Annotated in this window: 43 protein-coding genes and 2 other annotated features; of the genes, 3 read left to right on the top strand and 40 right to left on the bottom strand. The window is 30.0% G+C overall.

What is annotated here, in order from left to right; genetic code table 11:
• Nucleotides 1–565: 565 nt before the first annotated feature.
• The 13 genes from JMO20_RS03010 to JMO20_RS03070 all read right to left on the bottom strand — a co-directional run bounded on the left by JMO20_RS03010 (nucleotide 566) and on the right by JMO20_RS03070 (nucleotide 15,886).
• On the bottom strand, nucleotides 566–2,221 hold the full coding sequence (locus JMO20_RS03010) for a glycosyl hydrolase family 18 protein (protein WP_202708050.1): 1,656 nt from the start codon (nucleotides 2,219–2,221) through the stop codon (nucleotides 566–568).
• Between the two features lie 277 nt (nucleotides 2,222–2,498).
• Nucleotides 2,499–2,705, bottom strand: a complete 207-nt coding sequence (locus JMO20_RS03015) for a 4Fe-4S binding protein (RefSeq protein ID WP_202708051.1) — start codon at nucleotides 2,703–2,705, stop codon at nucleotides 2,499–2,501.
• A 541-nt stretch (nucleotides 2,706–3,246) separates the two neighbouring features.
• Nucleotides 3,247–3,822: an indolepyruvate oxidoreductase subunit beta gene (locus JMO20_RS03020; RefSeq protein WP_202708052.1), complete on the bottom strand. Its 576-nt coding sequence runs from the start codon at nucleotides 3,820–3,822 to the stop codon at nucleotides 3,247–3,249.
• Between the two features lies 1 nt (nucleotide 3,823).
• A complete protein-coding gene (gene iorA / locus JMO20_RS03025) occupies nucleotides 3,824–5,599 on the bottom strand; it encodes an indolepyruvate ferredoxin oxidoreductase subunit alpha (protein WP_202708053.1) in 1,776 nt (591 codons plus the stop codon).
• 114 nt (nucleotides 5,600–5,713) lie between these two features.
• Complete coding sequence (locus JMO20_RS03030; protein ID WP_202708054.1) at nucleotides 5,714–6,622, bottom strand: bifunctional enoyl-CoA hydratase/phosphate acetyltransferase; 909 nt, start codon at nucleotides 6,620–6,622, stop codon at nucleotides 5,714–5,716.
• 393 nt (nucleotides 6,623–7,015) lie between these two features.
• Complete coding sequence (locus tag JMO20_RS20555) at nucleotides 7,016–8,158, bottom strand: tetratricopeptide repeat protein (RefSeq protein ID WP_202708055.1); 1,143 nt, start codon at nucleotides 8,156–8,158, stop codon at nucleotides 7,016–7,018.
• Nucleotides 8,159–8,172: 14 nt separating this feature from the next.
• Nucleotides 8,173–8,658, bottom strand: coding sequence for a GNAT family N-acetyltransferase (locus JMO20_RS03040; RefSeq protein WP_202708056.1), 486 nt, complete (start codon nucleotides 8,656–8,658; stop codon nucleotides 8,173–8,175).
• Between the two features lie 33 nt (nucleotides 8,659–8,691).
• A complete protein-coding gene (locus tag JMO20_RS03045) occupies nucleotides 8,692–9,474 on the bottom strand; it encodes a hypothetical protein (RefSeq protein ID WP_202708057.1) in 783 nt (260 codons plus the stop codon).
• 5 nt (nucleotides 9,475–9,479) lie between these two features.
• Complete coding sequence (locus tag JMO20_RS03050) at nucleotides 9,480–11,273, bottom strand: B12-binding domain-containing radical SAM protein (RefSeq protein ID WP_202708058.1); 1,794 nt, start codon at nucleotides 11,271–11,273, stop codon at nucleotides 9,480–9,482.
• Between the two features lie 17 nt (nucleotides 11,274–11,290).
• On the bottom strand, nucleotides 11,291–12,028 hold the full coding sequence (locus tag JMO20_RS03055) for a GNAT family N-acetyltransferase (protein WP_202708059.1): 738 nt from the start codon (nucleotides 12,026–12,028) through the stop codon (nucleotides 11,291–11,293).
• Between the two features lie 112 nt (nucleotides 12,029–12,140).
• Nucleotides 12,141–13,859 (bottom strand): leucine-rich repeat domain-containing protein, encoded by a 1,719-nt coding sequence (locus JMO20_RS03060; protein WP_202708060.1) that lies wholly within the window; start codon nucleotides 13,857–13,859, stop codon nucleotides 12,141–12,143.
• 13 nt (nucleotides 13,860–13,872) lie between these two features.
• Entirely contained in the window at nucleotides 13,873–14,397 is a 525-nt protein-coding gene (locus JMO20_RS03065) for an amidase domain-containing protein (RefSeq protein ID WP_202708061.1), read from the bottom strand.
• 109 nt (nucleotides 14,398–14,506) lie between these two features.
• Nucleotides 14,507–15,886, bottom strand: coding sequence for an MATE family efflux transporter (locus JMO20_RS03070; RefSeq protein ID WP_202708062.1), 1,380 nt, complete (start codon nucleotides 15,884–15,886; stop codon nucleotides 14,507–14,509).
• Between the two features lie 110 nt (nucleotides 15,887–15,996).
• Between JMO20_RS03070 and JMO20_RS03075 the strand changes: the two genes are divergently transcribed.
• Nucleotides 15,997–16,494, top strand: coding sequence for a hypothetical protein (locus JMO20_RS03075; RefSeq protein WP_202708063.1), 498 nt, complete (start codon nucleotides 15,997–15,999; stop codon nucleotides 16,492–16,494).
• A gap of 38 nt (nucleotides 16,495–16,532) precedes the next feature.
• The gene (locus JMO20_RS03080) at nucleotides 16,533–16,733 is read left to right on the top strand and encodes a hypothetical protein (protein ID WP_202708064.1); all 201 of its coding nucleotides are present in this window, start codon (nucleotides 16,533–16,535) and stop codon (nucleotides 16,731–16,733) included.
• A gap of 74 nt (nucleotides 16,734–16,807) precedes the next feature.
• Here the strand turns inward: JMO20_RS03080 and JMO20_RS03085 are convergent, their stop codons facing one another.
• From JMO20_RS03085 to JMO20_RS03145, 13 genes are all read right to left on the bottom strand, one after another.
• Nucleotides 16,808–17,899, bottom strand: a complete 1,092-nt coding sequence (locus JMO20_RS03085) for a hypothetical protein (protein WP_202708065.1) — start codon at nucleotides 17,897–17,899, stop codon at nucleotides 16,808–16,810.
• 122 nt (nucleotides 17,900–18,021) lie between these two features.
• Nucleotides 18,022–18,714, bottom strand: coding sequence for a B-box zinc finger protein (locus tag JMO20_RS03090; RefSeq protein ID WP_202708066.1), 693 nt, complete (start codon nucleotides 18,712–18,714; stop codon nucleotides 18,022–18,024).
• A 13-nt stretch (nucleotides 18,715–18,727) separates the two neighbouring features.
• Nucleotides 18,728–19,201 (bottom strand): anti-sigma factor family protein, encoded by a 474-nt coding sequence (locus tag JMO20_RS03095; protein ID WP_202708067.1) that lies wholly within the window; start codon nucleotides 19,199–19,201, stop codon nucleotides 18,728–18,730.
• Nucleotides 19,191–19,778, bottom strand: a complete 588-nt coding sequence (locus tag JMO20_RS03100) for an RNA polymerase sigma factor (RefSeq protein WP_202708068.1) — start codon at nucleotides 19,776–19,778, stop codon at nucleotides 19,191–19,193. The genes JMO20_RS03095 and JMO20_RS03100 overlap by 11 nt, the downstream gene beginning before the upstream one ends.
• A gap of 30 nt (nucleotides 19,779–19,808) precedes the next feature.
• The gene (locus JMO20_RS03105) at nucleotides 19,809–21,116 is read right to left on the bottom strand and encodes a DUF4097 family beta strand repeat-containing protein (protein WP_202708069.1); all 1,308 of its coding nucleotides are present in this window, start codon (nucleotides 21,114–21,116) and stop codon (nucleotides 19,809–19,811) included.
• A 290-nt stretch (nucleotides 21,117–21,406) separates the two neighbouring features.
• Nucleotides 21,407–22,060: a transglycosylase SLT domain-containing protein gene (locus tag JMO20_RS03110; RefSeq protein WP_202708070.1), complete on the bottom strand. Its 654-nt coding sequence runs from the start codon at nucleotides 22,058–22,060 to the stop codon at nucleotides 21,407–21,409.
• Nucleotides 22,061–22,322: 262 nt separating this feature from the next.
• Nucleotides 22,323–24,023, bottom strand: a complete 1,701-nt coding sequence (argS, locus tag JMO20_RS03115) for an arginine--tRNA ligase (RefSeq protein ID WP_202708071.1) — start codon at nucleotides 24,021–24,023, stop codon at nucleotides 22,323–22,325.
• A 72-nt stretch (nucleotides 24,024–24,095) separates the two neighbouring features.
• Nucleotides 24,096–24,324: a binding site (T-box leader), on the bottom strand.
• 62 nt (nucleotides 24,325–24,386) lie between these two features.
• Nucleotides 24,387–25,307 carry a protease complex subunit PrcB family protein gene (locus JMO20_RS03120; protein WP_202708072.1) on the bottom strand — a complete coding sequence of 307 codons (921 nt, stop codon included), beginning with the start codon at nucleotides 25,305–25,307 and terminating at the stop codon, nucleotides 24,387–24,389.
• 77 nt (nucleotides 25,308–25,384) lie between these two features.
• Nucleotides 25,385–25,564: a hypothetical protein gene (locus JMO20_RS03125; protein WP_202708073.1), complete on the bottom strand. Its 180-nt coding sequence runs from the start codon at nucleotides 25,562–25,564 to the stop codon at nucleotides 25,385–25,387.
• A 1-nt stretch (nucleotide 25,565) separates the two neighbouring features.
• Nucleotides 25,566–26,042, bottom strand: a complete 477-nt coding sequence (locus tag JMO20_RS03130) for a 2-thiouracil desulfurase family protein (RefSeq protein WP_202708074.1) — start codon at nucleotides 26,040–26,042, stop codon at nucleotides 25,566–25,568.
• A 12-nt stretch (nucleotides 26,043–26,054) separates the two neighbouring features.
• A complete protein-coding gene (locus tag JMO20_RS03135) occupies nucleotides 26,055–28,433 on the bottom strand; it encodes an endonuclease MutS2 (protein WP_202708075.1) in 2,379 nt (792 codons plus the stop codon).
• A 38-nt stretch (nucleotides 28,434–28,471) separates the two neighbouring features.
• Complete coding sequence (locus JMO20_RS03140) at nucleotides 28,472–30,958, bottom strand: U32 family peptidase (RefSeq protein ID WP_202708076.1); 2,487 nt, start codon at nucleotides 30,956–30,958, stop codon at nucleotides 28,472–28,474.
• A gap of 130 nt (nucleotides 30,959–31,088) precedes the next feature.
• Nucleotides 31,089–31,661 (bottom strand): cell division protein ZapA, encoded by a 573-nt coding sequence (locus tag JMO20_RS03145; RefSeq protein ID WP_202708077.1) that lies wholly within the window; start codon nucleotides 31,659–31,661, stop codon nucleotides 31,089–31,091.
• Nucleotides 31,662–31,995: 334 nt separating this feature from the next.
• Here JMO20_RS03145 and JMO20_RS03150 point away from each other — a divergent pair, with 334 nt between their 5' ends.
• On the top strand, nucleotides 31,996–32,535 hold the full coding sequence (locus JMO20_RS03150) for a hypothetical protein (protein ID WP_202708078.1): 540 nt from the start codon (nucleotides 31,996–31,998) through the stop codon (nucleotides 32,533–32,535).
• Between the two features lie 79 nt (nucleotides 32,536–32,614).
• On the opposite strand, the gene JMO20_RS03155 is transcribed toward JMO20_RS03150, so the two are convergent.
• The 14 genes from JMO20_RS03155 to infC all read right to left on the bottom strand — a co-directional run bounded on the left by JMO20_RS03155 (nucleotide 32,615) and on the right by infC (nucleotide 45,004).
• Nucleotides 32,615–32,875 carry a hypothetical protein gene (locus tag JMO20_RS03155; RefSeq protein WP_202708079.1) on the bottom strand — a complete coding sequence of 87 codons (261 nt, stop codon included), beginning with the start codon at nucleotides 32,873–32,875 and terminating at the stop codon, nucleotides 32,615–32,617.
• Nucleotides 32,876–32,887: 12 nt separating this feature from the next.
• Nucleotides 32,888–33,496, bottom strand: coding sequence for a DUF6199 family natural product biosynthesis protein (locus JMO20_RS19825; RefSeq protein WP_207753422.1), 609 nt, complete (start codon nucleotides 33,494–33,496; stop codon nucleotides 32,888–32,890).
• A gap of 310 nt (nucleotides 33,497–33,806) precedes the next feature.
• A complete protein-coding gene (locus JMO20_RS03165) occupies nucleotides 33,807–34,784 on the bottom strand; it encodes a hypothetical protein (protein WP_202708080.1) in 978 nt (325 codons plus the stop codon).
• 37 nt (nucleotides 34,785–34,821) lie between these two features.
• Nucleotides 34,822–35,799, bottom strand: a complete 978-nt coding sequence (locus JMO20_RS03170) for a phosphotransferase (RefSeq protein WP_202708081.1) — start codon at nucleotides 35,797–35,799, stop codon at nucleotides 34,822–34,824.
• 1 nt (nucleotide 35,800) lies between these two features.
• Nucleotides 35,801–36,400 (bottom strand): GNAT family N-acetyltransferase, encoded by a 600-nt coding sequence (locus JMO20_RS03175; RefSeq protein WP_202708082.1) that lies wholly within the window; start codon nucleotides 36,398–36,400, stop codon nucleotides 35,801–35,803.
• Nucleotides 36,401–36,766: 366 nt separating this feature from the next.
• Nucleotides 36,767–39,166 (bottom strand): phenylalanine--tRNA ligase subunit beta, encoded by a 2,400-nt coding sequence (gene pheT / locus JMO20_RS03180; protein WP_202708083.1) that lies wholly within the window; start codon nucleotides 39,164–39,166, stop codon nucleotides 36,767–36,769.
• A 141-nt stretch (nucleotides 39,167–39,307) separates the two neighbouring features.
• Nucleotides 39,308–40,330 (bottom strand): phenylalanine--tRNA ligase subunit alpha, encoded by a 1,023-nt coding sequence (gene pheS / locus JMO20_RS03185; protein WP_202708084.1) that lies wholly within the window; start codon nucleotides 40,328–40,330, stop codon nucleotides 39,308–39,310.
• Nucleotides 40,331–40,441: 111 nt separating this feature from the next.
• Nucleotides 40,442–40,674: a binding site (T-box leader), on the bottom strand.
• Nucleotides 40,675–40,687: 13 nt separating this feature from the next.
• On the bottom strand, nucleotides 40,688–40,777 hold the full coding sequence (locus JMO20_RS20735; RefSeq protein ID WP_202708085.1) for a YqzL family protein: 90 nt from the start codon (nucleotides 40,775–40,777) through the stop codon (nucleotides 40,688–40,690).
• 73 nt (nucleotides 40,778–40,850) lie between these two features.
• Nucleotides 40,851–41,669 carry a TrmH family RNA methyltransferase gene (locus JMO20_RS03195; protein ID WP_202708086.1) on the bottom strand — a complete coding sequence of 273 codons (819 nt, stop codon included), beginning with the start codon at nucleotides 41,667–41,669 and terminating at the stop codon, nucleotides 40,851–40,853.
• 16 nt (nucleotides 41,670–41,685) lie between these two features.
• On the bottom strand, nucleotides 41,686–42,333 hold the full coding sequence (locus JMO20_RS03200) for a potassium channel family protein (RefSeq protein WP_202708087.1): 648 nt from the start codon (nucleotides 42,331–42,333) through the stop codon (nucleotides 41,686–41,688).
• 12 nt (nucleotides 42,334–42,345) lie between these two features.
• Nucleotides 42,346–43,710 (bottom strand): TrkH family potassium uptake protein, encoded by a 1,365-nt coding sequence (locus JMO20_RS03205; protein WP_202708088.1) that lies wholly within the window; start codon nucleotides 43,708–43,710, stop codon nucleotides 42,346–42,348.
• Nucleotides 43,711–43,832: 122 nt separating this feature from the next.
• Nucleotides 43,833–44,183 carry a 50S ribosomal protein L20 gene (gene rplT, locus JMO20_RS03210; RefSeq protein ID WP_202708089.1) on the bottom strand — a complete coding sequence of 117 codons (351 nt, stop codon included), beginning with the start codon at nucleotides 44,181–44,183 and terminating at the stop codon, nucleotides 43,833–43,835.
• A 29-nt stretch (nucleotides 44,184–44,212) separates the two neighbouring features.
• Complete coding sequence (gene rpmI / locus JMO20_RS03215) at nucleotides 44,213–44,413, bottom strand: 50S ribosomal protein L35 (protein ID WP_202708090.1); 201 nt, start codon at nucleotides 44,411–44,413, stop codon at nucleotides 44,213–44,215.
• A 21-nt stretch (nucleotides 44,414–44,434) separates the two neighbouring features.
• Nucleotides 44,435–45,004 carry a translation initiation factor IF-3 gene (gene infC / locus JMO20_RS03220; RefSeq protein ID WP_243414616.1) on the bottom strand — a complete coding sequence of 190 codons (570 nt, stop codon included), beginning with the start codon at nucleotides 45,002–45,004 and terminating at the stop codon, nucleotides 44,435–44,437.
• Nucleotides 45,005–45,253 lie beyond the last annotated feature (249 nt).

Raw genomic sequence — 45,253 nt, forward strand, 5'->3', positions numbered from 1 at the left:
GAAATAAATTGTATTACATGTGTTTAATTTATCTCTACGCTGTTTATTTTTCAAAGACCAATGCCGACTTATTTTTTTCTCGCCGACTCTTATTACTATACCAAATTTAAAATCGTTTGTCAAGTAAGTTTTGGTTTTTTTCTAAACTTTTTTTAAGTTTTTTCTCATCTCAAAACTTTCTGCATTGAGTAATTTACTTAATCTGATTCGAAATCGCCATACCGTCGCCTTGTGACGACTCTTAATACTATAGCAGGTTTCTCTTTGAATGTCAACATATTTTTTAACTTTATTTTCAGCTAATTTGTTTTTTATATTATGTATAATGTAAGAACACTTATAATATTATTTGATTTTTTAATTTAATTATACATTTAATTATATATTTGCTACGGTTGCATATTTACAACTTAAATGTATTTTCTCTAAATTCAATCAGAGGAATGATTTATTTTAGTTGCTTTTTAATTAAATTAAATAGTAAAGTGACTGAATTTCATAGTCACATAGAAATAAAGAATGACAGTGAAATCTGTGTATGTTCATTCACTGTCTTCTAAAATATCTATTTTAAGTTTTCATTAATTACTTCCCAAATTGTCTCCTTCTCATAACCTCTTCTCCATGATGCTACTCCACTCAAATCATACTTTTCAATCAAATCAATTCTTCCTTTAATTGAACTTTCATCTTCTAACCATATTCTATTAAGAGTATTTCCAACATTATATTCACTATAGTACTGTCTGGTAATATCATCCCAAACTATATCACCATTATATTTATCAATCAACTCAAATGATCTATTCATAGTAACTGCAGCAGATGTTACCTTTACTTCACCATCTACCTGTTGCTCTTTCCATACTCTAGTATAGAATGGAACCCCTAATATTACCTTTTCACTAGGCACCTCATCTAATAAAGTTTCTATTCCATACTCTACCCAAGGTAATGATGCTACTGACCCACTTATTCCACCATTTGCCCAATGTTCATCATATGCCATTAATATTAAATAATCTACAAGTTTGCCTAACTTTTCTCTATCATAGCATAGTGACCAATTTGGACTTAATGATTTTATAGTGATATCCATTGAAAGGATAAGATTATTCTCTCTAGCTATTGGACTTAATTCCTTAACAAACTGAGTTAACATATCTTTATCTTTCAGATAAACATTTTCAAAATCAAGGTTTATTCCTTCTAAATTGTATTTTAAAGCTAATTCCAAAATATTCTTTATAACCTGCTCTCTTAACTTGGCACTATTTAGAATTGTATTTGTCAAGTCAGGATCAAAATCATTACTAAATAATCCCCATATTTCATACCCATTATTATGGGCCCATTCAATATATTCTTTGCTACCTTTATCTCTTATGTCTCCACTAGTATTTTTAATATTAAACCATGTAGGTGATATAACATCTAATCCATCAACTTTTTCTAGTTTATCAACTGATGGAGTTATATTATATACATATTCCCAGGTTAAATTAATTTTGTTTTGTGGCTTCCTTATATTGTCTTTTTCCTTTTTCTTATAAACAATCTTTTTATTAAGCTTAATATTTTTATTTTCTATATATCCAAAAAATCCTCTTGAAGTTCTTATAAGAGTCCAATTATCATCTTCGTGATATACATATACTTTTTCATTTTCATTTACAATATCCTTTACTTCACTCCAGATACTTTCTTTACCTCTCAGTCTAGATTTTTCTATAGACTGTGCCGTTCTCATAATAGTACCATCTTTATCTATTACTAGTATGTTAGTTAAATCAACAAACGTAGTTTGATAATTAGCATATTTATCAATTAACTTTATATTAATTAAAGGTTGTCCATTTTTAACTAATAATAAATCACTATTTTCTACTTCTCCATCATTTATCTTTATTGTAGAAGTATTACCATACAACCTAATAACTTTTTCTCCATCATAATATACAATTGTTTTATCTTTGTTATCCCAAATAATATCAAGATTTAAGTTCTTTTTTAAAACATCAATCCCTATATATAATGAACCATTTTCTTTCACAGGGTCAACACCGTATTTAATTTCTTCTCCATCAATGATTAATTTGATATTATTAGAAACTGTATAGGTGGGTTGTGCAAACAAATTAGTATGTGCAACTAATACGTATACTGAAATAATACTTAAGCTCATTAATATAAAGAATACTACAAATAATTTTTTTATCACATTATAACCCCCAACTATTATGATCTTATATTAATATTATACAGTATTTGTGGACAAGTTTATAATGTAATAATATGGATTATGCTTATTCATAAATAATATATCTCTTAAAAGAAATAATATCCTTGCCCTTTATCAGTTAAGACTTGACTATCTACTTAAATTTAAAAAATAAAAAATGACAACTTGAATAAATCAAATTGTCCAAAGATATTTTATTAAAAGAGTAATATTGTTTTTTAGAATGTAATATTTAAAATTTCATAGAAGTGTTCTTTTATTTATTTATAATATTAACAGCTCCATGTGGACAGTATCTTACACATTTTTCACATCCAATACAGATATCATGGTCTACTTTTGGTGTTTTAGCTTTAAAAAAACCTAGCTTTTCTTGTTTAATTGCATTAACTGGACATGACTTAACAACTGGACAAAATGGTGATTGATCACACCTTGTTTCATTTATAATCGCTTTTTTCATCTTTACACCTCCTTTATACCCCTACGGGGTATATTTTTATTATAACATATGTCATTTATAATTCAAACTTAAAATTATTATTAATTGAAGAATTTGTATATTTGCAAATCAAGTATATTGCTGAAAAATTTCGTTCAAGCTGAAGAATTTCGTTCAAACCGAAATTTTTAATTTTGTGTGAATCACTTAGTCAAAAAAGCAATCAGTTAATATAAATAGAGAAATGGGAAGAGTCATTTTTACCTTGCATAAAGCAGTAAAGTAGCTGAATTGTAGTGTAATGAGAACATGATCTTACATAAGATTTCAATACATAATCTCTTCATTTATTAAGAGTAGGATAGCGCTTAAAGTCATTAATTATAATAATGAAAATTAAAAATAAGCCCATGATTTAAATGATATGTTCACCTTATGACTATGATAGATAGTTATAATAATAAAACTATCTATCATAAGAATGAACATATCAAAATCATGGGCTTTTCTTAATCTAATATTATATAATCAAATATCTGTATATTATTTAAAGAGATATGCTTTAAACTAATTCCTTACCTTTGTTAAAAGCTTTAATATTAATATCTACAAATCTCTCTTTTACTACCTCTCCAATTACTTTTTCCCAATCAATATTATCAAGATTTAAAGCTTTAACTAAACTTCCAAGCATTACAATATTTTGAGTTTTAATATTACCAAGTTCTTTTGCAACCTCGACAGCATTTATCACTGTAATGTCAACTTTAGCTTTTAAATCTTCAATAACATTTTTAGGATATTCAGCTTCACCTATTAATACAGGTACTGAAGGAACAGCATGGTCATTAGCAACTACAACGCCTTCTGGTTTCAAATAGTCTATCCATCTTTCTGCTTCCATTTTTTCAAAAGCAACTATTATATCAGCTTGCCCTTTTCCTATAATAGGTGAATAAACTTTATCACCAAACCTCACCTGTGTAGTAACACTGCCCCCACGTTGGGCCATACCATGAACCTCAGACATTTTCACATCGTAACCAGCACTAATAAGTCCTGTAGCCAATACTTTACTAGCTAAAACTGTACCTTGACCACCTACACCTACTAATAATATATTTTTAGTTTCTGCCATTTTATTCACCCACCTTTTTAATTGCATCAAATGGACAAATTTGAAGACAGACGTCACATCCAACGCACATAGTTTCGTCAATAATTGCTCCAATACCCTTTTCAAAAGATATTGCAGGACATCCTGCTTTTAAGCAGATTTTACATTCTTTACATGCTTCACTATCTACAACACATTCCTTTCGATTTAATCCATACTTATCAATTTCATCTTGTTTTGATTTTTTTAATACGCAAGGATACTCAGTTATAATTACAACTGGCTCATCTGTGTTTATTGCTTTTTCAATAGCTTTTTTTGTTTGATCTAAATCTAATGGGTTTACCTTTTCAATATGTTTAACTCCAATAGCTTCACATACTTTTACAATATCTATTTGTTCAGCTGGTTCTCCCATCAATGTATATCCAGTACCAGGATTCTCTTGATGCCCTGTCATACCAGTGATTCTATTATCAAGGATAATTGTAGCAGCATTTCCTTTGTTATAAACTATATCAACCAAGCCAGTGATTCCTGAGTGGAAGAAAGTAGAATCTCCAATAACTCCAAATACCTTTACTCCCTCTCTTCCATTTATTTCATTAGCTTTAGCAAATCCGTGTCCTGCACTAATACTAGCACCCATACAAATACATGTATCCATAGTTGATAATGGTGGTGCAGATCCTAAAGTATAACATCCAATATCACCTGTAACAACTACGTTTTTCTTTTTACTCAATTCATAGAATAACCCTCTATGAGGACATCCTGCACACATAGTCGGAGGTCTTCCTACTACATTATCTTCATTTTTCTCTACAGTTTTACTCTTCTTACCTAAGATTGCCTCAGCAATTATATCAGGATTTAACTCTCCTATATTAGGAATAATTTCTTTTCCAATTACATCTATTCCCATTGCTTTAATCTCAGTTTCTAAGTATGGTTCCAATTCTTCTATCACATATAATTTATCAACTTCATCAGCAAATTTTCTTATCATAGCCTTTGGAAGTGGGAAAGTGAATCCAAGCTTTAGATATGATACTGTATCACCAAAAACTTCCTTAGCATACTGATAAGCTACCCCTGAAGTTATTACCCCAATTTTTTTATCGTTCCATTCAAATCTATTTAAAGAACTGTTATTACTATATTCCTCAAGCCTTTTTAACTTATCTTCTACAACAACATGTAACTTTTTACCATTTGCTGGAGTAGCAACATACTTAGGAATATTTTTATTGTATTCCTTCATTGGAACCGATTGTCTATCATCAATCTCCACTAATCCTTTACTATGACAAATTCTTGTAGTTAATCTAAATAAAATAGGTATATCAAATTTCTCACTTATTTCATATGCTTCCTTAACAAAGTCTTTAGCTTCTTGACTATCACTAGGCTCAATTAATGCAATCTTAGAAGCTCTTGCATAATACCTATTGTCCTGTTCATTTTGAGAACTATGCATACCTGGGTCATCAGCTGAAATTATAATACATCCCCCATTTACTCCAGTGTAACCAAATGTGAATAATGGGTCAGCTGCAACATTTATCCCTACGTGCTTCATAGCTGCTAAAGTTCTAGCCCCAGCTATAGATCCTCCAATTGCTACTTCTAAGGCAACCTTCTCATTTGGCGCCCATTCTGAATATATTTCTTTATAATTTGCTACGTTTTCTAGTATTTCAGTACTAGGAGTTCCCGGATAAGCAGAAGCTAAAGTCACACCAGCTTCATAAGCTCCACGGGCAACTGCTTCATTACCTGTCAAAAGCTTTTTCATATATTACACCCCTTTATAATTTTTAATAAATTTTATAAACAGTAATATAATTAAATCAATACCTAGTCCCACAAAATTAAATAACCATCAAGCTTCTAGGTATTCATTTTACACTTATTTGTATGCTGCAATTAAACTTCCTAATGCAATGGAATTCAATTTAGCTTCATGGGTATCTGCTCTTGAAACTAAAACTACTGGAGCTTTTGCACCCATTATAATTCCTGCTGATTCAGCATTGGCAAAGTAAGTAAGACTTTTACCGATACCATTTCCCGTTTCTATATTAGGAACTAAAAGTATATCAGCATCTCCAGCTACCTCACTTTCAAACCCTTTCGTTTCTGCTGCCTCTCTAGATACAGCCAGGTCTAATGCGAGAGGTCCATCTATAATAACACCTTCTTCAAATTCACCTGCTTCACACATTTGCTTGATTTTATCTGCTTCTACGGTTGCAGGCATCTTAGGATTAACTTTTTCTTTAGCTGCTAAAACAGCAATTTTAACTTTGTCATTGCCAAGTGATTTTACAACTTTAGCCGCATTTTTAGCAATTTTAACTTTATCATCTAAGCTCGGTGCTAAATTCATTCCGCCATCTGTTAAGTAAACTAGTTTATGATATGTTGGAACTTCATAAACCATAACATGACTAAGTAAGCTATCTGTTCTTAATCCATAATCCTTGTTAAGTACTTGCTTTAATAATATTGAAGTGTCTATAAGTCCCTTCATAATAAAATCTGCTTTCCCACTACTTACATACTTTACAGATATCTCTGCTGCTTCAACTAACTCTGTAGCCTCAATCTTTTCATACTCATTAATATTTACATTGATTTGTTTTGCAATTTCTTCTGTTTTTGCTATATCTCCAACTAAAATTGGCTCGATAATTTTCATTTCAGCAGCTTCAACCACCGCTTTCAATACTTCTTCATCCTGACAAGCTGCAACAACGAGTTTTCTAGTAGTTTGTTCTTGTGCCTTTTCTAAAAGTTCATTTAAAGATTTTATCACACACTCTCCTCCTTTATATTAAGCTAATAAAAATTAGTTTATAAAAGAAAACATTTTCCCATCAACATTCTATCATATAAATATCTGTTTGTTCAAAATATATCAAATATTTAATAAAAATCAAAATATTCTATAAAATCAAACTTTTTTAGTCTTTGATTATAAAAACAGAATACAATATTAACTAAATTATATATTGTACTTCTCCATTTATGTACTCAAGCAATTTAAATTATGACTTTCTTATAAGATCAGACCCCTATAAGATAAAAATTGAATTTATTGAGTCTTTATCTTTATAGAACCAATTGATTATATAGTTAACAATATTACTTTCATCTTTAAATTAATATTTTCTTAACTCTTAAATTTTGCAAAAAAAGAGAAGGAATTTTAATTCCTACTCTTAATTATTTGGTCAAGATGTTTTTTGCATGAAATAGTAATTTCATCTTCTGAATTTATACTATAAGCTTTCTCTATATCACTCTTTGCCTTTTCTATATTGCCTTGCTGTAGATAAGTCATTCCCCTATTACATAATATTTCATAATCTCTAGGTTTAATATTTAATGCTTCATCAAATTTCTCAATTGCTTTTTCTTGATTGTTTTCCATTGCTAAACAAAGCCCTAACTCATTCAAAGTATCTACTTGTTCTGGTTGAAGAACTAGCACCTTCTCAAATCGAGTCTTAGCTTCACCATACTGCTCTGTTTGTCTATATGCTAACCCTATCATAAAATTTAAATTCCACCAGTCAGGATATATCTTTTCTAAGGGAAGTAATTTCTCCAAACCACCTAGAGGATTACCTCTTAATACCTCAGAATATCCTTCTTCATAAGTAACTTGGTCCTTTATCTCAGATAATTGTTGCTTAACTTCAAGCAGTGCATCTTTACTCTCCTCATACTCAAGAAATTTCTCCCACATTATCTTACTTTTTCTGAATTGATTCTGATGCTTGTAATGATATCCTAGCTTATAATATCCAATAGCAAAACTTGGGTCAATATCAACAATTTCCTCGAAATATTTAGTGGATTCATGTAGAAATTTATTTCCTTTTTTCATTTCTTTATTCTTGAAATATTGCCTTGCTTTTTCCTCAAGTGCCAAAGCAAAATTATATAATCCGCTTATGTTTCCAGAATTCATATTTACTACAGCACTAAAATAAACTAGTCCTTCTTCTAACTTATTGTCTTCAACTAATTTTAATCCCATTGCTAATATAATCTCTTCGATATTTTCATCATAACTATAGAGTATCTCTATGTACTCATCAGTATGCTTAAAGTCTGGATCTACTCCTAAAATATAAATCATACCTTCAATAATGGATTTCATTTGAATTTCTTGCTGAGCTTTACCTTCCTTAATCTCATTTACCAATTCATCTATAACCATAGGAAGAGGAAGTTCATTAGAAATTTTATATCCATTTACATTAACATCTGACCCCTTCTTTAATTGTATAAAAGAAAGATTTTCTGACTTATTTCTTAAATATTGATTTACTCCTTGTATCACATTATCACCCTAAACTAAAGTATTTTATGAAAAATTAAATCATCAACATATCTTTCTACATCTTCTTCATAATGATGCATATGAACACAACCAGAAGATGTAAAGCCACATTTTAGAATAGTACTAACCGATGCAGCATTATTGCTGTATATATACGCTCTTGCAATCTTTACTCCAATTTCTTTCAACTCACTTAAAGAGTATTTAGTTAGATTTTGAGCAATTTTATGACCTCTATATTTTTTATTTGTAGCGGCAGTCAAGAAGCACGAATGATCTCTACCAACTTTACCTTGTTTACCTCTTAGTACTCCTAATACCTCTCCATCATAATCAGCTACAAAAACATGCATTCTTTCATCATTAAGCCAACTTTCTATTTCTTCTTTTTTTTCTACCTCACTAAAAGAAACTTCCGCTCCTTCATGATTTAAATCTCTAAAGAAAGCAATTAATTGGTCTATATCGTCTTTTCTCAATCTTCTATATTTTATTATCATTTTATCCCCCTCCAACTAACCAAACACAAATATTTATTTGTACATATTCCTCATAAACATTCTTTTTCTTCTTGTACTTGTACTCAAAATTTCAAATAAAACTCCTCTATAGATCATAGTAAAAGAGAATATTATCTGTGCCAATAAATACATTAATATGCTCATTGGTGAGAAATTAAAGCTAAATCCAATATTAAAAGTAAAGAAATCACTTATAATCACACCTGTACTTAAATAAAGGATACCAAATAAAATCACATTAGGTATAAACCACTCTATCCAGTTTTCTTTAACAAAATCAAAAGCATATTTAATGCTATCAGCAGGCTGATAATGTTTTTGATATACTGTTTCAGGAAGTGGATTAATCAGAATGAGAACCAACAAACTAACTATTATATTCAGTAACCGCGTATCTAAAACGCCTGATAATAATCCCGCTAATAATGGTGCCAATATAGCACTATACACTAATTCCGCAACCCATCCGATAAAAAAGATGGTCCATAGCTTTCTCATATAAGCAGTAAATCCATCTTTAAAATCCTGAAAAGTAAGTCTTTCATTCTTAACAACATTGTATAGCAAGTAAAGATAATTTGATGTAAGTGCAATTGTAGCTGCAAATAGCAATATTCCTACAACAAATCTAAGTATAAAATTACCTAAGAATACACTTAAAACTAACCCAACTATTAGACTCAAAGTAGAATATACAAAGCCAGTAAATATAATTGGCCAGTTTTTAACTAGTAACTTTGATGTTTTCTTAAATGCACTTTTGTTCATATAAAATAAATCTGTAAAAATGTTCAAAACCTTCACTCCCCATCTTGTAATCTGTGGAATTCTTTAGTTACATCAAAAGTCTTACATTTATTTAATGTACTATTTTTATAAACAAATAATATTACTCTATCGTTAGATAAATTATCTTCCAGTTTAAAGTCATTATTGATTAATTTAAAAACATCTATAGAAAACTCTTCAAAATGTACGTCCTTAATTATTTCTTTAACAGACTCACCTTTATAATTAGATAAATGTCTCTCGATATTTTCTTCTTCTCTTAAAAACTCATGTCTAGACTTCTGAATTTCTATATTACTCTCTCTAGCAAGATATTTGGGTAGATTTGTACTCTTATTATTTAATAAGTAGTCAAACTTTAAGACTTCATTAAAGATATTTTCATGAGAACCTACATTAACTTTAAAAAATTCGTAAAGAATTTTGTACAAATTCTTTTTGCTATGAGCCCTAGTATGATAATTCCTACCTTCCCAGTATATACTAAAATCTTCATAAAAATCAAACGCTGTCTTATAAAAATTCTTTATTATAAAGCCTAAAGAATACTTGAAATTATCCTCATTTCCATACTTTTCTACTAAGTCTTCAATAACCTTAAGCTTTAATATCTCTTTATAACTTATATAGTTGTTTTCCAATACTTCATATGGCGGTTTATCTAAGAACTTAAACCCATATTTTTCTCTATCCATTCTTAATTCAGATCCTTTTAATAACTTTAGAAATCCTAATTGTAATTTTTCAGGTTCCATGCTATATACATCATTAAATGATTTCTTAAATGTTTCATAATCCTCATAGGGCAATCCTGCTATTAAATCCAAATGCTGATGAATATTTTTATTATCTCTTACCTTTTTAACAACCTTTCTAAGTACATCCAAATCAGTTTTTCTACTAATTGCTTCAATAGTACTGCTATTAGTCGACTGTACTCCTATTTCAAATTGAAAAAGGCCTTCGGGTACATTCTTTAGAAACTCTAAAACTTCTTCATCTAGCAAATGTGCAGTTACTTCAAAATGAAAATTTATATCATTTTTATAATTCTTTGTTTCTTCAATCAAAAACCTCATTATGTCTAATGCATATTCCTTTCTTGCATTAAATGTTCTATCTACAAACTTAACCTGCCTTACCTCTGCTTCAATTAACTTTTTAAGATCACTTTTAACTCTTTTTAAAGAAAAGAATCTAACTCCATTGATAGTAGATGATAAACAAAATCTACAATTAAAAGGACATCCTCTTGAACTTTCAAAATAAACTATTTTGTTTTTATATTCATTTAAATCTTCTTTAAAGGGAGATGGTATATCATCTAAGTTATCTATTAAAGGTCTTGGTGCATTCTCAATGATTCTTGAGTTCTCTCTATATATAAGACCTTGTATATTATTAAGATTTTGTTTGCCATTTTCTAAAGAAACCATTAAGTCTTTAAAGGTTTCTTCTCCTTCGCCATATATAATATAATCTATATACTTATAATCTTCTAAAACTTTATATCCATCGAAGGATACCTCTGGTCCACCAAATATTATCTTTATTTCTGGCTTGACCATCTTTAGAGTCTCTGCAATCTGTAATGTATTCTCAATATTCCATATATAACATGAAAATGCCACAACATCTGTATCTAACTTTACGATTTCCCCGGCAATAAAATCTGGATTTTGATTAATTGTAAACTCCTTAACCATGATATTAGAAAAGCTATTCTCACAATAGCTTTTTAAGTATCTAATTGATAGGGATGAGTGTATGTATTTTGAATTTAAAGTTGTTAGTAAAATCTTCATTGTTAACCTTCTTTCTATTACTTGCTTACCCCAAACCACATTACTTCGCAATATTTTTTAAATCCGATGGATTTTGCTAGTGATATTGAAGCATCGTTATTTGTAACTATGTGTACAAATGGAGTCCCATTATTGTTTATAACCTTTTTTGCTAAATCTATACTCACTGAAGCTGCTAGACCTCTTCCTCTATACTCTTTCTTAGTATACATTATGCCCATTGTGCCATCTTCTCTTACTAAAGCCCAAGAAATTGGATTACCTTTATCATCAAATATAGCCGAGGTTTCTCTTTGAATTATACATTGCTTAATATATTCAAATGATTCTTCATCCTTATATGTATAAAACTCATTAACTATTTCTACATCCTCTAATCTAAGAGATTTAACTTCATGCTGTAGCTTAGATGTGTCTAAATCCTCTTTGTTCATATAAAATAAGTAGCAAGGCTCTTCCCATTCTATTTTCTTTGATTCTTTAATCATATCATAATATTTTTTTAAAACTCCTGAAAACCCTTCTGTTTTCCTGAATTCCATACTATTTAACATTTTTAGAGCTATTTTATCATTTAAAGAATAAGGAATATTCCATTCACCACATCTTAGAATAAATCCTTTTGGATTAGATATATCATCTACTAGTATCTCCCAATTTTCTTCGTTTTCCATCATCTTTGCTGCATTTAAAGTTGCAATTTTGTCATTCTGAAGTATATTTTCGATTACTCTTCTATCAGTTGTTTTATCCATCATATATCCCCCTAATCAATAATTATATAGCTATTTTTTTTATATTCTATCTGTAATTATAACATAATCTTAAACAATAAAAGAGACAATATTGCTATTGTCTCTCCCTGTATTAATACAAGCTATTTAAATCCAAGGTTTCATCTGAATGATGAAACTCTATAACTTTAACTTCATCAATATATTTATCAAAGGTAATAGTTTCAATCCCATATGGAGGGTTATGTGCCCCTGTAAAGGTTTCAACTCTTACCTTTATCCTATATCCATTTAATTTTTTGATTTCCAGGACATTGGCATTCATATAAGCTCTACTTTCTCCATAGTACTCATCAATGGCTTCACATATATATGGTGATAGCATAGAGATAATAAAATCCTCATATTGTGACTGATAAAAAAAGTAATTAGGGACGGGATTGCCTTGGAAATCAAAATCACCTAATTTAGGTAATTTCCACAATGGAGTTATGTCTTCAACCTGATTATTCCTAATATCTAACACCTCTAAGTTCCTTAATCTGGTCAATTGAGATATATCAGATATTTTATTATTACTTAACCTAAGATGGCTTAAATTGACTAAGCTAGATAATTCTTTAATATCATCAATTAAATTTCTTTCCAAATTTAATTTGTTCAAGCTATCCAATTTTTCTATTCCTTTGATTTCAGTTAAAATATTTCCACTTAAATCAAGTTCTTTTAATTGAGGTAATCCTTCCAGTTTTTCTAAACTATTAATAAAATTATCCTCTGCATACACATATTTTAATTTATTACTGTTGTTTAAAGCAGTTATGTCTAATATCAGATTACTACTAATATCAATGGTCTCTAGATTTTTTAATTTTTTTAAAGACTTAATATCAGTAACATTATTACCTGATAATCCTAGTACCTTAATATTTGTATGATTACTTAATAAATCTAAATTAGAGATTTTATTGTAATCTAGAATAAGAAATTTCAAGTTTTTTAGATTATGTAATGGTTTTATATCTTCTATTTTGTTTGTCCCTAAATCCAGATTTTTAAGATTTACCAGCCTTTCTAATGAGCTTATATCTGTAATATCATTACTCCCTAGATCTAATGTATTTAAAGCATACAGTTCCTTTAACCCTTCCACATCAATCACTTGGTTTTTGACCAAGATTAAACAGTGCAGATTTTTTAATTCTTTTAATGAAGAGATTTCTTTAATATGATTATAGCTTAAATCTAATTCCTTAATTTTAATAAGATTTTTTAGAGACTCAATATCTCTAATTTCATTTCTATATAGGTCCAAATGTTCTAAATTAGTTAAGTATTCTAAAGAACTAATATTATCTATATTATTTACTCTTAGCCTTAGATCAACTAGATTTGTTAAAGACTTAATTGAAGTGATATCTGCAATTTTGTTATAGCTAAGGTCTAATTTAACAAGATTAGTTAAATCCTTAATATTCTCTATATCCCTTATACCACAAGAATGTACAGTTAGTTCTTTCAAACCACTTAAATGTTCTATCCCTGTCAAATCGATATAGTCAACTCTATTGATTTCTAACTCAGTTATATCCTCTACCTCTCTCTTATATAATTTTCCTGTGGGTTTAAGTATCATAGCTCTAATTATCTGTTCTACTCTGGGATCACAAAAGAATATTTCTTCACCTTCATCATACAATGCTTTTATCTGCCTATCGTACTCTCTATTACTATCTTGCTCATTAAGTATCGTATTTTTATTCTTTTGCATTTCAATTCCTAAAATTATACTCAAGGATACTATTATCAATAGTAAAACTAATAATACAGATAATATTAGTTGTCTATTCATAATTCCTCCTTCTCTACTTCTTATAGCCTAAAATATGAATATATCTAATATTTTCATAAACATAATTAGATAATGGATAATCAAATCTATCATAGGTATGAGCTGCAATAAAGATATTTTCAGGTTTCCTAGGTTCTTCTATTCGTATTATAACTGGAGTATGATCAAAGCCATCATCAATACCAAAGTTTAGTTGAATTAAATCACCTACTTCAACTTCATTTATATCACTGATCTTTACAATAGGTCCTCTACTATCATTATTAATTAAAAAATTATATAAATACTCTACTCCAGTCCATGCAGGTGCCCTATTATTAGCACTATAATAATACCATCCCTGCCACTTCCCACCATTCATTTTACATCCGCCAGCATGTAATACTTGAGATGCAAAATTAGTACAATCCCCTCCAATATGTTGAAAATCATAATATTTAGGATTTCTACTTAATGCCCATCTCTTTGCATAGTTATATGCAGCTTTTCTATTGTAAGGAAATAATCCTGTTTTACTTTCTACAAAGTTTTTACTCATATACATACCCCCTTAGTTTATTTTATGAATCCTCTTGATTATTAGAATAATAAGAATGAGGTATATAATAGTAAAATAGATTTTGATTTTATTATGTAATTCAAATTACCTATACTCTTTTATGCTTCCATTTTCCTCTCTTAAACCACCAAGCAATAATACCTGCTTCTACAATAACTGAGCCACTTATTGCTATCCATACTCCATTAGCTCCCCATCCTAGAACTTGACTAAATATCAAGGCAAAGGGAAGCTTAAATCCCCAGTTTGCAACAAGTGATGCTACCATAGGAGGGGCTGTATTTCCTGCCCCTATAAAAGCACCACCATAAACTATTGGAAAAACTACAAACATTAATCCCAAATACGTTATTCTTAAGTAGTTCATACCTATTTGAACGACTTCCATATCATTTCTTATAAATGCCAACATTATAAATTTCGGAAGTAAAAAATAAGCTACAGCAAAAACCACCATATTCAGTGCAGCTAGCTTGATGCCATCTTTAACTACTTCTTCGGCCTCTTTAAAATCTTTTTTTCCAAGATTCTGTCCCACTAAAACCGAAATAGCCATATTTAACCCTGTTAAAAATATAAAAACTAAATTAAACATACGTCCACCAATTGTAAAAGCAGCAACTGCTTTGGTTCCTGAATAACCTGCAATTGTAAACATTGCTAGACCAGTAATAGGTCTAGAAATTGCTTGTATAGCTGAAAAGAAACCAATTTTAATAATTCTACCTATAGTTTTAAAACTAATTCTAAAGTTCCTTATCATTTTATGAATATTTCCATCAAATACCTTCTTAGCAATAGTTAGAAACATAAGTATAAATGCCACTATATTTGATATTGCCGTCGCTACTGCAGCACCTTTAAACCCTAATCCATCAAATGTATGTAGTCCGTAAATTAATATTGGATCTAATATGATATTAATAATATTCATTATAATAAATATCATCATAGGACCTTTAGAATCTCCTGTAGCTTGTAAAATAGCTCTACCAGTAAGATTGAAAAATGTAAATGGAACTCCAATGAGAACTATTCTAAAATATGTAAGTGCATAACCTTCAACTGCTTTTTCCATTCCAAAAAGATATAAAATTTCTTGTGAAAAAAAATAACCTAAAATTGTAATTATAGTACCGATACAGAATGCTAGAAAAAGAGCTTGTTCAGTTATTACAAAGGTTCCTTGTTCGTCTCCTTCTCCAGTTTTTCTAGAAATAAGAGCTATTCCCCCTGCAGCAATCAGCTGAGAAAACATTATTATTACACCTAAAGTAGATGTACTATAACCTGTTGCTGCTATCGCTTCAGTTATTCCCAAGTTTGAAATAAACCACATATCTACCATTTGCAATAATGTCTGCAAGATTTGACTCATCATCAATGGCCATGCTAGTGTCCATATTAATCTAATTCGTTTCTGATTTACTAAATCATTTATCATTTCTTCACCAACTTTTCCTATCATTTTCTTAACCCTCAAATACAAATATTATATCATATTTTATAAAACAAATTATAATAAATGTAAAATATATGTTATAATATTCCTATAAAATAGTATTCGGAGGTATGTGTATGTCCTATATGACGATTAGACAAATACGACATCAAATGTGTATGAATAAGTTAAGAGATTTGGGTTGTAACGTTGTTAATGTGCAAGGCGTTATGTATTATGTCACATATAACTTTGAAGATTTAGAGATTTCTTACATGTATCATATTAATCCTGATAATACATATGATTTAGAAAGAATTAAGCCTTACGTTGTGTCGGCAGGCACATTAAAAACTGAAGAGGAAATAGTTAATATCATTAAAATAGATATTGATCAGTTTAAAAATGCTAAAAGAAGTAAAAACTTTAAAGACTTTATTGATGTAGACACAGAATTATCCAATGCAGTAAGGGCTTTTGAGGACTTATTTCTTTACTATAATATCTCAAAAGAAGATACAAATCTTATCAAGACTTCAATTCATAATTTTAAGGAACTATTAATGAAGGTTAGGGATAGAAGTCAAAGAGTATTCTACGAAAAAGACCCTGATAGCTTTAAGGATGATAAATAACTAAACAACATTTGAAGTAATATGAAAGGAGTATATGAATGCAGAAGTTTGACAGAATATCTATTGCAGAAATATCAAAACAGGATATGGCTATGATTATTGACGCCCTAGAGTTTGCAGGAAATAAAGGAAATAAGATTGAGTATTTATCTCTACGCAATAATATTATCAAGGAATTAAGTGAACTTGCTGAAAGTAGTGAAGATGAATTCATAAAATATCTGAAAAGTTGTATTTAAATAAAAGTTATATATTTTATACCCCCCTCTTATTAGATATCTAATAAGAGGGGGGTATAATTTTTAAACTGCTTTTATTTGTTTCCTAATGATCTAAAAAATCTATACGTCCCTGCCTTAGTCTTAATATAACTAATTAAAAAGCTTCTATAATTCTCCTTTTTTACCACTTTACATGTATTTAAGAGAGTATGATTAAATGTATCTCCCTCGTTAAAAGAGAATACATCTGGCATAAAATAATCTTCTACAATCAAGCTTTCAGGACTTATCCTACTTTTCCTTAACTTATATAAATAACTTCCTAGATTTGTAATGAAACTCTTATCTTTATAATTGCCAACAAAGTGGTTGGTATCCAAAGCCCCTCTTAACCCTGCTAAAAAATAGTGATTTGTTGATTCTAGTTCTGAGTCTTCTTTCCTTAAATCATCTTCTCCTAAACTTAAATTATGATTCAGAATTTCTAAGGACTGCTTCAAAGTTTGAAAGTCATTTCCTAAATACAATCCATTCAATATATTTATTAAAGATATTCGTTTTCTCTCAAAATCAATTGCATAATTTCCTTCATATGTATCTAATATAAATAGGAAATCAGTGCTGTATTTATCAATAAAATCTTTTTGAGAGAAATGAATTATTTCTTCTTTAATGTCCTCTAATATACATTCATAGTCAGTTATCCCATCTAAAATCTCTTGTAATAGCTTAGATAAGACTAAACATTCAAGTATTGTGTTTATATTACCAGTAACACAAACTAAGTTTTTCAAAATTTGATCTTTAGTCGTCTCCCAGTTTGAATTTGAAGCTACCAAAGGAAATATTCTGCAATAAGAAGAATTATCTGTCTCGTCCCAATATATGTTCGAAGATTTTCTAGTTAGTGCATTTAGCAATGCTTTATTATATCCATGTCTATAGCTATGCCATAACTTCAATTCTTCCTCGAATCTTTTATAATCAATTACTGTACCAATAATTTCATTAGAAGGTATTAGAGATTTAATCGTAATGATAACTAATTCAGTTAGATATGACCATTGACCATCTAAATTCTTAGTTTCATTAGCTCTATCTCTATTTTTTATATATTCCCCATATTTTACTGTATCCTCATAGCATCCATTGTCTATAAATCTTTTTATTATCTCTTCCTGCATGTAAACACTCCTTAAATCTAACTATACTTAGTATAACAAAATTTATTGTTTTAAAAAAGAGGGGCTACCAAACAATGATTTTAAAATCATTGTATAGCAACTCCTCTCAAATAATTGGCTATTTATGCTTCAACATCACCTTTTTTATGCTTCTTCAGCATCCAAACACCACCAATAATAAGTAGAGCAGGTAAAACTGAGCTTCTGACCATTCTAATTATATCATAATATATTCTTCCCATGTTCCCGATGTATGATAATCTACTTGCTAATTCATCAAAGAATATTATTCCACCAAATATTATTAGGCCTATACCTACATAATAAAGATTAATATTCTTAAGATTAATGTCTAAAATTAAATTATCTTCAACTGATTCTCCTGATTGTAGCCTTTTTCTAAGGTGATAGCAATCAAAAACACTATAGAACCATATTATAACTGCAAATGCAGTAAAAATCTCACTTGAGAACAGAGAAGAAGATAAGGCAATAGTTAAAAAGAATCCAATCATAATCTGTATCCCCATTTTCATAAAACCTAGATACATATGACCTGCGCCTGGGATAAATGATAGCACAGTTGACCAAAATTTACTTATATTTCTTCCTTGATAGTCCCTACCTTTCTTATGTGAATTAATATTATCTTCTTCTATACTTTGATTTTTAATTACTACTAATCCTCGTTCATTCGCACATTCTAAACAGATGATATCTCCATTATTGTTCACTGCGCAATCTTTGCATACACTAGCTCCACAGTCCTGACAAATGAACTTAGCTTTAACATTATCGTGATTAATACATTTCACTAGAATTCCTCCTTTAATCATTTTGTTTTGTTGCCCAATATTCTGATATATATGTTAACCCCTGAGACATTTTACCAAATGGATTAGTTATTGTCTGACTTATCCCAATCGGCCCTCTAAAAAATACTGATGAAAACTCCTTAAGCCCAGAATCTAGATGTGAAGTATTAAGTGCAACTATAAGCAATCCTGCCGCCACTAGACTGAGACCGATTTTACTAGTACTAGTAAAGAATCTAAATTTTGGTGATTTAATAGAATGAATTTTTTCTTCTTCAATTTTTCCAATTATATTATTAGTAAAATCTGGTGGCGGTGTAACAATTTTATGCTCAGAAAGAATGCTAAAAAGATTTTCATACTCTACATATTCCCCTTTACAAATATTACATGCTTCAAGATGCTTATCAATATTAAATAGTTCAATATCTGAAAGTCTCTTTTCAAAGTATAGATCAATCTTCTCTATGACTTGTTTACACTTCATTTTTCATCACCTCCACATCTAATTTTTTAAGTTGATTCTTTAGTATCTTTCTGGCTCTATAAAGCCTAGTTTCAACAGTTTTTTTTGGTATATCCAAAGCCTCTGCTATTTCCTCGTAACTCATATCATTAAAATGATACATAATCACCACATTTTTATAAATATCCGACATTTCATATATAGTTTTATGTATCTCTTTGTGCTTCTCTAAATCTATAACTTTTCTCTCAGGCTCCTTATCAGTATCACGTAACTCTTCTATCTGCATTCTATCTAAATATTCATCTAATACATCAAAGCTTGTTAGCTTAGTCTTTGATTTCTTTCTTTTCCAATCAAGACAAGTGTTAACACCAACCCTATATATCCATGTAGATAATTTACTGTTCCCCTTGAATCCCTTAATCTCCTTATACACTTTTAAGAAAATCTCTTGAGCTAGATCTTGAGATTCAATATAATCATTGGTGTATTTATATGCCATAGAAAATATTCTGTTTTTATACATATCAACTAGCTGGGCAAATACTTGTTTATTCTGTTTTTTTAGCTCGGCTATAATATGCTCTTCGTTCATTATTGTCACCACCTAATTATGGAACAGCGATTATCTAATATTTATTTCTATATTACCATTTTTTGTTTCTATTTGAATTTCAACTTCACTTTCTCCCAATTTGCCATCTAAACTATTCTCAGTTACATCCTCATTAATTTCTAAATCAAAATCAGTATATATTTCTCCGTGCTTTGTATATGCAGAAATTTTTCCCTCTTGGTCTTCAAGCAAATCTATATCAATATCCCCGAACTCATTGACTATATCAATGTCTCCCTCGATAATATCTTCTGCCCTAACTAAGATTTTGCCATGTCTATTCCTTATATCAATCTCTTTATTGGCATCTTTTACTTCTACGTCACCATATTGACTTACAATTTCAACATTTCCATCTATATTATCTACGTAGATTTTATCATGGGAATTTTCTATTTCTAAATCTCCTTTTACTTCTTCTATATTAATAGCATCATAAGAATTTCTAACTAAGATATTACCATCAACTTTTTTAATATTCACTTCTCCATGCTTATTAATAATTTTTACATCTTGTGTCACTTTTTCAACTTCTACTCTATCATAACTATTTGTTACATCAACACTTCCATTGATGCTTCTCAACTCCACCTGACCATGCTCATTTTCAATTTTAACATTTTTGTTTATTTCCTCTATACTTACATCTCCATAACCATTTTCAACCTCTACTTCAACATCAGGTGGCGTCTGAATGAATAAAGAAACTCTAATATTACCTATTGTATTATTCCCATTATATGTTTCTACCATCGACTCAATATCTATACGATCTTCCCTTTCACTTATTTCAATAAGCTTCTCTGATATTTCATCAGCATATTCCTGATCGTTGTAATCCATAGATATCTCTGCTAAAACTTTTATCTTATCTCCTTTTGTTTTTTCTATCTTCACATTTCCATAAATATTATCAATTGTAATTTTATCTCTATTATTTAATATAATTTCATAATCTTTCGAATAGGTCGAGCTATGACTATAAAAAGGATTTCTACCATTAAAGATATTTGATAAATTAAACCTAAATGGTGTAATAGAGAAGCTAACTGTTGATACTACTGAAGTTATTACAATTACAATGATTAATAACACAACACTTATGCCATCAATAGATGCCTTCACATCTTGGTCTTTCCTATCAAATATTATTTTACTAATTATTATTTCTAAGCCAAATATAATAATAATCGACGGCCAAAGTAATGAACTTATTAATCTACTATTAAGTTCCAAAAAATTATTGGCTAGGAGAAACCCGCCTAATGCAATTAGCGTAATTGCCAAGGTTATTATTCCAATTTTTCTTCGTTTCATAAACTACCTCCTTTATCTTTCTTTATTTATTTACCTCTCATTAATTATAGACGATTACTTTTTATAAAACCCTTCAAATCCTATAATTTTTTTATTAAAATTCAAAAATAAAGTATAAAATTTAATAGAAAACTACTTCACAAATTATAGCTGATATGTACTCTTAAAAAAATATGTATTTTAAAAATATGATTTTTTCTTTGTTTAAACAAGTTTACATAGTTTGAGTTATCTTTTAATCAAAAAAAAAGAGAAGGTGTGCGACCTTCTCTTCTTTCTATATAATCACACTAATAAGTGTGTTGTTTAGATTGAAAATCATTATAAAATTCATTTCTAAACTCAAGAACTCTATTTGAATAAGAGCTTATAGCTGGGTTTTGCCTAGTGCTCCTAGAGGCCATATACTTCTTAAGTCCATATGCTCCTCTGTTATAAGCTGTTAGTACCTTATGTACGTCATTATCAAATATTTTATTTAGATACTTAAGCTGAGTAGTGAACAATTTAATATTATATCTAGGTATAAACAACATATCAGGTTCATACTCTAAATCTAAGTTCTCAGCAATAGGTCTTGCAGTATTCTCCATTAATTGTCCCAAGCCTCTCTCTCCTAATGAGCCTACTGCCCTTGTATCAAATCTACTTTCTAACTTCATTAATCCTAATACTAAAAATACATCTAATTCCTTTGATTCACATTCTTCTAATAAAAATTTTGAGTCTTCCTTTGAAAGCCCAGAAGCATCTGAAATGAAATCTATCTTATTATTGTCGTCTCTATAAATATATGCCATAATTTCATCAACACTAGCCTGATCAAATATTATTCCCGTAGTATATAATCTATCTTCTGCATCAGAATGCTTAGCTCCGTATACATTACTACTTAATAACAGAGTCATAAATGGAATTAAGATGTATAAAAGTTTCTTTTTCATTATTTTCACTTCCTTTCCATTTTTTCGCACGAGACTCATTATATAAATAAATAATCATGCCGTCAAGTTTGTTACATTTAATTAACTATTGGTTAATGCTGTAAAATATTCAAATAATAACATTTTCTTCTTTTATTTCTTAGAATGAAGCCAATAATTGATTTTTCAATGTCTTTAAAAATATTTTAAAAGTTATTTTTGTGCAAATGAAAAAAGACATCTTGAGATGTCTTTTTTCATTTATACCTAAATATTAAATTTTCTACATTTTTTCTGGAGCTTCCATTCCTAATAATCCTAACCCAGTTTTAATAACATTCTTTACTGAATATACTAAAAGCAGTCTTGCCTTTTTAAGTTCTTCATCATCCACTAATATTGGACAATCATGATAGAACTTATTAAATGCTTGAGCTATATCTGTAATATGTCTTGTTATATAGGAAGGTTCATTTTTTTCCATTGCATTTATAACCACATCAGGCAATGACTCCAATAATCTAACTACCTCAACTGATTCATCATTTACTAAAAGACTATAGTCTATATCATCAGTTATATTTAACTCTGCTTTATCCAGTACACTATTAGCTCTAGCATGGGTGTATTGAACATATGGTCCTGTTTCTCCTTGGAAACTTAATGTACGTTCCCATGAGAATTCATAGTCTTTAATTCTATTATGATATAACTCTTGGAAAACTACTGCCCCAACACCAACCTGCTCAGCAACCTTTTCTTTATTTTCTAGGTTTGGATTTCTTTCTTCAATTATCTTCTTAGTTTGTTCAACAGCTTTGTTTAAAACATCTTCAAGAAAAACTACTCTTCCTTTTCTTGTTGACATAGTTCCTTCTTCTAAACTAACCATGCCAAAAGGAACATGAATACAATCCTGCGCCCACTCATAATCGAGAAGTTCAATTATCTTAAACCATTGTTGGAAATGAAGGTTTTGTTGAGCTCCAACCACATATATATTTTTATAAAAATTATAGGTTTCTTTTCTATAAACTGCAGCAGCAATATCTCTAGTTATATATAATGTAGAGCCATCACTTTTTTTAATCAATGCAGGCGGCATATCATAAGGCTCTAAATCAACTATTTCTGCCCCTTGAGATTTTGTCAATATACCTTTTTTCTCCATCATATCTAAAACTCTAGGCATTTTATCTGAATAAAAGCTCTCTCCTGCAAAGGAATCAAATTTAATATTTAACATATTATACACTCTGTTAAATTCTTTAAGACTAACTTCTCTAATCCATTTCCATAATTCTACTGCCTCTTCATTTTCGTTCTCTAACTTAGTAAACCAGTTTCTTGCTTGGTCATCAAGATCCTGATTTTTCTCTGCTTCCTCATGGAATTTAATATAAAGCTTAAGTAACTCAGGAATTGGATTACATTCTATGGTTTCTCTATCTCCCCATTCCTTGTAAGCTACAATCAGCTTTCCAAATTGAGTTCCATAATCTCCTAAGTGATTTACAGCTATAGCATTAAATCCTAAAAACTTATAAATATTATATAGTGCATGACCAATGACTGTAGTTCTAATATGACCAATGTGGAAAGGCTTGGCTATATTGGGCGAAGAAAACTCAACAATTACATTTTTATCTTCTCCTATGTTCGTTGACCCAAATTTTTCTTTCTTAGCAAACACTTCCTTTAAAACAGATTCTACAAGTTTCTCTTTATTAATAAAAAAATTCACGTAAGGACCTGCATTTTCAATCTTTTCGAAAAACTTATTTTCCTTCATTATTCCAGCTAATTCTTCTGCTATAATGTTTGGGGATTTTCTAAAAGCCTTTGCTAATTTAAAGCATGGCATTGCATAGTCACCCATATCAAAATTGGGTGGGATTTCAATTAATTCTTCCACTTCTTTTTGACTTAAATTTTCAACTTGACTGCTAACTAGTTTAGCTATTTCACTCTTAAAATTAATCATATTCTTCCTCCTTATTCCATAATATTAAAATTTACACTAGCTTTAATCAATAAAAAAACCTCGTCTCTATAAAATAGAGACGAGGTATATTCCCGTGTTACCACTCTAATTGATATAATTTTAATTTAAATAATTTATAATTATATCCACTCATTCACTTTAACGGCAGCAACCGGCTCATCTTCTTTATGATAAGCTTCTCCGAGGCTCTCTTCAAATACACTCATGTGTTAGGCTTGCACCATCCCTAACTCGCTATAACAAATTTTGTATATTTTACTTTCCTCTTCATGAAATTTCACAATCTTCTATTGACTCGTTATTATATCATATTATGTTTTCCAAAACAAGTTTTAATATTCATTATTTATTGAGGTAGTAACCAGGCTCTTTTCTTATATCTATTATAACTAGCTGTCCTTGCCCATTTTCAGCATATGTGAAAGATATTGTACTACCATCAGGTATTGCTCCATCTTCTATTAAAGATTTTGCACTATCAGTAAGTCTATATGCTTTAGTTTCACCATCTACTTTAATTTCAATAGAATTAACGTCTATCTGTCCAACATATTCACCAATTACTATATCAGCAATTGAACCATCTTCATCTACCTTATTAACCTTAGTCAATACTAATTCTCCTGTTGAACTATCTTCATAGTAGAAAAATTCCACAGTATCATTTTCATTAATTCCTTTAAATGCTTCATTAGTTACATCAAAGTACTCTTTTGATTCATCTGTAAGTCCAAATGATTTACTTTCATCATCTACATATATTTCTATTGAATCTGAGTCCAATTTTCCCATATACACCCCTAATGCATTCTTTTCATCTACAGGATTAAATGTTTCAATATTTTTCTCAAATTCGCCTAAAACTACTTTTCTTTCGTCTTCCTCAATTTTAATTAATTCAAATGGATAAGTTATAGCTTCAGTAACCATATCTCCAGCTTTAGGTCCATTAAGAACTCCATTTACCTTAATTGCATCTTCTTCTCCTACAACTGAAGTCACCTCAACAGAATATCCACCTGTATTTTGTTTGCCTCCACCAAGTATTATATAAGTATATCCATCATAAGCTTCAGAAGCAAATACGCCTTCTTTTTCTGAGTTATTTGCAACCCATTGACTTAAATCATCATTTTCTATCGTTGAAGGATCAACTATATCATACTCTAGTTCACCTAATTGAGCGTCTTTATTTCCACATCCTACTGCTAGTCCTAGAATTAAAACTGTTACAAATAAAAGTGACAATGTTCTTTTATACATATTTCTCCTCCTTTTTACATTACTTATGTTTAAGACGTAACCTAATAAGATAATGTTCCATATTGTTTCTCACTTAATTAAAGCTTACCTTTAATATGCTTTCTCATTTGTTCCAAAGGGACACTGTATAGGATTGTCCAATTTAAACAATTGTCGCAAAAACCAATTATATAAACCTTATCATCTTTAATTCTAATTTTTCTTCTATCCTCTCTATCCTTGATCTCAAATCCACAAAATTTACATCTCCAATTCATATTAATCTTCCTTTTTATCAGTAGATTTTATACTTTTAAGTAATTCATCTGGTAGATTTTCTTCAGAATAGATCTTTATCCCTTTTTTATGAAGCAGTTCAGCTGCTAAGCCATTTCCTTTTACTTTATTACCTGAAAAGGATCCATCATAAATTTTACCAAAACCACATGAAGGGCTTCTTGCTTTTAATATAGCTGTATTTACTCCTGCTATCTCTGCAATTCTTAGAGTTTCTTGAGCCCCTTTTAAAAAGCTTTTAGTTACATCTTGTCCTTTATTATTAAGTACCCTACTACTGCCATCTTTACACTTAATAATTTCTGCTGGGTTTCTGGGAGTAGTTAATCCACCCAATTGCTCTGGACAAACCAAAATAGCTTTTCCTACTTTAACTAGTTCTTCTATTTCTTCTATTAAATTATCTTTACCATCATACCTACAGCTTACTCCTGCAAGACATGCACTAACAATATACATTAAATCACCTACTTATTTAATCTCAACTACTGTTACTCCAGTTCCTCCCTCACCATGCTTACCAAGTCTATAAGACTTAACATGTCTATGGGTTTTTAATAACTGCTTAATGCCTTCCCTTAACACACCAGTTCCCTTACCATGTATAATATATACTTGACCTAATCCAGCAATATAAACATCATCTAAGAACTTATCCACATCTAGAATTGCCTCTTCTAAGTTTTTTCCTCTAAGGTCTATTTCATTCTTGATAGATTTAGACTTAGCTCTAATCATAGTCTTTGTTTTAGCTGATGTTGCTGACTGACTATTATCCTTAGCCTTTTCAACAGTAGATATATGGGCATTTACTTTCATAATTCCTACTTGTACCACTAGATTACCGTCTGAGTCAGGCGGATTAATAACTGTGCCAACTTGATTCAAGTTTATAAGCTTTACAGTTTCTCCTTCTTTGACATTCTTAGGAGGTTTTTTACTCTTCTTAGAAAGAACATTTTCAACTAAATCTCCTTCAATATCATCTAACTTAGTCTTTAATTTATCCTTTGCCTCTTGTAGCTTCTTTCTCCTATCTTTTTCAATCTCAGATGAAATATTTTTAATTTCATCAACTATATACTCTGCTTCTGCCTTTGCTTCCTTTACTATTTTTCTTGCTTCACTCTTTGCTTCCCTAATAAGTCTTTGCTTCATTGCATCAATCTTTTCTTTTTCCTTATCAAGGTTAGCCTTTAATTTATTTACCTCTTCCTTTAATCTTTCAGATTCTTCTCTGTTTTCTTCACTTATTCTTCTATCCTTTTCAATACTAGCTAATACATCTTCAAATTCTACATTTTCTTTAGATAATAGTTCCTTTGCATCATTAATTATGAAGTCTTGAAGTCCCAATCTCATAGATATTTCAAAAGCATTTGATTTACCAGGAACTCCTATTAAAAGCTTATATGTTGGACTTAAAGTTTCAACATCGAATTCAACCGATGCATTTTCTATTCCTTCAGTAGTTAATGCATAAATCTTAAGCTCGCTATAGTGAGTTGTAGCAATAGTCCTTATTTTCTTACCATGAAGATAATTAAGAATAGCCATTGCTAGTGCAGCACCCTCTGTTGGATCAGTACCTGCTCCCAACTCATCAAAAAGCACTAAACTATTTTCATCAACATTTTTCAATATCTCAACTATATTAGTCATATGAGATGAAAAAGTACTTAAACTCTGCTCTATACTTTGTTCATCCCCAATATCTGCAAATAAATTATCAAAGACTGCCATTTGTGTACCATATTCAGCTGGAACTTGTAGTCCTGCTTGAGCCATTAATGTAAATAAACCAACAGTCTTTAAAGTTACTGTTTTACCACCAGTGTTCGGTCCTGTTATCATTAGAGTGGTAAAGTCTTCACCAATATGAATATTAGTTGGTACTACTTCTTTTTCTTTCAATAATGGATGGCGTCCTGCTTTTATTTTTATATAGCCACTATCATTTAATAATGGTTTTGTTCCATTCATTTCTAGTGAAAGCTTAGCCTTGGCAAATACAAAGTCTAAATGAGAGAGCTGCTTCTGATTTTCTCTGATTCCATGACCTTCGACAGCTACCATCTCTGTCAACTCTGCTAAAATTCTCTCAATTTCAGCCTTTTCCTTTAGCTTTAACTCTTTTAAGTCATTGTTTAACTCAACAATTGCCATAGGTTCAATAAACAGTGTAGCTCCACTAGAAGATTGATCGTGTACTAATCCTGGGAAATTAGGTTTATACTCTTGTTTGACTGGAACAACAAACCTATCCTCCCTGATAGTTATAAGTGCATCTTGAAGGTATTTTCTATTAGTAGACGAATTTATAATAGAATTTAATTTATTTCTTATAGCACTATTTTTAGAATGAATCTGTCTCCTGATATTTTTAAGTGTAGTGCTTGCATTATCAGAGATTTCTTCTTCACTTATTATAGCATTGAATATGCTCTCCTCTATATCCTTATAAGAATTCAAACTTAATATAACATCTTGTAGTATTTCATACTTTGAATCTTTATCTTGTTTATCTTGTTTTATAAAGCTTCTTAATCTTCTTGCTGCTCTTAACGTATCGGCAATCCTTAATAAGTTTCCAGGCATAAGCGATGACCCTATTTCAGCCCTTTTCACTTCACTCAGTACATCATGGATTCCACCTAGTGGTGGTCTTCCTCTTCTAATAATGATATTTACTGCTTCATGAGTTTCTTTTTGAATATATTCAACCTCTTTAATTTCTGTACTTGGCATAAGTTTTTCTGCTACCTGCTTTCCTAGCTGAGATTCAGCCTTTTCTACGAGCATTCTCTTTATCTTGTCATACTCAAGTACCCTTAAGGTTTTTGAATTCATATAATTCCCTCCTAAAAACTTTCTGTCCCATATATTTGTTATAAAACCCCTCTAAAATAGTGCCCTTTAGTTATTCCATTTGCTAAATTAGATTTGTATTTATTAACAAATTCCTTTGCTTCTTTAATAGATATATGGCCCTTGCTAAAATCGTAATATATATTCTGTATCTCAGGTATTTCTTCATTTTCAAAAGTAAAATCTAATCGTAATAAGCTTGCGCCATTCTCATAAATCTCTTTCAAATGCTCCACAACCATTATTGGTTGACTGTTGTATATTATACTAGTTTCTCCTGTTCTCTCCGCTCTAAATATGATTCCTTTTCTATCCTTTAATCCGAAGCCTTGTGCAAAGTTACATTTTTCACAATCTCCCTTTAAATCACATTTCTTAGCAATTGAAAATGGACAGTGCTTCATTATCATTAATGGTAGATAACCATATACCAAAGCTTCACTTTCCATTATATCATAGGAGCATATTTCCTTTAACTGTTCCATTCTAAGTTCTGGTGATAAGGTACCACTATTCATTCCATATTCTCTAAACATCTTTAAAGTTGATGTGTTAAAAATATTCAATCCAATATCACCATGAATTTTTTTATTAAAATTATCTCTAACATATTTCAATACTCCTAAATTTCCAACCTTAAATCCATCAATAAGATGAATATCAATATTACTTATTTTATTATTAATAGTTTCAAAATCTTTATTACTAATAATCCTGTCTAAATCTAAATAAACTTCCTTATCATATTCCTTTACTGATTTAATAATACTATTTAAATTATCCATTAAAGGCAAGTATATTCTATCTAGCTTCCCCATATCAAGATTCTTAAACTGCTCAAATCTACTTATACTCACACTTATTTTTTTAGATCTATTACTTCCATTTTTAATCACATCAGACGAATAGTCGAATAATTTGTCTACTCTATCATGCAAGTCACTAATTTTAATAGTCCTTCTATTGTTAATTTTTTCTCTTTTCTTAATTAAAAGCTCTACTGCCTTTCTTCTGAGTTTATTTAGTACACTGATTGAAACCATAGCATCATTATCTAATTTAATATCAATCTTATCTAGTATAAAGGGAGTATTTCCTAACTTAGACATCTGCTCATTAATTTTCTCATAGCTTAAAGATACTTTTCTAGCTTTCTCTACTAATTCTTCACTTTCAATATTGATATGATTTTTAGAATCTCCAATATATAGCTTAATAGGCTTACCGATAGTGACATCAATAGCCATAAATATTGGGATATTAATTTTGTTTTCTCTATTATTATAAGTTTTCTGAGCCCTTTCTAATAGCTCTGTATCTGATGTTTTATAAACCTTTAATTTTGAACTGATACCATTAATTTTATTAATAGCAATAGTTTCTCCTGCAAGACCTTGATTTACTAAAGCTGTTCTTTTATATATTTTATTAAGTATTAGTCCTTCATTCTTACCATTTAAGGTATGAATCTCTATTCCATCACCTTGTCTTACATTGTCCTTAAGAGATATGTAGGTATACTTTTTATCAGATTTTATTACATCGCCTATATATATGCCTCTATTATTAGGTTTATCATAGGAGATATAGCTTTCGCCCTTCTCATCCATTATAAATCCTTTAGTAAATCCCCTATTAAATATCTGTAGTATGTCTTTTTTATCCTTTTCAGTTACTCCACTATTATCCTTACCTACCATTATACTTTCTAAAGCCTTTTTATAGCTACTTACAATTACCGCAACATATTCTGGTCGCTTCATTCTTCCTTCAATCTTTAATGAAGTTAGTCCACTATCAATAATTTGCTCTAAATAACCAATAGTATTTAAATCCTTTGGACTTAATAAATATTTCTCACTGAATTTTTCGTTTATGGGTTTACCATTATGAAATTTAACAGCAGTATATGCCATCCTACATGGTTGAGCACATCTTCCCCTATTGCCGCTTCTTCCACCGATGATACTGCTCATTAAACATTGCCCCGAATAAGAAATACATAAAGCACCATGAACAAAACCCTCAAGTTCAAGATCAGTTTTTTCATCTATATCCTTTATTTCTTCAACAGATAATTCCCTAGCTAAGACTACTCTTTGGAAGTCTATATCCTCAAGGAATTTTACTCCCATATAATTATTAATAGTCATTTGGGTACTTGAGTGGATTTCAAAATCGGGTAATAGCTCTTTTATAATCCTTACTAATCCAACATCTTGCACTATTAAGGCGTCAACATCTATATTATATAAAAATAGAATATAATCTATTACTTTCTTTAATTCATTATCAGATAACAATATATTCACTGTTACATAAACTCTAACATTTTTACTATGAGCATACCTAACTCCTTCTTCTAGCTGTTTATTATCAAAATTGGATGCATATTGTCTAGCATTGAAGAGTTTACCTCCTAAATATACAGCATTGGCCCCATTTTCGACAGCTGCATGTAAAGCCTCTATACTGCCAACTGGAGCTAATATTTCTATATTATTCATAATTACATCTCCTTAGTCAAAAAATAAAAGAGTAGAAAACTACTCTCTACTTTAAGCTTCTCATACCAATATATTATTGTTAAGATACCTATTCAAGTTAGCCTTATAATAATAATCTTTCTATTTATGTCTATTTTATTCCTTTTTTAGTATTTGTTGTCTCTTCTTCATCAAGGGTTCTCAAAAACTCATCAAGCTCTTTTTTAGTCTGAACTAATTCTAGTTGGTTTTCAAAAAGCTTATTCTGAAGCTCACTGATTATTTTCTCTGATTTCTCTATCTCTTCTTCCTTAATATCCAAAGCTTGTTCATATTTTTTTAACTTTTTATTCTTTATTTCTAGTTCTTTTCGTAGCTCTTGAAGCTCACTTTCATATTCTGCACAGGTACTAGTTATCTCAGCCTTTTCTTCTTGAAAACTCTGAGCATACACCCTTAATTCTTCTAATTCTTCCAAGGGCTCCTTTACACTTTCCTTTAATTCAGTCAACTCTACATGAGCATTGTAAAATTTATCAGCTATATTAAATGCAGCCAAGGTAGCAGCCATTGATTGACTTAGCTTTTTATTTTTTAATTGAGTCCCTTGTATTTCCTCATCAACAAAATCGGCTATATGTCGAATATACTCCTCTGATTCTTCACCAATAACAGTAATTTCTTGACCATTTATTTTAACTACAACCTTCTTGCGCTCTGTCATAGATAATCCTCTCCTTTAAATCTATAACTATCCATTTTATACAATTTTAATCAAATTTATTTTTAAAACGTTTTTTCATGACCTACTATATACTATTTCGCTTTATTTCAAGTATTTCCTTCCAACTACAAAGAAAATTTATAGTTCAATAATTATTTTATCAGATAAAAAAATAATTTGAAAGGTATTATTTGGGAATGCTATTATTTTTATTTTATTCATTTTTAATAAATACACTAGACTGACAGCTTATGGAATTATATGTATATTTCATGTTTTTCTATTGGTTTGGTAATATTTTCATATTATAATAATAATATAAGGGGGAGTTTAGATGAATAAAAAGCTTATTTTACTTGGCATCTTAATTATTTTACTAATGGCTATCTCTTTTACAGGTTGTACAGCTAAGAAAGCTGAATATGCTAAGGACCTAGAAGAGCTAACACCTCAGCAATATCACTCCAAGGAAATCTCTGAATTCATAAAAGAAAAAGAAAAGATTTATACAGCAATTATGATTTTTAATTACATCACTATAGGTTTTGCTTTTGGTTTAGTAATAAAATACCTATTAATAGATAATGAATTGGAATCTCAGTACAGACTGTCAATAGTCTTAGTTAATTCTTTAGCAATTGTAGCAACGGTGGTTTCCTTCGATTCAGTACAGTTTGCATCATTCTTTGTAAACAAATATGGTCAGATACCCTATCCTACTTTCAATATATTGATATTTGAATTAATAGCTGGAATTATAATAGTATTTTCAATATGGTTAATCAAGTATATGAAGAAAAAAACTGAAGAACATTCAAAAAATCTGAAATTACATTCAGATGATGAGAATTGGGAAGCATGGTGGAATAAGTAACGAATCTCAAATTATCATAAAATTTTTATTAGTAATGGCGTCATATAAATGACGCCATTACTTTGCTTTCTATTTTCTTTTATTTTATCTTTTCTAATATTCTTAACTTGTCTTCTAATTCACTAGTCTTCTTTTTAAGCTTAAATATGCTATGTGCTGACCATATTACATAGATAAATAAAGCGATTTTAACGATAAATTTTACTATGGTAATAATAGAGTTTGCTATATTAAAAGTTGGATCTGTATACCCACCTATAAACAACATTGTTAATATAAATAAGCTTATAAGTATAGTTGAAATAAGAATAGGATACTCTTCAAGTATTGATTTTTTCATTTAAGACCTCCTTTAAAAACTAGTTATAATAATTATTACAGAAAAAATTATCAATCCTATTCCTATTAATCTTGTAACTCCTAAATACAACTCACTTGGCTCAGCACTCTTAAACATCCATCCTTTAGATAAATGAAAGGAAAGTTGCGGAGCTATTATATTGATTAACCCTGCTATTATTAAAAATGGAACCCAAAATATACTGATAGAATCTTCATTTCTATTTTTATTATTACTGGTACTGAAGGTAGTATAAATGTCTTTCAAAATTTTATCCGTTTTTGCTGTTAACTCCATATTAGCATTAGCACTAATACCACTTTCATGTACTGTGGCTTCATCTCCATTTGGAAATTTAACTTTTATAGCATTTCTATCTTTCTCTATTTCATAATATTCTTGTTTTGAAACTATCATTTTAAATTTATTTCTTGATGATTCACTTAAAACTATCTCAATAGTAGAGTCATCCTCTGCCCTATATAATTTACTATTATTATCCTGACTCTCTAAATCATAATATTTGTTATTAAAATATATCCAGTCAGTATTTTCCTTGCTTGAACAACCGGATAACAGTAAAATACTAATCAATAAAACTATACTAAATATTTTCTTCAATTTGTCTCCCCCCACATAGTCAATTATAACAAATAAAACATCCTTTTATTATTTGTGCTCAATTAACTATTTTTTGATTATTTATTAGTTCATTACATGATAACATTACTTTATCATCTCTTCAATCTTATCTATTCTCTTATTAAGTTTACAAGCTCTCCCTAATCTATATTAATAAATTCTTCACAAGCTGAAATTAACATATTCCTTGTCAAAATAGTAAAGGAAACTGCAAATTGAAGATTTATGCAATTTCCTTTATAAGTTTAATACTCTGTTCTACTACATCTCAAATCAACTACAATATTGCTTAGTTTTTTTGTAATTCAGCAATGATTTTCTTTGTTAATTCATTAGAAATATGTGTTTTATATAGTAATGCTTCTTTAATCTCTCTATCGTATACATCTATTAAAGTAAGTCCATCCTCATAAAGATCAATAAAATATATGCGAAAAGATTCATTATTAGCAGTTTTAAGTTTTGAACCGTAGTCTAAGTAAATAGAATAATGAGGATATCTATTGTCGTTTTTTATAGAATAGTCAAAATACTCGAATCCTCTTAGATTATCAAGTTTCTTGGCTTGTAATTCACTTACTAATTGCATAATTAATTTTTCATCTTTTATTGTAACTTCTTTATCTTCTCTCAAGCTTTCAAGAATTTCACTAGTGTTATATGATTTATGCTCTTCAACTTTATTTATAGTTATAGAATCAGGTGCCCCTAATCTACTTATATCCAATGTTTTATGCTCGACAAACAGTTTATTATTTGGAAATATAAACATAACAATGCTTAATGCGAACATAAAAAGTGAGCCAGCAATTCTCCATCCTTTTTTGCCTTTTTTATTGTCTTTGATTATTTTTTTTATATTCTTATACTGTAAACAAATGACAAAGACTGCAATTAATATGCTTACTATTTGATAATTTAAATGTAAAAACTCTTCTCCAGAATTAAATATTTCATAACTATTTATAAAAATAGCAACTAACAATATAGAATAAACAATGATTTTTACGATTTCTTTAAATTCTACATGTTCACCTTTATTTGATTTTATAATTAACTTCACTAGAGGCTCAATAACCATAAATACAAGGCTTGCTAAAAGCAAAGAATAAATTAAATAGTTAACTTGAGGTTGTATAAATGCAAAGTATAAGAAAGACATACCTAAAACTACTCCCAAAATTATAGTAACCAGACTTTTAGATTTATCATTATCCTCGTTATTATTCAAATTAGTTTCTTTATTTTCTTCGTTGATATTAACCACCTCTTTTCATTCTATCTCATATTAATATAAATGTGGTTTATATATTCTTTAAACCATCTAATTCCTTAAGCTTTTCTATTTGCTCTATCATACTATTATAATTTAAATAATACCACTTTGTTAGCTTCCAGTCTTTTATAATATGAGCTAATACAATATTTGCATAATTCCAAAGCTTTGAACAGTTATAGTCAATCTTAAATTCATTCCATGAAATTTCAAATGAGGATTCATCACATAATGATTGATAATAAGTAGCTAGTATATCTTCCTCCCACCTACTATCAACCCATAAGCTTCCTTTATCATTCTTATAATCTCCTAAAAGCCTTCCAATGTCCTGTGAATAACACCCAATACATGCATGCTCCCAGTCAATAAATTTAATCTGTTTATCATTATTAATTATATTTATAGGTAATAAATCGTCATGAATTAAAACTTGTGGTTGACCTCTTAATCTCTTTGCTGCCAATTTTAATACTTTAATAGTATCTGTATTTAAAGTTTTAGTTTTCCCTTTGTTTATTAAGTTCTCTATTTTATCAAGTTTATCCATTAGCATTTCATTATTGTTCATTACCTTGGAATAATCTTTTGATCTCAAATCTAAATTTAAAAACTTGCAGTGTAGCTTTGCTAGCTCATTTCCAACTCTACAATAAGTACTTAAATTCCCTTCTCGTAAAGTCTTACCTTCAATAAATTCTAGTAAAAACCATGTCTTACCACCATCAGCAATAATTTTACCTTTATAATTAGGAACTGGAAGTGATTTTTCGCGAAGAAATTTCTCATATATAATTGCTTCATAGTCATTTTGAGATTTTTTCAGTATGTATTCATTAGATTTAGTACGAACAAAGTATACATTATATTTTTTATTTAATTCTCCATCCTCTAACCTTTTCAACTCAATCACGTCTTTACTATCATAATCATAAATTAAACAATCTACTATTTTATCTATACCTTCGTCTAAAATACAATCTTTTTTACTATCAGTAATCACCATTTTATTCCTTTCTAAGAGATAAATCTTGAAATTTCTTTTCGTTTTCTATAAACTCTTCCTTTGTCAATCCATATAGTATTATGTCATGGTATCTACCATCTGTATATACCATTTGGCGTTGAACGCCTTCTTGTACACAACCTACTTTTTTAAGCATTGTAGGAGAAGCAATATTAGTTTCTAGCACTGACCCATAGTACTTATTTAATCTACGTTCAAAGAATGCATATCTTAACAGTATTCTCATTGCTGCAGTACCATAGCCCTTTCCCCTATAATCACGACCAACCTGCATACCTATACTAAATGTACCATTTCTCTCATCAATAGAATTTAAGTTTAATGCTCCAACATTTGTTCCATCTAAGGTTTCTATAGTAAACATATATCTATTCGTTTCAGTATTAAAATTAACAAACTTATTTACTCCTTCCTGCTCTAATTCTAAAGAAGTAGGAAGTTCGATTTGGTATTGTAGCTTTCTTCTTGCTTCGCTATCAAACATATTGTAATAGCTTTCTTCCCAATCTTCTGGCAACATTGGACGCAAGCGTATCTTTGCACTTTGCCAATAATACTTATCATATTTTATTTCCTTCATAATCTCACCCCTAAAATTACTTATATATTCTTCCCTTTTTCTTAACATGCTACCAAATAATTATAACATTCCACCTTAAAGAAAAATGTCGGAATATGTTTTTTTATACAATTTAATACTCATCATCTATTACAATAAAGTACTTATAATTTTATTTTAATATAAAGTTATTTTTTTACCAATATCAACATACTAAAAGGTCCATTTAACTTATTAGAATGTCATTATTAAGATATTAAGTGAAGATTTATATACTTTCTTAGTCTGACTATTAGCTAGAATTTATTTCAAATATAAAAAAACCAACAGAAAACTGCTGGTTTTTTTATTGCTCTATATCATTTACAAAAATTATAATCGGCTATATTATGCTCTCAATTCTGCGTTTAAATTTTCTTTAAGAGCTTTTACTATTGGGTCATGAACTTTAGCTATTTCTTCATCAGTTAATGTCTTATCCAATGACCTATAAGTAATTGAATACGCCACACTTTTCTTTCCTTCAGGTATTTGGTCTCCTGTATATATATCAAATAACTCTATACCTTCAACTAATTTATTTCCATTATCCCAAATGATTTTCTCGATATCTTTAACTAAAATATCTTTATCTAATACTAAAGCTATATCTCTTGAAATGGCAGGATATTTAGGTAGTTCTTTATACTTTCTTTCTAAATTCGAGAGTATTCCTATTATTTCAAGGTCTAGCTCTGCAATATATATTCTTTCCTTCATTCCATAGTTCTCTAATACATCAGGGTGAACTTCACCAATAGTACCTAACACATGATTATTCTTAGTTATATTAGCAGTTCTTCCAGGATGGAACGTAACATAGTTTTCTTCTCTTAAATACTCTTGATTAGTAATACCAAGTCTCTTAAGCATAGAGTCTACAATACCTTTAATATCAAAATAATCAACTTTTCCATACATTCCAATACATAAAGTTTTATTTTCATATGGTAAAGACTTAACTGGTACAGATGTTGGTCGGAAGATATTTCCTATCTCAAAAGCCCAAGCTCTATCAACATCATACTTATAGTTCCTAGTTAAAACTTCAAGCATATTAGGAACTAAAGTAGTTCTCATAACACTAAAGTCTTCACCTAGTGGATTCATAATCTCAACATATTGTCTTTTCAAACTACCTTTTGGAAGATTAACTTTATCATATACCTTCGGACTCACGAATGAATAAGTAGTTATCTCATTTAATCCAAGCCCCACTAGTATATCAGTAATATTATCTTCTATTCTTCTAGCTGTTGATTTTTCTCCCTTGGTTAATGTGCCTACTAAAGGTACTGGTGGTATCTTGTCAAAGCCATAAATTCTACCTATTTCTTCGATAAGATCAGCTTCCTGCTCCACATCCTGTCTAAATGTTGGAACCGTAACCTCGATATTCTCACCATTTACTTTAGACTCAAGTCCTAACCTATTAAGAGTTTCCATCATTTGATCAGCCGCTAAATCAATATCAAGCATATTATTCACTCTGAATGGTCTTAAATCTATTACCTTCTCTTTAGCAACAGACTTATATATGTCTATGTTCCCAGCTACAACAGTTCCTGCTCCAATTTCTTCAATTAATTGACAAACTCTGTTACATGCTTCATTAGCTAGATTAGAATCTAACCCTTTTTCATACCTAGATGATGCATCTGTTCTTAACCCTAAGGCTCTAGAAGTGAGTCTAACACTTCTTCCATTAAAGTTGGCAGATTCAATAAGAATAGTCTTGGTTTCTTCACTTACTTCACTATTTGCTCCACCCATTACTCCTGCAACTGCAATAGGCTTCTCATTGTCAGCAATTACAAGCATTGAATCATTTAGTTCCCTTTCAACGTCATCAAGGGTTTCAATTTTTTCACTCCCTGTGGCTCTTCTAACTGTAACCTTTTTGCCTTTTATATTTTCTAAATCAAATGCATGTAGTGGTTGCCCAAGCTCAATCATTACGTAATTTGTGATATCAACTATATTATTAATTGGCCTTACGCCTGCTTCTGCAAGCTTTCTTCTAAGCCACAATGGAGAAGGTTTCACATCAATATCCTTAACTACCCTAGCATAGTATCTAGGACATAATTCTTCGTCCTTTACTTCAATTCCATTTACATATTGATCTATTTGGTCTACTTCATTTTCTATTTTTATCTGAGGGCACTCTAAGTCCCTATTTAACGTTGCAGCTGTTTCTCTAGCCATACCTACTATACTTAGACAATCAGGTCTATTTGGAGTAATCTCAAAGTCTATTACTACTGAATTAAGTCCCATTACTTCCTTGATGTCCTGTCCTAGAGGATACTCTTTATCTAGTATGTAGATACCATTCTTTAGTTCTTTTATTATCAATCCCTCATCTATCCCTAATTCTTCTGCTGAGCATAACATTCCAAATGAAGGCTCTCCTCTTAGTTTAGATTTCTTAATCTTCATTCCATTTGGTAACTTAGCTCCTACCAATGCAACAGGAACATAGTCACCTTCATTAATATTCGTAGCTCCAGTAACAATTTGAAGCTTTTCTTCACCAACATCTATTGTAGTAATAACTAGCTTATCAGCGTTTGGATGACTAACTATCTTTTCAATTTTTCCAACAACTACATTATTTACTCCTTTATCTATTTCTTCTATAGAATCAACATGGGAACCTGACATTGTAAGTCTATCAGCTAACTCTTTAGTATCTATACCATCTATATTAACATACTCTTTTAGCCATTTTACTGGTATTAGCATTCTATCCCTTCCTTTCAAACTTAATATATATTACCTTTATAATCTAATGTACAGTAAATATACCTTAGACAAGATATATCATGAACTTTAGACAATTTAATACATAGTCTAATATTTAATATACAAAAATATTAAATATAACTAAAATTGATTTAAGAATCTCATATCATTTTCAAATAGCAACCTGATATTATTAATTCCATATTTCACCATGGCTATTCTATCTACTCCTAACCCAAATGCAAATCCACTATATTCTTCTGGATCAATTCCACAATTTCTTAAAACATTTGGATGAACCATACCGCATCCTAATAGCTCCATATCCCATCCAGTTCCATGACATGAAGTACATCCTTCACCTCTACATTTTAAGCAAGAAACATCTACCTCTGCACTAGGCTCAGTGAATGGGAAGTGATGAGGTCTAAATCTAGTTTTCATATCCTCTCCAAAAAGCTCTTTAATAAACATATCTATTGTGTGTTTTAAATTAGCAATAGTAATATTCTTATCAATAACTAGTCCCTCAAGCTGATGGAACATAGGTGAATGGGTATCATCTACATCATCAAATCTAAAGGTTCTTCCAGCAGAAACTATCTTAAATGGTGGCTTCCTCTGCTTCATCACTCTAATTTGTACTGGTGAAGTATGGGTTCTTAAAAGAATATTATCAGTTATATAAAATGTATCTGATAAATCCCTTGAAGGATGGTTTTCAGGTGAATTTAATGCATCGAAATTATTATGAACAGTCTCAATCTCAGGTCCTTCAACCACATCAAATCCCATATTCATAAACACATTTTCTAATTCTTCCTTCACCTTTAATAGAGGGTGCCTATGACCTATTACTTTTGTTTTACCAGGCATAGAAATATCAATTTTCTCAGCCTTAAGTCTTGCCTTCTTTTTTGCTTCCTTGAAATCAGATTTAACTTGATTTAATTGACCTTCAATAGCTTCTCTAACTTCATTTGCTAATTGACCAATAACTGGTCTTTCCTCCTTAGACAACTTACCCATGCCTCGAAGAACTTGTGTTAATTCACCCTTCTTGCCAAGATATTTCACTCTAATATTATCTAATTCTTCCAAATTAGATGACTGTTTAATGGCATCAAGAGCATTTTCCATTATGTTTTGCAATTTTTCCTTCATAAATAAAACTCCTTTCTGATTAAAATTTAATATTTTTATTTTTTGATGCATCAAATCAACTATTTATGTAAACAAAAAATAAATTATAAATATAAAAAACCTTCATCCCAAAAAAGGGACGAAGGTATAATCCGCGGTACCACCCTTATAGCTTTTAAATATATATCTATAAAGCCACTTAACAATAACAATAACGGCCATTATGCCGGCATAAGCCTACTAATACTTTCAGCTTAGCAGTTCAAGAGTGAACTTCAGTATTTTCCAACCTAAAGATGCTTTCAGCCTTTGGCACCTTTTCTCTAAAGGACTCCAATACCTACTCTCTCTATCAAAACCTTTAAATATTCAAATGTATTAATTTAACAGCAATTTCCTATACATCAAATACGCAGCAATAGATCCCGTTAAACTAAAAATTTTCCAGTAAAAATTAGCATCTACCATAGGCGAACACCCCTTCAGTGCTATTTATATAAATTATAGCATGGGGTATTTTAAAATACAAGTAATATGTAAACTAAATTTGCATTTTTTTGCAATCTTGTCTTTGTCTACTTGCTTCATACATAACTATACCTGAGGCTATCGCTGCATTTAAGGACTCTGCCTCTCCTTTCATGGGAATCTTAGTACTATAGTCTGATATTTCTATAACTCTATCAGACACTCCAGAGGCTTCATTTCCTATAATCAAAGCAAAGTCTTGTTTAAAATCTATATTATAGCAATAATCACTAGACTCTAAGGATGTAGATATTATTTTTATCTCTTCCTTTTTTAAAGAAGCAATAATGTCTTCTATATCGCCTTCAAATGCCAGAGGGATATGAAAAATTGAACCCATAGTTGATCTTATAGTTTTGGGATTAAATACATCTACACATCCCTTAGTTACAACTATTCCATTTGCTCCTAATGCATCAGCAGTGCGTATTATAGTTCCCATATTTCCAGGGTCCCTTAATTCATCCAATATTACTAAAAAATTATTGTTTTTTAGTACAACATCCTTAAGGGAGCTTAATTTAAATTTTACTACCGCAATAATACCTTGTGGATTTTCAGTATCTGATATTTCATTTAGTAGCTTATCAGGTATATTATATGCATTTTCAAAATTTTTAATCTCATCAAATAATTCGCATCCTCCATTAATATCAAATAAAGCATCGGAATAGAGGAAAAATTCAATATCTGCTTTAGAGATTAACCCTTCTTCAACTGCCTTCAATCCTTCTACAAAGTAGTTCGCTGATTTCCATCTTGCTTTTTTTCTATGTAAAGATTTTACATGCTTTATAAGTGAGTTTGAAGAGCTAGTTATCTTGCGTTCCATTAATTACACCTCATTATTATCTTCTTTCAAGTTTTCTCAAATCTTCATTACTACCGATTACTATAAGTACATCTCCTTCTCTAATAACATCATCGCCATATGGTGTTATATTAATATCATTGCCATGCTTTATAGCCATAACATTTATACCATATTTCGTCGGAAGTCCAATTTCCTTTAATGCTTTACCTACCCACTCTTTATTAGTTGAAATTTCTACGATACTATAGTCAGGAGCAAGTTCTATGTAATCTAGTATATTAGTTGAAACTAAATTGTGTGCAACTCGTAAACCCATTTCTCTTTCTGGAAATACTACCCTATCTGCTCCTATTTTCTTTAAAACCTTACCATGCAAATCATTATGAGCCTTAGCTATAACTGTTTTTACACCCAGTTCCTTCGCTATTAGTGTAGCCATAATAGATGCTTGAATATCAGATGCAATACTAACAACTGCAACATCAAAGTTCCTTATTCCTAAAGTTCTCAATGCATTCTCATCAATAGCATCTGCCGCTACTGCGTGAGTTACATGATCAGATAAATCCTGTATCTTTTCTTCATCTTTATCAATAGCTAATACATCATATCCAAGACTATAAAGACTTGTAGCAACACTAGCTCCAAACCTTCCACAGCCTATGACAACAAATTGTTTCATATTTTCACCATCCTATCCAACTAAAATTCTTTCCTCTGGATATCTAAAGTTACCTTTCTTGCGCTTTCTTCTCTTTGCAAAGGCAAAGGCCAGAGTTAGTGGTCCTACTCTACCAATAAACATAGTAAAGGTTATTATAAGTCTTCCTAAAACCGATAAATCAGATGTTATTCCTCTACTTAACCCTACAGTTCCAAATGCTGAAGTAGCTTCAAATAATACATCTAAGAATGAAGCATCACTCCCACCTTCTGTAATAGATAACATCATAGTAACTAAAATAACTATTGCCAATCCTATTCCTATAACTGCTAATGATCTCAATACTAAATCATTAGGAATTCTCTTTTTAAAAAGTTGTATATCCTCATTACCCATGATAACCGATGCCATTCCTAATACTAGAGCACCAATAGTAGTCGTCTTTATTCCACCTGCTGTAGAACTTGGTGAACCACCAATAAACATAAATATGATAATTAAGAATGCAGTTGCATCACGAATAGAACCCATATTAACACTATTAAATCCTGCTGTTCTTGGAACTAATGATTGGAACCAAGATGCAAGAATCTTTCCTTTAAAAGATAAATTTCCTAACGTTTCAGGATTACTATACTCTATTATAAACACTAATATAAATCCAAGTAATAATAAAATCCCTGAAATTAATAGTACCAATTTTGTATGTAAAGAAAATCTTTTGAATCTCTTATTATTTGTAATGTCTATGTAAACAGTATATCCTAATCCTCCAATTATAACTAATAAGCCTATAACAATGTTTACTACAAAGTCAGACACAAATGTCTCCATACTAGTTCCAATTAAATCAAATCCTGCATTACAAAATGCTGATATTGAGTGGAATATTGAAAAGCTTATCCCTTTTAAGTATCCATACTTAGGTATAAATCTAGTTGCTAATAAAATGGCTCCTATCCCCTCTATGGTAAACGTAGAAATGATAATATACTTAATCAACTTAACCACTCCTGAAAGGGTAAAGTGATTTAGCTCCTCTTGGATTATAAGTCTTTCTTTTAATGTAATTCTCTTTCCTAAAATTAATGCTATCAAAGTAGCCATAGTCATAAAGCCTAGACCTCCAATTTGGATCAAGACCAATATTACTACCTTCCCAAATATAGTCCAATGAGCTGCAGTATTCACTACTATAAGTCCAGTAACGCACACCGCTGAAGCGGAAGTAAATAATGAATCAATCAGCCCTATACTTTTACCACTTTGAGATGCAATGGGTAGATTAAGTAATGTAGCACCAATTAAAATCAGCCCTGCAAAACCTAATACAAGGGTCTGAGCTGGATTTAGTTTTAATTGATTTCCTTTGTCTTTTGAGTTTATTGCTATCATCCCCTAGCATAATAAAATATTTGTTTTCCAAATTTAAATAACTATTTTTATATTATACCACTTTAGTCATAAGTTTAAAAGGTAATATAGCTTCATAAAAAAAAGTCCCGAAATCGGAACTTTTAGTTACTTTTTGATATTTCAACTAATTTAGCAAATCCTTGTGGATCATAGATTGCCATTTCTGATAACATTTTTCTATTTATATCAATGTTTGCCTTTTTAAGTCCATTAATGAACCTACTATAAGACATACCATTTTGTCTAGCAGCAGCATTAATTCTAGTTATCCAAAGCTTTCTAAAATCTCTCTTTCTAAGTTTTCTACCAATGAATGCATAATTTAATGATTTCATTACTGCTTGATTTGCTGGTTTGAAAAGCTTACTCTTTGCTCCATAATAACCTTTAGCAAGCTTCAATACTTTCTTATGCTTCTTTTTCGCGTTTATTGCCTTCTTTACTCTAGCCATTGTAGTCTACCTCCCTTATCCTGTTTATATTAATATGGTAACATTACCTTTACTTTTTTCTCATCAGCCTTGCTTACTAAAGTCGCTTTTCTTATATTTCTAACTCTCTTAGGACTACGAGTTGATTTTCCAATAAAGTGATTACTGTGCATTCTACTTCTTTTAATCTTTCCAGTTCCAGTTTTCTTATATCTTTTTGCAGCAGCTTTACGTGTCTTCATTTTTGGCATATTATTTCCTCCTCTCAGTTCTTACTGTGATTTTTTAGGAGATAAAAACATAATCATATTTCTACCTTCCATTTTAGCTCTTTTCTCTATAACTCCAACTTCTGAAGTTTTTTCAGCAAAGTCCTTTAGTACTTCTCTACCTAGTTCAGTATGACCTAGTTCTCTACCTCTAAATCTTACTGTTACTTTAACTTTATCTTCATTTTTTAAGAACTTTATTGCTTGCTTAGCTTTAACATTTAAATCGTGTTCCTCAATGTTAGGACTTAATCTTACTTCCTTAACATTAATGATTTTTTGATTCTTCTTAGCTTCTTTTTCTTTCTTCTGCATTTCGTACTTATATTTACCATAGTCCATGATTCTACATACTGCTGGTCTAGCGTTTGGAGCAACCTTAACTAAATCTAATCTCTTATCATTAGCAATCTTTTGCGCTTCCTTTGTAGCCATAATCCCTACCTGCTCGCCATCAGCACCTATTAATCTCACTTCTCTATCTCTAATTTGCTCATTAATCTGAAGATCTTTAATACTATGACACCTCCTATATTTTTTAACTAAATAACAAAAAGCGGACAGTATAACCATCCGCTTCAAATAACATTGCAAAAAGAACATAACTAGTCATTCACAACTAGTATAAAATTCATATTAACCTTATTAGCCATGCCATAAGGTGAGAAGCGGATACTTCTACTTTGTTTTAATTATTATTAACTAAAGTACATATCGTAGTACATTATATGCTAAAATTTAAATGTTGTCAACAAAAAGTTTTATCTTTTGATAAGACTCCCACTTCTATAAGTGGGAGAGAAGATTTCTCTTCAGGTGGAG

The organism is Sporosalibacterium faouarense (assembly GCF_016765695.1).
Lineage (GTDB): Bacteria > Bacillota > Clostridia > Tissierellales > VENL01 > Sporosalibacterium > Sporosalibacterium faouarense.

What these genes read in the sequence shown, in the direction of transcription:
- JMO20_RS03015 (WP_202708051.1), bottom strand. Translation starts at nt 2,705, where the DNA reads ATGAAAAAAGCGATTATAAATGAAACAAGGTGTGATCAATCACCATTT.
- JMO20_RS03020 (WP_202708052.1), bottom strand. Translation starts at nt 3,822, where the DNA reads ATGGCAGAAACTAAAAATATATTATTAGTAGGTGTAGGTGGTCAAGGT.
- iorA (WP_202708053.1), bottom strand. Translation starts at nt 5,599, where the DNA reads ATGAAAAAGCTTTTGACAGGTAATGAAGCAGTTGCCCGTGGAGCTTAT.
- JMO20_RS03040 (WP_202708056.1), bottom strand. Translation starts at nt 8,658, where the DNA reads ATGATAATAAAATATAGAAGATTGAGAAAAGACGATATAGACCAATTA.
- JMO20_RS03050 (WP_202708058.1), bottom strand. Translation starts at nt 11,273, where the DNA reads ATGAAGATTTTACTAACAACTTTAAATTCAAAATACATACACTCATCC.
- JMO20_RS03055 (WP_202708059.1), bottom strand. Translation starts at nt 12,028, where the DNA reads ATGGATAAAACAACTGATAGAAGAGTAATCGAAAATATACTTCAGAAT.
- JMO20_RS03060 (WP_202708060.1), bottom strand. Translation starts at nt 13,859, where the DNA reads ATGAATAGACAACTAATATTATCTGTATTATTAGTTTTACTATTGATA.
- JMO20_RS03065 (WP_202708061.1), bottom strand. Translation starts at nt 14,397, where the DNA reads ATGAGTAAAAACTTTGTAGAAAGTAAAACAGGATTATTTCCTTACAAT.
- JMO20_RS03070 (WP_202708062.1), bottom strand. Translation starts at nt 15,886, where the DNA reads ATGATAGGAAAAGTTGGTGAAGAAATGATAAATGATTTAGTAAATCAG.
- JMO20_RS03075 (WP_202708063.1), top strand. Translation starts at nt 15,997, where the DNA reads ATGTCCTATATGACGATTAGACAAATACGACATCAAATGTGTATGAAT.
- JMO20_RS03080 (WP_202708064.1), top strand. Translation starts at nt 16,533, where the DNA reads ATGCAGAAGTTTGACAGAATATCTATTGCAGAAATATCAAAACAGGAT.
- JMO20_RS03085 (WP_202708065.1), bottom strand. Translation starts at nt 17,899, where the DNA reads ATGCAGGAAGAGATAATAAAAAGATTTATAGACAATGGATGCTATGAG.
- JMO20_RS03095 (WP_202708067.1), bottom strand. Translation starts at nt 19,201, where the DNA reads ATGAAGTGTAAACAAGTCATAGAGAAGATTGATCTATACTTTGAAAAG.
- JMO20_RS03100 (WP_202708068.1), bottom strand. Translation starts at nt 19,778, where the DNA reads ATGAACGAAGAGCATATTATAGCCGAGCTAAAAAAACAGAATAAACAA.
- JMO20_RS03105 (WP_202708069.1), bottom strand. Translation starts at nt 21,116, where the DNA reads ATGAAACGAAGAAAAATTGGAATAATAACCTTGGCAATTACGCTAATT.
- JMO20_RS03110 (WP_202708070.1), bottom strand. Translation starts at nt 22,060, where the DNA reads ATGAAAAAGAAACTTTTATACATCTTAATTCCATTTATGACTCTGTTA.
- argS (WP_202708071.1), bottom strand. Translation starts at nt 24,023, where the DNA reads ATGATTAATTTTAAGAGTGAAATAGCTAAACTAGTTAGCAGTCAAGTT.
- JMO20_RS03120 (WP_202708072.1), bottom strand. Translation starts at nt 25,307, where the DNA reads ATGTATAAAAGAACATTGTCACTTTTATTTGTAACAGTTTTAATTCTA.
- JMO20_RS03125 (WP_202708073.1), bottom strand. Translation starts at nt 25,564, where the DNA reads ATGAATTGGAGATGTAAATTTTGTGGATTTGAGATCAAGGATAGAGAG.
- JMO20_RS03130 (WP_202708074.1), bottom strand. Translation starts at nt 26,042, where the DNA reads ATGTATATTGTTAGTGCATGTCTTGCAGGAGTAAGCTGTAGGTATGAT.
- JMO20_RS03135 (WP_202708075.1), bottom strand. Translation starts at nt 28,433, where the DNA reads ATGAATTCAAAAACCTTAAGGGTACTTGAGTATGACAAGATAAAGAGA.
- JMO20_RS03140 (WP_202708076.1), bottom strand. Translation starts at nt 30,958, where the DNA reads ATGAATAATATAGAAATATTAGCTCCAGTTGGCAGTATAGAGGCTTTA.
- JMO20_RS03145 (WP_202708077.1), bottom strand. Translation starts at nt 31,661, where the DNA reads ATGACAGAGCGCAAGAAGGTTGTAGTTAAAATAAATGGTCAAGAAATT.
- JMO20_RS03150 (WP_202708078.1), top strand. Translation starts at nt 31,996, where the DNA reads ATGAATAAAAAGCTTATTTTACTTGGCATCTTAATTATTTTACTAATG.
- JMO20_RS03155 (WP_202708079.1), bottom strand. Translation starts at nt 32,875, where the DNA reads ATGAAAAAATCAATACTTGAAGAGTATCCTATTCTTATTTCAACTATA.
- JMO20_RS03170 (WP_202708081.1), bottom strand. Translation starts at nt 35,799, where the DNA reads ATGGTGATTACTGATAGTAAAAAAGATTGTATTTTAGACGAAGGTATA.
- JMO20_RS03175 (WP_202708082.1), bottom strand. Translation starts at nt 36,400, where the DNA reads ATGAAGGAAATAAAATATGATAAGTATTATTGGCAAAGTGCAAAGATA.
- pheT (WP_202708083.1), bottom strand. Translation starts at nt 39,166, where the DNA reads ATGCTAATACCAGTAAAATGGCTAAAAGAGTATGTTAATATAGATGGT.
- pheS (WP_202708084.1), bottom strand. Translation starts at nt 40,330, where the DNA reads ATGAAGGAAAAATTGCAAAACATAATGGAAAATGCTCTTGATGCCATT.
- JMO20_RS20735 (WP_202708085.1), bottom strand. Translation starts at nt 40,777, where the DNA reads ATGGTAGATGCTAATTTTTACTGGAAAATTTTTAGTTTAACGGGATCT.
- JMO20_RS03195 (WP_202708086.1), bottom strand. Translation starts at nt 41,669, where the DNA reads ATGGAACGCAAGATAACTAGCTCTTCAAACTCACTTATAAAGCATGTA.
- JMO20_RS03200 (WP_202708087.1), bottom strand. Translation starts at nt 42,333, where the DNA reads ATGAAACAATTTGTTGTCATAGGCTGTGGAAGGTTTGGAGCTAGTGTT.
- JMO20_RS03205 (WP_202708088.1), bottom strand. Translation starts at nt 43,710, where the DNA reads ATGATAGCAATAAACTCAAAAGACAAAGGAAATCAATTAAAACTAAAT.
- rplT (WP_202708089.1), bottom strand. Translation starts at nt 44,183, where the DNA reads ATGGCTAGAGTAAAGAAGGCAATAAACGCGAAAAAGAAGCATAAGAAA.
- rpmI (WP_202708090.1), bottom strand. Translation starts at nt 44,413, where the DNA reads ATGCCAAAAATGAAGACACGTAAAGCTGCTGCAAAAAGATATAAGAAA.
- infC (WP_243414616.1), bottom strand. Translation starts at nt 45,004, where the DNA reads ATGGTTATACTGTCCGCTTTTTGTTATTTAGTTAAAAAATATAGGAGG.